The organism is Enterobacter sp. ENT02 (assembly GCF_019219165.1).
Classification (GTDB): Bacteria; Pseudomonadota; Gammaproteobacteria; order Enterobacterales; family Enterobacteriaceae; genus Enterobacter; species Enterobacter mori.
The window spans coordinates 460,905-516,794 of sequence record NZ_JAHUWD010000002.1; the positions used below are offsets into that span (position 1 = coordinate 460,905).

Below are 55,890 nucleotides of genomic sequence, written 5' to 3' on the forward strand. Positions count from 1 at the left end.
AACCGCAAATGCCAAAAAGCTGGCATTTTCTTGCACATGGCATGAGCTGGACCCCGGCAACGGGCGATGCGGCAAGCGTCAATCTGAGCGATACCGCAGAAGAGGTGAATTTACTGGTCGTTGAACCCGGTGAAAACGCCGCGCTCTGTTTGTTAGCGCAGCCCGGCGTGACCATTGCCGGGCGAGTTATGCAGTTAGGTGATGCGATTAAAGTCATGAATGACAGGCTGAAGCCACAGCTGCGCGTTGATTCGTTCAGCCTTGAACAGGCCGTTTAAGCTTCCAGCTGGACGGACGTTTTCGGCACACAGCTGCAGCATAAAATCGTACCGTCATCACCTACCGCCGATTTCTTCAGCGCAGTGACTTCACCCTCGACCAGTTTGATTCGACAGCATCCGCAAATACCTGCACGACAGGAGTAAGGTACGCGGATCCCTGCCTGTTCCAGTTGCTCAAGTAATACCTGCTGATTGTTGCCACGGATAACTTTACCCTGCCAGTGAATATCGACCCCTGACGAGGGCGCGGACTCGATATCAACAAACTCCTCTTCCTGGCTGGAACCATAAATCCTGGCGGGACCACGGGTGAGGATTTCTACTTCGTCACCGACGCGGATCACGCCGCTAGAGCGCGGGATGAGGTTCTGACCGAAATCCACATCACCGTTGTCCTGGGCGGTACGGAATGACTGCAACGTTTTCAACGGTTCACCGGAAGGATGTTTTTGGCCTTTTTCTGGGCTGACAGTGGTGAAAATGCAGCGACTACAGGGCTTCACCACGTCGAAAATCACGCTGCCGATGCGGATCACCTTCCAGGTATCTTCGTCCCAGGCGTCGACACCTGTGACCACCAGGTTAGGGCGGAACTGTTCCATCTGAACGCTGGCTTTGCAGCGGCGCTGTAAATCACGCAGCGAGGCTTCGTTGGTCAGCAGGAACGGGAAGCCATCGGCGAAGGAGAGGGGAACGGCGTCATGGCGCTTCACGCGACGCGTCAGTTCAGGACCAACCCAGCGCAGCTGCACGTCGCGGGAGAAGAACCCGCTCAGCCAGCGGTTAATTTCATCCGGGGCGATGCGCGCGGTAAAATGATTGCCCCACACTTCCGTTGGCGCGTCGACAGGCGCAAAATCAGCAAAGCGAATCACTACGCTGGAACCGTCCGGCGCGGTCAGGTGCAAACCGTCATGAAGTGGAGAAGGGGTAAAGCGAACCATCTGCGGGAACTGGCGTGCGGTAATGAACGTACCGTCAGGCTCGGTGACCATAAAAATGCGATCAAAGGCGAATCCGCTCATGTCGGCCAGTGCGTGAGAGACGCCGATGCCGCGCATGGATTTCACCGGATGAATAAAAAGCCTGGATAACGTCGCCACTGCACACTCCCACAAATGAAAATAAGCCTTCAACTTTATGACATACACGCCATATTAGCTATAATGCGCGACAATTTTCTAAGAGTAAAAGTGACGATATGAATTCTCTGTTTGCCAGTACGGCCCGTGGGCTGGAAGAGCTGTTAAAAACTGAACTGGAAAGCCTGGGCGCGCAAGAGTGCCAGGTGGTTCAGGGTGGTGTCCATTTTGAGGGCGACACGCGGCTTATTTACCAGAGCCTGATGTGGAGCCGTCTGGCGTCGCGCATCATGCTGCCGATGAAGGAGTGCAAGGTCTATAGCGACCTGGACCTCTATACCGGCGTACAGATGATCGACTGGACAGAGATCTTCACGCCAAATGCCACCTTTGCGGTGCATTTCAATGGCGTGAACGACGAGATTCGCAACAGCCAGTACGGTGCCCTGCGCGTAAAAGACGCCATTGTGGACTGCTTCACGCGTAAAAATAAGGAACGTCCAAACGTCGATCGCGAAAATCCGGATCTGCGTATTAACGTCTGGCTGAACGGCGACACGGCGAGTATCTCTCTCGATCTGAGCGGTGCGGGTCTGCACCTGCGCGGCTACCGCGATCGCACCGGTATGGCGCCGATCAAAGAAACGCTGGCCGCCGCCATCGTAATGCGCTCCGGCTGGCAGCCGGGCACGCCGCTGCTCGACCCAATGTGTGGTTCTGGTACGTTGCTGATAGAAGCAGCCATGCTGGCAACTGACCGTGCGCCGGGGCTGCATCGCGGCCACTGGGGCTTTAAAGGCTGGGCACAGCACGATGAAGCACTCTGGAAAGAGGTTAAAGACGATGCGCAGACCCGCGCGCGTAAAGGCCTGGCGGAGTACACCTCCCACTTCTACGGTTCGGACAGCGACCCGCGCGTCATTGAGCGCGCACGCAGCAACGCCCGTCGCGCCGGTATCGGCGAGCTGGTCACCTTCGACGTGAAAGACGTGGCGAACCTGACCAACCCGCTGCCAAAAGGCCCGTACGGCACCGTAATCAGTAACCCGCCATACGGCGAGCGTCTGGACAGCGAGCCGGCGCTGATTGCTCTGCACAGCCTGCTGGGCCGCAATATGAAAGATTACTTCGGTGGCTGGAATCTCTCCCTGTTTAGCGCCTCTCCGGAGCTGCTGAGCTGCCTGCAGCTGCGTGCCGATCGCCAGTTTAAGGCGAAAAACGGCCCGCTGGACTGCGTGCAGAAAAACTACCATCTGGCAGAGAAAGCGGCGGACAGCAAGCCGTCCGGCGTGGCGGAAGATTACGCCAACCGCCTGCGCAAGAACCTTAAGAAATATGAGAAATGGGCAAAGCAGGAAGGGATTGAATGCTACCGCCTGTACGACGCTGACCTGCCGGAGTACAACGTGGCGGTTGACCGCTACGCGGACTGGGTGGTGATTCAGGAATATGCGCCACCGAAAACCATCGATGCGCAAAAAGCGCGTCAGCGCATGCTGGATGTGATTGCGGCCACCATCGCCGTGCTCGGCATTACGCCGAACAAACTGGTGCTGAAAACCCGCGAGCGCCAGAAGGGCAAAAACCAGTATCAGAAGATGGGCGAGAAAGGCGACTTTATCGAAGTGGGCGAGTACAACGCGCGCCTGTGGGTAAACCTGACCGACTATCTGGATACCGGCCTGTTCCTTGACCACCGTATCGCGCGCCGCATGCTGGGCCAGATGAGCAAGGGTAAAGACTTCCTCAACCTGTTCTCCTATACCGGTAGCGCGAGCGTGCATGCAGGTTTGGGCGGGGCGCGCAGCACCACCACGGTGGATATGTCTCGCACCTATCTGGAGTGGGCGGAGCGTAACCTACGTCTGAACGGCCTGACCGGACGCCAGCATCGCCTGATGCAGGCCGACGTGCTGGGCTGGCTGCGTGATACCGACGAGCAGTTCGATCTGATCTTTATCGATCCGCCGACCTTCTCTAACTCCAAGCGTATGGAGGATAGCTTTGATGTTCAACGCGATCACCTGCGCCTGATGACCGACCTGAAACGCCTACTGCGTAAAGGCGGCACCATTATGTTCTCGAACAACAAACGCGGCTTCCGCATGGATCATGAAGGCTTAGCCACGCTGGGACTGAAAGCGCAAGAAATCAGCCAGAAAACGCTGTCTCAGGACTTTGCCCGTAACCGTCAGATCCATAACTGCTGGTTAATCTCAGCGGTCTGAAAGGAAATATAAATGTCACTAATTAGCATGCACGGCGCCTGGCTGTCTTTCAGCGATGCGCCCCTTCTCGACGATACTGAACTGCACATTGAAGATAACGAACGTGTTTGTCTGGTAGGCCGTAACGGCGCGGGTAAATCCACGCTGATGAAGATCCTTAATCGTGAGCAGGGTCTGGATGACGGCCGTATCGTTTACGAACAAGATCTGATTGTTTCTCGACTGCAGCAGGATCCACCGCGTAACGTGGCGGGCACCGTCTACGACTTCGTTGCGGAGGGGATCTCTGAACAAGCCGAATACCTGAAGGGCTATCATGAAATTTCGCATCTGGTGATGACCGACCCGAGCGAAAAAAATCTTAATGAAATGGCGCGCCTGCAGGAACTGCTGGATCATCACGGCCTGTGGCAGCTTGAAAGCCGTATCACTGAAGTGCTGGACCAGTTAGGTCTGGATGCGGATATGGAGCTGGCATCACTTTCCGGCGGCTGGCTGCGTAAAGCGGCACTGGGACGCGCGCTGGTCAGCGGCCCGAAAGTGCTGCTGCTTGACGAACCGACCAACCACCTGGACATTGAAGCCATCGACTGGCTGGAAGGGTTCCTGAAGACCTTCAACGGCACCATCATCTTCATTTCGCACGACCGTTCGTTTATCCGCAACATGGCGACCCGCATTGTCGATCTCGATCGCGGCAAACTGGTGACCTATCCTGGCGATTACGACACCTATCTGCTGGAAAAAGAAGAAAACCTGCGCGTAGAAGAGCTGCAAAACGCTGAGTTTGACCGCAAGCTGGCGCAAGAAGAGGTCTGGATCCGTCAGGGTATCAAAGCCCGCCGTACCCGTAACGAAGGCCGTGTGCGTGCGTTAAAAGCGATGCGTAACGAGCGTAGCGCCCGCCGTGAGGTGATGGGTAGCGCGAAGATGCAGGTGGAAGAGGCATCCCGCTCGGGCAAAATCGTCTTTGAGATGGAAAACGTGAATTACCAGGTTGAGGGGAAAATGTTGGTGAAAGACTTTTCCGCTCAGGTTCAGCGTGGCGACAAAATTGCCCTTATTGGCCCGAACGGCTGTGGTAAAACCACGCTGCTCAAGCTGATGTTAGGCCAGCTGCAGGCTGATAGCGGTCGCGTTCACTGTGGTACGAAGCTGGAAGTGGCCTATTTCGACCAGCACCGCGCTGAGCTTGACCCGGACAGAACGGTGATGGATAACCTCGCTGAAGGTAAGCAAGAAGTGATGGTCAACGGTAAGCCGCGCCACGTGCTGGGTTATTTGCAGGACTTCCTGTTCCATCCGAAACGTGCAATGACACCGGTACGCGCGCTGTCTGGCGGCGAGCGAAATCGTCTGCTGCTGGCACGTCTGTTCCTGAAGCCAAGTAACCTGTTGATTCTCGATGAACCAACCAACGATCTGGATGTCGAAACGCTGGAATTACTGGAGGAGTTAATCGACGGTTATCAGGGAACCGTGATGCTGGTGAGCCACGATCGTCAGTTCGTTGATAATACCGTGACCGAGTGCTGGATTTTTGAAGGTGAAGGCCGGATTGGTCAATACGTGGGCGGTTATCATGACGCGCGTGGACAACAAACCCAGTCGCTGCTGCAAAAACAGGCAAAATCCAAAAGTGCACCGGAACCGCTTATAGCAAAAGCAGAAACTGTCAAAAAATCTCCTGCTAAAATGAGCTATAACCTGCAGCGCGAACTGGAAGGCTTACCTCAGCGTCTTGAAGAACTGGAAGCTGCTCTTGAAACGCTGCAAATTCAGGTTGCTGATGCGTCATTCTTTACGCAGCCGCACGACTATACTCAGAAAATATTGGCTGAACTGTCCGCGGCTGAAAAAGCCCTGGAAGAAGCATTTGAGCGCTGGGAGTACCTCGAGTCTCTGAAAAACGGCGCATAAACAGGGATTAACTATGTGTGACCAGCACCACGCCGACAGGCATATATTATGCTCGCAATGCGATATGCTCGTGGCGTTGCCAGAGCTTGGTCACGGACATAAAGCCCTGTGTCCACGTTGCGGCGCAACGTTGACGACGGAGTGGGACGCGCCAAGGCAGCGTCCCACTGCTTATGCCCTTGCTGCATTGTTCATGCTGCTGCTTTCCAACCTCTTCCCTTTCATTTATATGAAAGTGGGCGGCATGACCAGCGAGGTCGATCTGCTTGAAATTCCTGGCGTGATGTTCTCGGAAGATTACGCCAGCCTCGGCACCTTTTTCCTCCTCTTTGTCCAAATCGTCCCGGCGTTCTGTCTGGTGGTGATCCTGTTGCTGGTAAACCGCGTCAGGATGCCCGCATCCCTTAAAATTAAACTCGCGCGTATCCTGTTCCAGCTGAAAAGTTGGGGGATGGCCGAGATCTTTCTGGCGGGGATTCTGGTCAGTTTCGTCAAGCTGATGGCCTATGGTGATGTGGGAATTGGCAGTAGCTTTATTCCCTGGTGCCTTTACTGTGTATTACAGCTGCGCGCTTTCCAGTGCGTAGACAGGCGATGGGCGTGGGATGACATCGCGCCAGCACCGACGCTTGCGCAGACGGTTAAGGTCGGTGTGCCGGGTATCCGTCAGGGGCTGCGCTCTTGCTCATGCTGTACCGCCATTCTGCCCGCGGATCTCGATGTGTGTCCTCGCTGCGAAACGAAAGGCCATGTACGTCGTAAAAATAGCCTGCAGTGGACGATGGCGTTGCTGGTCACGTCAATCATGCTCTATCTGCCAGCCAATATTCTGCCCATTATGATCACCGATTTACTCGGCGACAAAATGCCCTCAACCATCCTTGCTGGGGTCGTTTTGCTGTGGGGCGAAGGATCCTATCCGGTGGCTGGCGTGATCTTCATCGCCAGTATTATGGTGCCAACCTTAAAAATGATCGCCATTGCCTGGCTCTGCTGGGACGCGAAAGGTCACGGCAAACGCGACAGCGAACGCATGCACCTGATCTACGAAGTTGTTGAATTTGTTGGCCGCTGGTCAATGATTGATGTGTTTGTCATTGCCGTTCTCTCTGCGCTGGTGCGCATGGGAGGACTGATGAGTATTTATCCCGCAATGGGAGCGCTAATGTTTGCGTTGGTCGTCATTATGACCATGTTTGCGGCCATGACCTTCGACCCTCGTTTATCGTGGGATCGTGAGCCCGAGTCAAGCCATGAGGAAGAGTAAGAGCATGGAAAATAAGAGTGGAGAGGCGAAAGTGCAGAAGGTCAAGAACTGGTCTCCGGTGTGGATTTTCCCCATCGTAACCGCGCTGATCGGTGCATGGATCCTGTTTTATCATTACAGCCATCAGGGACCGGAAGTCACGCTTATCACCACCAATGCAGAAGGTATTGAGGGGGGCAAAACCACCATCAAAAGCCGCAGTGTGGATGTGGGCGTGGTTGAAAGTGCAACCCTGACGGATGATTTGACGCACGTTGAAATCAAGGCGCGTTTAAATTCCGGTATGGAAAAATTGCTGCATGGCGACTCGGTTTTCTGGGTGGTTAAACCGCAGGTAGGACGTGAGGGGATCAGCGGGTTGGGGACGCTGCTGTCCGGCGCCTATATTGAGCTGCAGCCAGGTAAGAAAGGGAGCCAGCCGGGACAATACGAGCTGCTGGACTCTCCGCCGCTTGCGCCACCGGATGCAAAAGGCATTCGCGTGATCCTGGACAGTAAAAAAGCGGGACAGCTCTCGCCTGGCGATCCCGTGCTGTTCCGCGGCTATCGCGTGGGTTCAGTTGAAACCAGTACGTTTGACGCGCAAAAACGCACCATTAGCTATCAGCTCTTCATCAATGCGCCAAACGATCGTCTGGTCACCAGCAACGTCCGCTTCTGGAAAGACAGTGGGATCGCGGTAGATCTGACCTCGGCGGGTATGCGTGTCGAAATGGGCTCCCTGACCACGCTGTTTGGCGGTGGCGTCAGTTTTGACGTGCCGGAAGGGCAGGATTTGGGCCAGCCGGTTGCAGAGAAAACGGCGTTCAGACTCTTTGACGATCAAAAAAGTATCCAGGATGCGCTCTATACCGATCACGTTGACTTCCTGATGTTCTTTAAGGACTCGGTCCGTGGCCTTCAGCCGGGTGCACCGGTCGAATTCCGCGGCATTCGACTCGGAACGGTTGGACAGGTTCCGTTCTTCGTGCCGGGTCTTCAGCAGATGCTGGATGACGATTACCGTATTCCGGTGCTGATCCGCATTGAGCCGGAGCGTCTGCTTAACCAGATTGGCGAAAATCAGGATATTGCCACCCATATCAGCCAGCTGATGGAGCGCGGTCTGCGCGGCTCGCTGAAAACCGGAAACCTGGTCACCGGTGCGCTGTACGTGGATATGGACTTCTATCCTAAAGCGCCAGCGATTACCGGTATTCGTGAATTCGGGGGCTATAAAATTATCCCAACGGTCAGCAGCGGTCTGGCGCAAATCCAGCAGCGTCTGATGGATACGCTCGATAAGATTAACAATCTGCCGCTTAATCCGATGCTGGAAGCCGCGACCGGTTCGTTACATCAAAGTCAGGCGACGATGCAACGTCTGCAAACGACGCTGGATAATATTAATAAGATCACGGCAAGCCAGTCCATGCAGCAGCTGCCGCAGGATATGCAGAAAACGTTGCGTGAACTCAACCGTAGCATGCAGGGCTTCCAGCCGGGATCAGCGGCGTACAACAAGATGGTGGCCGATATGCAACGTCTTGATCAGGTCTTACGTGAACTGCAGCCTGTGCTGAAAACGCTCAATGAGAAGAGCAACGCACTGGTGTTCGAAGCGAAAGATAAAAAGGATCCTGAGCCGAAGAGGGCTAAACAATGAAAAAATGGCTAGCGATTGCAGGAGCGATGGTATTAACGGCCTGTAGCTCGGGTAGTGATAACAAAAGCTACTATCAGTTACCGCTGACGACCCAGGCGGGCGCACAAAGCACCGCCTCGCAGGGCAACCGTCTGTTATGGGTGGAGCAGGTTGCGGTGCCGGATTATCTGGCTGGCAATGGCGTGGTGTATCAAACCAGCGATGTTCAGTACGTTATTGCCAACAATAACCTTTGGGCCAGCCCGTTGGACCAGCAGTTGCGCAATACGCTGGTGGCGAATCTCAGCAGCCAGCTTCCTGGCTGGGTTGTTGCGTCACAGCCGCTGGGAAGCGACCAGGACACGCTTAACGTCACCGTGACGGGCTTCCACGGCCGCTATGATGGCGTCGTTGTGGTGAGTGGAGAATGGCTGCTGAATCATCAGGGGCAGCTGATTAAGCGTCCTTTCCATCTGGAAATGAAGCAGCAAAAAGATGGATATGATGAGATGGTGAAAGTGCTGGCCCAGGGTTGGGCGCAGGAGTCTGCGAGTATCGCCAGAGAGATTTCCAGACTGCCATAAGTAAAATTCATCGACAAAAGCCGCTATCAGAATTTCGCTGATTGCGGCTTTTTTTTCGTTTTGGCTTCAGGTTGTTACTTGTGCTGCATCACATTTTTTGTACAAATGATCTTCTGCTTAGCTCACAAATATGACACCCGTATGAATTTTGAACGTTGACGCTGAGGCTAATTCGGGTTATTCGTTATCTGTGCTTGCACACTTTGCAATCACTGTTTTCTTTCCACCAGACAAAAGAATGAGGGAAACGAGGCATGAAGAGACAGAAACGAGATCGCCTGGAAAGGGCTCATCAACGTGGTTATCAGGCTGGCATCGCCGGACGTTCTAAAGAAATGTGTCCCTATCAGACTTTGAACCAAAGGTCTCAATGGTTAGGGGGCTGGCGAGAAGCCATCGGAGACAGGGCAGTACTTGCTTGATAGCGTCTCTTTAAAAAAGAAACCTCCGCAGAGCGGAGGTTTCGCCTTTCTGAAGCAGCTAAACGCCGGGCTTAGAAAGCAGAGGTATCCTGGAACAGACCCACTTTCAGATCGTTCGCGGTATAAATCAGACGACCATCTACCAGCACTTCACCATCCGCCAGGCCCATGATCAGACGACGGTTAACGATGCGCTTGAAGTGGATACGGTAGGTGACTTTCTTCGCGGTAGGCAGTACCTGACCGGTGAATTTCACTTCACCCACGCCCAGCGCGCGGCCTTTGCCTTCGCCACCGAGCCAGCCCAGATAGAAGCCAACCAGCTGCCACATCGCATCGAGGCCCAGGCAGCCAGGCATTACCGGATCGCCAATAAAGTGGCAACCGAAGAACCACAGGTCCGGGTTGATATCGAGTTCTGCTTCTACGTAACCCTTATCGAAGTTACCGCCGGTTTCGGTCATTTTCACGACACGGTCCATCATCAGCATGCTTGGGGCCGGTAACTGTGGGCCTTTAGCGCCAAACAGTTCACCACGACCAGAGGCAAGAAGGTCTTCTTTTGTATAGGATTCGCGTTTATCTACCATGTTCTCAGTAAGCCTTATTTTAGTGAAGGACGCAGGATAGCTAACACGTGTACGCTGAACAAGTCCGATCAGTTTGAACTAAACCAACTTAACCAACGTAACGGCCAGGGATAACGATGACGAGCATCCGGCTGTGTTGCCTGAGCAATGCGCTCCTGAATGGTCTGCATCAGCGTGGTTTGACCCTCGCCATCCCATACCAGGTTTGTCAGTAAGGGTAGTGCATCCTCAATGCCTTCGATGGCCCACAGGGTGAATTGTTCCTGTTCCACCGCATCAAGCAGTTCCTGGCTCAGGCTCAAATGGCGCGCGTTTGGCGCAGGGATAATAACGCCCTGTTTGCCGTTTAACCCACGCTGCTGACAAATGGAGAAGAAGCCTTCGATTTTCTCATTCAGACCACCGACCGGCTGGGCGCGGCCAAACTGATCCACGGAACCCGTAATGGCGATGTTCTGATTAATCGGGACTTCTGCCAGGGCGCTGATCAAGGCACACAGCTCGGCCATTGAGGCGCTATCGCCATCGACTTCACTGTAGGACTGCTCAAACGTCAGGGACGCAGAGAAGGGGATCTGCTGCTCAAGCTGCAGTTCGGACATCAGGAAAGCTTGCATGATCATCATGCCTTTAGCATGAATGTTTCCACCCAGCTCCGCTTTTCGCTCAATATCCGTAAATTCACCGTCGCCAATGTGAACGACACAGCTGATACGGGAAGGCTCGCCGAACGCACGAGGGTGGCCGGGGAACTCAATTACGGACAAAGCGTTAATCTGACCGATTCGTTCGCCTTCGGTCTCGACCAGAATCTGTTCCAGCAGGATTTCATCCTGCATGCGGTCCGCAAGATAGCCTTCGCGCCACTCACGCTGGGCAAGCATCTGGGTCAATTGTTCGCCTGTGAAAGCACCTTCGCCGCTGATCACACCCACTTCACGCAGCTGTTTACCGATCCAGAGTGGGCAAAGCGGCAGAGTTTCCTGGTCGCCGGTGTAGCGTACCGCTTCGCGGATTAAGCCCGGCCATGCGTCAGCCGCAGGGGTTGGCAGCGCAAAACGTTCAGCAACGGCCATCACCCACTGGCACCACTGCGCCATATCATCCGCATCGGCAATTTGAATGTTGTCTTCGTATTCGCTGTAAACCGCCTGATCCGCCAGCTCTGGCTCCATTTCCTGGAAGTCGGCCAGAGACTCACGATCCCCCGTCAGCACGACGGTTAGAGAGAGCGGCATTGACGGGACGGATACAGGCAGGGGGCGAGACTCGTCATAGCCTACCCAGTCGAAGCGCTGCTGGCTCACGATCGTTTTCAGACGCATCCACAGCAGCGGTTGCGACATCAGGGTGCGCAGGGAAATAATAAGTACGCCGCCGTTTGCGCGATGCACCAGCCCTGGCTGCAGGGAGAGCTCACCGTTAAACTGACGAAGACAACCAAAGAGTTGTTCAGCTTCGACCCAGTTAGCGGTAACGACTTCGCCCTGCGCTGCAAAACGGTCATCAGCCTGCGTAGCGGGGGCAAAAGTGACATTATGCCCTGTGATACGATACTCGCCGCCGAAAACAGCATTCGCTTCCGGTTTCAGCTCGCGCATGGCAGCACCCAGAAGCGTCAAATACTCGGCTTCTTCCGGGGCTTTGAGCAGCATGAAGGGAGATGTTGCCCATGGGCTTAACACCTGCTCCAGCGCGTAATGCAAACGCGGTTGTGTATCGCTAAGTATGAATTCGTGTTCTTGTGCGAGGTCTGGCTGTGCAAACAGTTCCTGATAGCTCTCGGTATCCGGAACCAGGTCACGCCATGCTAGTTTCGTAATGGTCAAAGTTGATGTTTTTTAGTCAGATGTAAAACCGTGGAGTATACCGTAAGCGGGGGGCTCTTCCCAAGCAGGATTGGGGATTTCAATGAGTGAATCTCAAGCGATGTTTCACAGGATATGATTTCTTTTCAGCAGATTGCCAAAAAACTGATATTCTGAACAGAGTTACGTGGTAACACTGAGATCGCAATGAAATATCAACAACTGGAAAATCTCGAAAGCGGCTGGAAATGGAAGTACCTGGTCAAAAAGCACCGTGAAGGGGAGCTGATCACCTGCTACATCGAAGCCAGCGCTGCGCAAGAGGCCGTGGATATTTTGCTGACCCTCGAAAATGAACCGGTACAGGTGAATAGCTGGATTGAGAAGCATATTAATCCCGCCCTGTTAAACCGGATGAAGCAAACTATCCGTGCGCGGCGAAAACGGCATTTTAATGCCGAGCATCAGCACACCCGTAAAAAATCAATCGACCTGGAGTTTATGGTCTGGCAGCGTCTGGCGGGGCTAGCGCAACGTCGAGGAAAAACGCTGTCAGAGACCGTAGTACAACTGATTGAAGATGCCGAGCACAAAGAGAAGTATGCCAGCCAGATGTCGACGCTGAAGAACGATCTTCAGGCTCTGCTGGGTAAAAAGTAGTTTCTTACTTTTCTTCAGACAATAAAAAACCCCGCATGGCGGGGTTTTTTTATAAGACGATAACTTATGCCGCAGGCTGAGTTACAACGTCTTTGATACCTTTAACTTCGATCTCAACGCGACGATCTGGTGCCAGGCAGTCGATCAGTGCAGCGCGAGCTTTCACGTTGTCACAGGTAGAACCGGTCACTGGGTTAGATTCGCCCATACCACGTGGGGAGATCTTGTTAGCTGGGATACCTTTAGATACCAGGTAATCAACTACAGACTGAGCACGTTTCTCAGACAGTTTCTGGTTGTAAGCATCAGAACCGATACGGTCGGTGAAGCCCAGAACCACTACAGAACCATCTTTAGGATCCAGGTTGCTCAGCTGGGTGTACAGCTGATCCAGTGCCTGCTGACCTTCTGGTTTCAGGGTAGCTTTGTTGAAGTTGAACAGAACGTCAGACTTCAGAGTGAAGTGCTTGGTCTGTACTTCTGGAGCTGGAGCCGGAGCTGGAGCTACGATTGGTGCAGCATCTTCCTGCTGACCGAAACGGTAAGAAACACCAACGCTCAGCATGCCGTTGTCTGGACGAACGCCAACGGTAGCACCGTCACCAATGTTGTTAACCCACTGGTATTCCAGACGGGTAGCGATGTCACGGGTCATAGCCCACTCAACGCCACCAGCGAATACTGGGGAAACACCGGTGTCATGGTCGTCGCCAGCGATGCTGTTGCTGGAGTCTGCACGCCATACCATGCCGCCCAGACGGGTGTACACGTCCAGATCGTCAGTTACTGGGTAACCCAGTTTAGCGGTCAGCTGAACGCCTTGAGCTTTGAAAGCGCCATTGACGTTGTCGCCTTTGTATGGCATACGACCTAACCAGTCGTAACCCATTTCAAAACCAACATACGGGTTAACCTGATAGCCACCGAACGCGCCTGCACCCAGCTGGCTCTCGTGAGTCGGGCCATCGTTGTTCAGGCTGCTGTTGTACCAGCCGGTGTCATGGAACTGAGACCAGCCCAGTTTACCACCTGCATACCAGGTATTATCTTTCGGAGCGGCCTGCGCTACGGTAGCGAAGCCAGCCAGTGCCACTGCAATCGCGATAGCTGTCTTTTTCATTTTTTGCGCCTCGTTATCATCCAAAATTTGCCATGAAGATCTCTGCAGAGAAATCACGGTTAAATCCTTCACCGGGGGGCGTGGTCAAATATAAATCTACCGATATCTTCGGCTTAGGCCGAGCACCCCTGGCGATGTAAAGTCTACAACGTAGATGAAAACTTACAAGTGTGAAGTCTGTCAGGCATATGAAAAAAAAAGTTCCGTATACCTAATATTTAACATTTCTTGAACGAAAATTGTGCAGCAAAATTAACGAGAACCGCTCCAGACAAGCCTTGCCGAAGATTTGACGCGTTGAACTATTTCTGCATCTTATGGTCGAAAAAAATTCCAGGAAAACTCCTAATTTCACTCAATGATACAAATTTGAGTGAATTTTTAACCCGGAATGTTGTCCTCTGCGATAAGAATCTGCACGAACTGGTCGCATAATAAACCCCATCGCGTGACCTTCTTCCGCTGCTTCCGTCAGTCTCAGGTGTTCCTCTTCCGACAGTTCATCAGGCAGCCATCCGATCACCACACTGTAATTCCCTGTGCGTAAGGCCCGAATCATTGAATCTACCGTATCGCAGGGTGAGAGCTGGTTAATCTGCATCACTTTCGCCAACGGCAGGCCCGCAGATAAAACCCACTCGCGGCTCAATTTTTGCTGTGGCGTTAGCCAAAGCTGCCAGCGTGATTGCTGACCAAGCTGTTGCAACAGCGGCAGTAATAAGAGTTGCGTTAACAGAGGCTGGTCTTCACGGTAAACCACTTCACTGATAAGCCCTGTAGAATCACGCCCGACGGATTTCTGCGCGACATTGCCAGCGGTAGAAGAGAGAGATGTTGAGCGATTTGCATAGCCTGAAGTGTACATATTCATTCCAGCCCTGTAGTTACTGTATGGATATACAGTAACCCCTGTATGCATAAAGATCAACCTCATTTTCGGAAAGAGACTCGCAAATTTCACCCATTCTTGGTGCGCCATAAAAAATCATCTTGCCCTCCAGCAATAAGTTGCCTATTTTCCTGCTAACGGATCCGTTAGTGAGAAATATCGTTGTTAATAATTGATTTTAAATGGAATTATCATGAAAAAGATATCTTATGAGCGGATTTATAAATCGCAGGAATACCTCTCACCGTTAGGCGAAATTCATCATCGGGCGCTATTCGGTGGGTACACCCTGGCGGTGGATAATGCGGTGTTCGCGATGGTGTCGGAGGGGGAACTCTACCTCCGGGCCTGTGAAGAAAGTGCCAGGTATTGTGTCAAAAACGCCTCTTCGTTTCTGACGCTGATGAAACGGGGCCGTCCCGTCCTGCTTAATTACTATCGGGTGGACGACGGGCTGTGGCAGGACAGGGACAAATTGCTCCAGCTTTCCTCCTTTGCTCTCGACGCGGCAAGAAAGGAGCGCTGCCAGCGCCATCAGCGCAACCGGCTAAAAGATCTTCCAAACCTGACCTTTCAACTTGAGGTACTGCTTTTAGAAGCAGGCATCACTAATGAGGAAACCTTACGGGAACTGGGCGCCAGGAAATGCTGGTTAAAGATGAGGTCCAAAAACAAGGCCTTAAGTATTAAGGTGCTGTTCGCGCTGGAAGGTGCCATTGAAGGGCTACATGAAGCGGCGCTCCCGGCCGACATTCGCCGGGAGCTGACAGAGTGGTTTAATGCGCTGCCCGAGAGTCAGGAGCATCATTCCTCAAGGTAGCGATCTGCTGCTGCAGCCGGCAGATTTCCGGCAGCAGGGCAATCAGCAGGCCGATTTGCTGCAGGACCAGCGGTGCTTTGTTGTCGGCGCCCGGGTCAAGGTGGGCAATACGTTGGGCCAGTTCATCCAGCGATTGTTGAACGCGCGGCTCATCGGCTGGCCGATGATGAAGTGCATCATCGACGTAGCAGACAGCATCATCCAGTAAGGCGAGAATGCCCGGGTTGGTCAGTTTCTCACGGTGTGCGCCCAACGTAGAAATATAGCTAGTGAACGTATGATTCAGACACAGCAGACGAAAAGCGGTTTCCCGAATTTCCGCTGTGGCGCGCGGTTCCGTGGACATGTTCGAGACCACCGACGCCAGTTCCGCATCGCTGTTATGCGCATCACGTCGGGCAATGCGATAAGCAAGGCGGTTATCGCGCCCCTGGTGGTATTGCTCAAGGATCGCATCAAGGTACCGGCAGTTTGCATTCATCGCCCTGTCTAACACACGCGGCAAATTACGAAAACGCCAGTCGGGCCAGATGAAACTCACCGCCGCCCAGGCGATCGCGCAGCCAATGAGTGTGTCGATCACACGGGGCAGGGCAACTTCAAACCCTTCTCCCAGCAGGTTAAAGCACAGTAAAACCAGCAGCGTGATGAACATCGTCGCGTGGGCGTATTGCACATTACGGAAGGCGAAGAACAGTACGCCAGTAATGACGATCAGCACCAGTTGGCCTTCGATAGACGGCACGAAATAGAGCACCGGCAGGCCAATGGCGACGCCTACCAGCGTTCCAATAATACGTAACGCCAGGCGGTGGCGGGTGGCGTTATAGTTGGGCTGGCAGACAAACAGGCTGGTGAGCAGGATCCAGTAGCCGTGGTGTAAACCGGTTATTTGAATAAACGCGTAACCCACGCACAGCACTAGTGACATTCTCACCGCGTGACGAAATAGGGCAGATTCCGGCGTAAAATTGCGGCTCAGCCGCAGCCACATGTCGCTAACGCTATGCACGCTGTCATCAGCAAGCTGATTATCGGCATCATTGCCCGGCATGGCCATCGCCTGCTCGGATTCAATCGTCGCGAGCTGAGCATCGATTGCCCGCAGGTTATTAAGCAAAAACCCCAGCGCTTTTATATGTTCCGGTGCGGTTCCACTGGCCTGCACGCGGTCGATTGCCGCATCAAGATGGCTAAACGCGCGCTCAAACCGCGGGTCATGCTGATAGGGCGTTCGCAGTAAAATTGAACGCGCTAGCTGCTGGCACGCCTGAGACTGCATGGAAAGTAACCGCTGGAAGCGGAACATCACGTCGCTGTAGCGGAACGTTTCACGCAGGGCTGCATACTGAACGTGCGAAGAGCTGGCGCGCTCATGGATGTCCTGAGCGGCAAAGTAGTAGTGAAGTGTTCTTCGCGTCCCGCGTTGGCCGCGGTCTCCGCGCAGTCGGGTCAGCAGGGAGGCTTTGGTCTGGTTCAGCGTGGCGACCAGCTGGCCGTTTGCCAGCGCCAGATCGTAAAGAGGGGCCTGACTTTCCTCTTCGATATCCGGGTCAAACAGCCGGGATTTCAGCTCCAGATAATGAGCCAGCTGCTCATAGCTGCGAGCAAGATTATCCTGCAGAGGGCGCACCGGGAAGATGAGGTGCCCTGTTAACGTCAGTAGGTTATACCAGATGGCCCCCAGCAATAGCAGCACGGGTTGCTGGTACCACTGATCGTACAGCGACACGCCCAGCATGGTGTAAATAGCAATCAGCAGCGCGCCAAATGCGATGGTGGCATAACGCTGTCCAAGCCCGCCGAGCAGAATAAAGCCGCTGGTGGAGAGCGTAAGGCCTAAGGCAAACAGCCAGGGCCACGGGAAGAGCAGCTCGACAGACGCGGACGCAATAAAGAAACAGACAAGAGTGATAACCAGGTTGCGCAGACGCCCTGCCAGACGGTCATCGAGGTCCGCAAGCGCCCCCGCAACCACCCCTAACGTGAGCGGAATCGTGAGCTTAACGTCATTCAGCCACCACGGCAGGGCAACGGTGCCACAAAGCGCGATAAAAATTCTGACGTTATAAAGCCAGATGCTGTTCCAGGTATAACGGCGAAGCAGTGGGCTTAGCATGAGCGCGGCCAGTCCTTATTACTGAAAACGACGGCGAGCATTGGCCTCACGCGCGGCTTGCGCCACCTCAACCGGGACGACCCTACGTCCAACCGGCCACAGGGCAATGACGGCAATTTTAAAGTTCGCGATCCCAACAGGAATACCAATAATCGTCACGCACTGGGCGATACCGGCAAAAATGTGCATCAGGCACAGCCACCAGCCAAAGAAAATCAGCCACAGAATATTCAGTACGGTGCCGCCGGTATTCATCAGCGCGTTTTTACCTTCCGGGTTCAGCTCATCAATGTGGACAGCCTCATTACCGTAGGGAATAAAGGAGAGTTTGGTGATTTCCCAGCAGGAGCGCGTCAGCGGCAGGGTAAAGATAAGCACTATGCTGACCAGAGTGGCAAAAAGCCAGGAAAGGGTGGTGGCAAAACCGCCCAGCACAAAATTCAACACATTCAGAACGGTACGCATAAACCCTCACTTCCTTTCGATAAAATTAACGCCCACTGATTGTAACGTTTTTTTAGGCTGGAGCACCTTAAAACTGGCAGTTAAACTATCAGGCAAATTATCTCTTCGTGGATCCGGCTGGATATGGAACTGAAAGCAACGTCAATGGGCAAACGCCTGGCTCAACACCCTTACGACAAGGTTGTGCTCCTTAACGCGGGAGTGAAAGTCTCCGGGGAACGCCACGAATATCTCATTCCCTTCAATCAAATGTTGGCGATCCACTGTAAACGTGGGCTGGTGTGGGGCGAGCTGGAGTTCGTTTTGCCTGCCGATAAAGTGGTGCGCCTTCACGGCACCGAGTGGGGGGAAACCCAGCGTTTTCATTACCATCTGAACACGCTCTGGCAGCAGTGGAGCCAGGATATGAGCGTGATTGCCGCCCAGGTTTTGCAACAGGTACTGGATGAAATCGCGCAGAGCGATGCCCAACACAAATGGCTCACGCGCCAGCAAACTGCGGGACTGCAGCAAAAAATAAAACAGGCGCTGACTGCGTTGCCGTTCCCCGTAGCGCGTCTCAATGAGTTTGAAAATTGCCGCGATGCATGGCGGAAGTGCCAGGCATGGCTGAGCGATATTGATAAAAGTCGCCTGGCGCATAACCAGGCCTGGACCGATGCCATGCTCACCCAATATGCTGATTTCTTCAGCACAGTCGAGTCATCGCCGCTTAACCCTGCGCAGGCGCGTGCGGTGGTCAACGGTGAACAGTCGCTGCTGGTACTTGCGGGAGCCGGGAGCGGTAAAACCTCGGTGCTGGTGGCTCGCGCAGGCTGGCTTCTGACCACTGGCGAGGCCGTTGCAGACCAGATTCTGCTGCTGGCATTTGGTCGCAAAGCCGCACAGGAGATGGACGAACGTATCCAGGCGAGACTGCATACCCAGGATATCTCGGCCAGAACGTTTCATGCGCTTGCGCTGCATATCATTCAGCAGGGCAGCAAGAAAGTCCCGTCCATCAGTAAGCTGGAAAACGACACGCAGGCGCGCCAGGCGCTGTTCATTAAAACGTGGCGGCAACAGTGCAGTGAGAAAAAAGCACAGGCAAAAGGCTGGCGTCAGTGGCTGGAGGAAGAGCTGAACTGGGCGGTGCCGGAAGGCAGTTTCTGGCAGGATGACAAGCTGGCACGTCGGCTCGGCTCGCGTCTCGATCGTTGGGTCAGCCTGATGCGCATGCACGGCGGTTCGCAGGCCGAGATGATTGAAAGTGCCCCGGAGGCGATCCGTGCGGTGTTTTCAAAGCGCGTGAAGCTGATGGTTCCGATGCTAAAAGCCTGGAAAACGGCACTGAAAGAGGAGAACGCCGTCGATTTCTCCGGGCTTATCCATCAGGCCATTATCATTTTAGAGAAGGGGCGTTTCGTCAGCCCGTGGAAGCACATACTGGTGGATGAGTTTCAGGATATCTCTCCGCAGCGTGCCGCTCTGCTCTCGGCGCTGCGGGCGCAGAACAAACATACGTCGCTGTTTGCGGTGGGGGATGACTGGCAGGCCATCTATCGCTTTAGCGGGGCGCAGCTTTCACTGACGACAGCGTTTCACCACTATTTTGGCGAAGGCGATCGCAGCGATCTGGACACCACCTACCGCTTCAATGCGCGCATAGGCGAAATAGCCAACCGCTTTATTCAGCAGAACCCGCACCAGCTGACCAAACCGCTCAACAGCCTGACGCCGGGGGATAAAAAAGCGGTCACCCTGTTAGCAGAAGATCAGCTTGAGCCGCTACTGGATAAACTGAGCGGCTACGCGAAACCCGACGAACGCATTCTGGTGCTGGCGCGCTATCATCACCTCAAACCGGCCGCGCTGGAAAAGGCCGCTACACGCTGGCCGAAACTGCAGCTTGAATTTATGACAATTCACGCCAGCAAAGGGCAGCAGGCTGATTATGTCATTGTGGTGGGGCTTAAAGAGGGCAGCGACGGTTTCCCGGCCCCGGCCCGCGAGTCGGTGATGGAAGAGGCCCTGCTGCCGGTGCCGGAAGATTTCCCGGATGCAGAAGAGCGACGTCTGCTGTATGTGGCGATAACCCGCGCGCGTCATCGCGTATGGCTGTTGTTCAATAAAGAGGAGCCATCCGTGTTTGTCGATATTCTGAAGAGTATTGATGTGCCGGTGGCGCGTAAACCATAGCGATGCCAGGCAAGATTTTGTAGGCCGGGTAAGGCGCAGTCGCCACCCGGCAAAAAAGCTACTTCAGTCTCTCGGAAAGATAGCGCTGATAGTCCGGAATAAGGATATCCACCGGCGAGTTAAACTGCGGCGATTCAATGATGAAATCCGCCGTCGACAGGTTCGTTGCCACCGGAATATTCCACACCGTCGCCAGGCGCAGCAGCGCTTTCACGTCCGGATCGTGCGGAACCGCATTCAGCGGATCCCAGAAGAAAATCAGCACATCAATTTTCCCTTCCGAAATCTGTGCGCCTACCTGCTGATCGCCGCCCATCGGGCCGCTCAGCATGGCGTTCACTTCGAGACCCGTTTCGCGCTGGATCAGATTGCCGGTTGTACCGGTCGCTGAGAGGGCGTGCTTTTCCAGCAATGACTGATGGCGGCGAACCCAGTTAAGCAGCATTTGTTTACAGTGATCGTGCGCAACCAGAGCAATGTGTTTGCGTTCCGGGAGCGTGCGTGTTGTCAGTTCCATAATCATATCCATCAGGTTAACTGACTACACGATGACGGGAACCGCCTGATGCTGCAAGAGAAAGGCGTAAAAAATGTGGCTTACGACGAAGGTTGTTGTTTTGCCCACTGCAAAAAGCGGGCGCGCGTATCGGGATCGGCCTGCTGGAACCAGAATTTCAGGCGTTGTTCCGTCAGCGTCTGGGACTGAGGCGGTATAACATCCAGCTCTGAAACACCGGATAACAGCGTACTGTCGTCGGCCATCATGGTGGCAAACTGCGGAAGAGAGGCGCGTTTACCCGCTTTGTTATAAGACTCGGTTGCGGCCTCGTAGTCCGTGCCTTTTGGCGAGGTGGTTAGCGCCAGAATATCAAGCTTCACCGGGATCGGCATCGAATCCCCATCCAGCAGCTCAACGCGCGGCGCGGTGTCGAAAGCGACAGACTCTTTTTCGCTCTCAAGCCGCGGCAGAGTAATGTTTACCTGACTGACCCGCTGGGTATTAAAGCTGACAATCAGTGGGGGAGAGATGTACATCCGTTGTTCATGATTCGCAAGACCGATCGTTTTTTCTACCCGAAACACCAGCTGATGCGGCCCGTTATCCAGTTCGATGCTCTCTGCGCCGCGCAATAATGAACTGGAGACTTTTTTTCCGTCCAGCACCAGCAGGTCAATATCAGTCGAGAGCCGAAGCGTGGTTGCAAAAACGCAAACCGGCATCACTAACGCAATCACAGCAGAGACAATGCCGGTTTTCATAGGTGACTCCAGTTGAAAATTATACCCGCAAGAATGTATCAAAATTTTTCGATAATCACGTTTACTAACATATAGACATAAATCACCGTTTTGCCCTCATACATCTGTATGGGATGAATGGTTGAGATGTGCGCTTTGGCGTACACTTTGAAAAAAGCCAGGAGAAAAAGCATGAGAGAGAATGATATTGCCGAGATTTTGACATCCACGCGCACTATTGCGCTGGTGGGTGCCAGCGATAAACCGGATCGTCCAAGTTATCGCGTGATGAAATACCTTCTCGATCAGGGCTATCACGTGATCCCCGTTTCGCCGAAAGTGGCGGGAAAGACGTTATTAGGCCAGCAGGGCTACGCCACGCTTAACGATGTGCCGGAAAAAGTGGACATGGTAGATGTGTTCCGTAATTCCGAGGCGGCATGGGGTGTCGCGCAGGAAGCGATTGCCATTGGGGCGAAAACGCTGTGGATGCAGTTGGGCGTCATCAACGAACAGGCTGCCGTACTGGCGCGCGAGGCGGGTTTACAGGTGGTTATGGACAGATGCCCTGCGATTGAAATCCCCCGGCTGGGGTTGGCTAAGTAAAAAAAGGCCCGATTATCGGGCTTTTTTTACACGCTCAGTTGCGCAGGCGCGGCGCCTGCAACTGCTTGCGGATAGTCTGCGCTAATTCATCCATCGTGGGTTGCTCCGGATGTTCATCCTGCAGCTCACTGCTTAACTGCGCCTCAGCGAGGTAGGTGTGAACGGGTTGCCCGTCGTCACCTTCCATCACCACGTGGTACCAGGGCGCGGCACGAAGCTCTGCATCAACCGCCAGCTCGTCGGCTGACGGTTCGTCAAGGGAATACTCCGGGTCGATATCCACGACCACACCCAAATACCCAAGCAAGGTGTGGCGGACCTGCTGGCCGATACCGAATTTGCTGGCAATCATAGTCACCTCCCGGGAAACATTACTTACACAGGATGTGAGGGCAATATTTCTCTTTTCAAGTTACATGACGCGACAGGCAAACCCTTTCAGATACAGCCCTTCCGGGTAGGTAGCGATCACCGGATGATCGGCCGCCTGACGGAACTGCTCTATAAATTGTACATCACGACCAGCATCTATTGCGGCATCGGCGATGATTTTCTGAAATAAATCTGTGGTCATCAGGCCGGAGCAGGAGAACGTGAGCAGAACCCCGCCCGGGTTCAGCAGCTGGATAGCCAGCATGTTGATATCTTTATACCCGCGGCATGCACCCATCAGCTGGCTTTTGTTTTCCACAAACTTAGGCGGATCCATGACGATAACGTCGAACTTCTCGCCCTGGTCGCGATATTTACGCAGCAGCTTGAAGACGTCATCACGCACAAACTCCGCTTTGCTCAGGTCCAGTTTGTTTAGCTCAACGTTCTGTTTCGCCACGTCCAGCGCTTCCTGTGACGTATCCACGCTAACGACCTGGGCACAGCCGCCCATCAGCGCAGACACCGCAAAACCGCCCGTGTAGGAGAAACAGTTCAGCACGCGCTTGTTCGCCACGTACTGACGGGTTGCCAGACGGCTGTCACGCTGGTCGAGGTAGTAACCTGTTTTGTGGCCGCCCTGAATATCCACCAGCAGCTTCATGCCGTGTTCTTCGATAGGCAGCAGGGCAGGCGGTAATTCACCGGTAACAGGCCCTTGCGTCAGCTCCATGCCCTCTTTTTTACGCACCGCCACATCGCTGCGGTCATAAATGGCGCATTCAGGGAACAGAGACTGAAGGGCACTGATCAGGGCAGCACGCTGATATTCCGCTCCTGCGCTTAACAGCTGCAGCACCATAAAGTTGCCGAAGCGATCGATGGTCACGCCCGGCAGACCGTCGGACTCACCGGCGATCAGCCGATAGCTGTCCAGCCCGTCACGTTTTGCCAGCCACTCACGCCACTGCTGAGCCTGCTGCAGGCGGCGGACGAAGAAATCGATATCGATGGTTTCATCTTTATCGAACGTCCAGACGCGAGCGCGGATCTGCGATGCTGGCGAGTATGCGCCGCGCGCTAACCATTTCCCCTGATGGTCAACGATATCGATGGTTTCACCGAGGTTGGCTTTACCTTCCATACGCGCAACCGCGCCGGAAAAGACCCAGGGATGGCGGCGCAGCAATGACTTCTCGCGCCCTTTGGCTAACACTAAACGTACACTCATGATTTCTATTCTGTCGATTGCATGGAAATGGCGCGTAGAGTAGCACAGAAGGCCAGTGGCAATCATCTGCGGACACTCTGCGCGCCCTTAACTAAAAATCTTCCGGGAAATAGGCAAAGTAGTCAAAATCGGCCGGGATATGTTCGCCCGTGAAATCCTGACAGCACATCCCGACAAAGGCACCGGTGAAGCGCTCTATGCCACGTTCCTTAAAATATTCATCGGACAGTTTGCTGTATTCAACATAACCCCCAATCGGGATCCATTTTTTTTCATCGAGTGAGTAGTAAAAAAGAGCGCCATCATCTTTGACGCAGACTCTTAGGTAAACCAGACCTTCTGCGGCAATTTTTACCCCTTCTCCTGTCGGTAAGGAGAATCGGTTCAGGTCATTAACCATCAAATTGACTGTCCGTTCTCCCGCGTCGTTACAGGATATGTTCAGATAAACGTAGTTGGTGGTGTCGTAAAAGCAGACCAGCCCGGCCATCTGCTGGAAAGAGTGAGGCTTAAAATCTACGCATGTCTGAGCGGTAAATATAAAATCGGTTTGTCTTCTTGCCAGCAGGCTTTGATAGTGCTGTGAACTCAGGGATTCATAACCCCGCAACCGTAACCATCCGCGCCTTTCCGTAAGCGTGCACATTTCCTCGCTTAAGGGGATGCGTAGCGACTGGTAGTGAAGGGGTAGCTCCGGCGTATCGAACTCATCCCGGGCTGGCGGCGTTGGCCACGGACGTTCTTTCAGGCGCGTCTGCACCGTTAATTCTGGCGTAATGCTGTTATTTGTTAAGCGCAGCCAGCCATCCTCCGTCCAGTAAACCTGCTGGATAGCGGTTTCTCGACCCATCGGGCTGCGTCCTTTTGAGGGCAACGGTCGCCCGCATAAATGCACAATAAACCATTCGCCCAGACCGTTATCAAAAAGATCCGCATGGCCGACGCGCTGTAAAGGTAAACGACAATCAAAGCGGGATGTCATCATTTGCCCGATGGGATCGGTTTCGTAGGGGCCAAACAGATGTCGGGAGCGCGCCAGCGTGACGCCATGGTTATAAAATGTTCCGCCTTCGGCCACTAACAAATAGAACCAGCCATTCAACTCATAAATATGTGGCCCTTCGGTGATGCCCAAATCGGTACCTGCGTAAATTTTATGGCACTCGCCGGTTAAACGATTATTCTGCTCATCGTATTGCTGGATGATTATGCCATTCCATTTCGGGAATCCTGCCTCCCCGCCGTCCCTGTAGCTCATCTCCATGCTCACAAGCCATTTCGTACCGTCACTGTGGTGGAACAGCGAGGGATCAATCCCTCTGCTATTGAGATACGTTGGCTCAGACCATTCACCTTTGATATCGTCCGTGGTCACGATAAAGTTATTCGGGTCCCAGAAACGTCCGGTCACGTTTTTGACATCGGTATAAATGAGATAAAATTTTCCGGCATCGTAGCTGAGGCATGGCGCATAGATTCCGCCGGAATTCGGATTCCCGCGCATGTTCAACTGACTTTTTCGCTTCAGGGGATGAGAAATCAGCCGCCAGTTTTTGAGATCGTATGATTTATACAAACAAATCCCAGGAAACCATTCAAATGTCGATGTTGCTAAGTAATACGCCTCACCCACTCTTATAATAGAGGGGTCCGGATTAAAGCCTGGGATAATGGGGTTGGTTATTATGGTCATCTTTGATTCCTGTTATGAAAATAGCGTTGGTAACGTCAGGCTTGTAAATCATTGTGGGTCCGGTATTGCCTCATGATGAGATACATCATGAGGACAAAAGCAGCGGGAATAAGCGTAAAGATAAGCCGCACAATCATAATGGCGAGGTCGGTTTGGATCGCAGCACTGCCCACATAGCCACCAACGGTGAGCAGCCAGCCAATGATGGCACCGCCAACCGCAATGCCAATTTTTATAGCGAAAAGGTTGGTTGAGAAAACTAAGCCACTCAGCGAAATGTTTGACCGTTTTTCAACGTTATCAATGATGTCGCTGAGCAGGCTCCATTGCAGGGGGGCAGAACTGGCGTCGATGAAATGAATCAGACAGATCACCAGGCAAACCGGCAGGACGTATTCTGCAGGAATGGCGAAAAGAATAATTAAGATAATGGCTTGTATAATTAACGAAACTTTATATGACAATACCCGGTCATAATTTTTATATAATAGCGTTGTCGACAATGCGCCCACAAATCGGGTGCAGAGAATAATAATGAGCACAAGCCCCACTAAATCGGGTCTTTTCAGATAGTAGCTAACGAAGTAAATGGCTCCGCCCGTTTTGAGGATGCCAGCGATAAGGCTTGCAATATTGAGGCTGAAAATACAGCGCCAGTTATGATCTTTCACCACGACAGTCAGATCATCATAGATACCACGAAAGTTACGTTTTTTATCCACCGCTTTCGTGTAATGTTCCCTGGTCATGGCAAAGCAGCAGAAAAACATGATAGTGCTTATCGCCCCCATAATCACCATCGCCAGAAAATAGCCTTTCTGTAGATCGCCTTCACCCAAAATTTTGGTTAACGGTAGCGCCACGACGGAAACAATAATCCCTCCTAAAGCAGCGAAGGCAAAACGATAAGACTGCATTGAAACCCGTTCTTTTGCATCACTGGAAATGTTATTAATCAGCGCGCAGTAGGGAACGTTAACGAGGGAATAAAAAAGCGAGAGGGCAGTATAAGACACATAAGCATAGACAATTTTGGCCGTCTCGCCAAAATCGGGCGTATAAAACGTCAGGGCACCAAAAATACCGAAGGGCAGCGAGAACCAGAGGAGATAAGGTCTGAACTGACCGTACCGGGTCTGAGTATGGTCGGCCAGATAGCCAATGTACACGTCGGCAATGGCATCAAACGCTCTGACGACCAGGAACATGGTCCCCATATGAAAAGCGCTTAGTCCGTAGATATCTGTATAAAAGTAGGCCATGAAAAGCATTATCGTTTGCCAGATAATATTGGACGCACCATCACCTAACCCATAACCAATCTTTTCTTTGAATCCTATTTTTCTCATAATAAATACCTTTTAATCAGGATGAGTACGAATCCGAAATGAGTGGCCAGTCTCAGGTTAAAAGATAAATATTAAGAGCATAAAAAAATGTATGAGAAAGGTGCTTTTATATAATTTTTTTGCGCAGGTAGATTTGTGCCGATCACAGTTTTATCAACGACGCGGTTTTACGCTTAAAGCTGCACGTTATGACCGGTTTTTAACTGTTCTGATGTCAGATTGCTGTTCCTGAATTTTTTAGGTGTAACGCCAATAACCCTTCTGAACTGGAAGCAATAGTACGCAGCATCTGTAAACTCACATTTGTAAGCAATGTCGGTGATGCTAAGTTCTGTATTACGCAACAGCTGTATTGACAGGGCGATTTTCTTTCGCAGAAGATATTCCTTAAAACTCACCTGCATAATTTTTTTAAACGTTCTGGAAAAATGACTAGGTGAGAGTCCGACCGATTCAGCGGCTTCGTTCAAACTCATCGTAAATGAGGTTTGCGTTTCCAGGTTGATCACAAAAGAGATAATAACCGCAAAGATGGATTGATGATCCGTCTCTGTGGCGATTTTGGTTGCGTTTTCGGCATGCTGCAGAACGGTGCTGAGTAACAAAATCATTAACGGCTTAATTTCTTTTTCAGAATAGGCCGTCTCATTGACTTCTGAGAACCATTTGAAAATAAATTGTAATCTTTCTGCATCTTTTTTCTCCAGGCAGGAAACGACACCTGTATGTGATTCCAGGGCGGGTACTGGATATTTCAGATTGCTGAGCGCAGTATGATCATATTGTAAGATAAAACGTTCATGGTCTGCCGTAAAATCCAGTTCCATATCATGCAGCGTGAGGGGGCTAACATAGACAAGAGTATTATTCTGAAGGGCGAATTTTTCACGGCCAATACTATAGCTGCCTCTGGCTTTGTAAAACCACATTATTTCATGTTCGAGATGCATATGGGGCTTGATGTACATTCCACCTTCAGGCACTTTTTCCTGTGCGCGTAATATGTAATTTAACCCGGCTTTCGTTTCCAGTTTTTCGAAGAAATAATCTGATGGTGGCATAGGTTTTTCCTAAAATTCATCTGTTTATCCTGTTATTTTGATACCATATTCTGAGACGATTTAAAAACCGGCATAATTTGCTATTCTTTGAATTCGAGTAGAAAGAGGGGCGGGCAGCGCTCCGGACGGATAAGGAGAATAGCGATGTCAAACGTGTGCACCATCGCCTGGGTTCACGGCGTCGTTCAGGGGGTCGGCTTCCGCTACAGTACCCAGCGCGAAGCCGTACAGCTAGGGTTAACGGGATATGCACGTAACATGGACGACGGCAGCGTAGAGGTACTGGCCTGTGGTGAAGAAGAACAGGTTGAGAAGCTGCTGGCGTGGCTGAAAGCGGGCGGGCCGCGAAGTGCGCGGGTTGATAAGGTCTTAACGGAACCGCATCAACCCGGTCGGGAGTACGTTAACTTCGGTATTCGCTATTAAATGCACTTCACCGGCTTAGGCAGGCCGGCAATCTTTGTTGCCTGTTTTGCCGGGCCCTTTGGAAACAGGCGATACAGATAACGGCTGTTACCTTTCTCTTCGCCGAATTTATTGGCCATGGCTTTGACCAGCATACGAATAGCCGGAGAGGTGTTGAATTCGAGATAGAACTCGCGCACGAAACGCACCACTTCCCAGTGTTCGGGGGAAAGGACGATACCCTCTTTCTCCGCAATCACCGCTGCCAGCGCTTCGCTCCACTGGCCACTCTCTTTGAGATAACCGTCGTTATCGGTCTCGATCTCTTTGCCTTCAAAACTCAACATAATCATTCACGCATCAGTCAAAAACCGCAGCAGTGTATCAAAAAACAAAGCCCCGCATAAGCGGGGCCAGGTTTACATAGCTCTGTGGCTTTAATCGCGGCTGGCGAAGCCCAGGATGCTCAACAGACTGACGAAGATATTGTACAGCGACACATACAGGCTCACGGTAGCGCGGATATAGTTCGTCTCACCGCCGCGAATGATGTTGCTGGTTTCAAACAGGATGGCACCTGAAGAAATCAGAATAAACACGGCGCTAATTGCCAGGTGCAGGGCAGGCAGCTGCAGGAAGATGTTTGCCACCATACCCACCAGCACGACCACGACGCCTGCCATCAGCATACCGCCGAGGAAGGACATGTCCTTACGGGTAGTCAGCACGTAGGCCGAGCAGCAGAAGAACACCAGCGCGGTACCGCCCAGCGCCATACCGATAAGGTCGCCCATCCCGGCAGACAGATACGCATTCAGCATCGGCCCCAGGATGTAGCCCAGGAAGCCAGTGAAGGCAAACGCAGACAGAATACCAACCGGTTTGTCAGCAGTTTTGTAGGTCAGGAACATCAGGCCATACATCCCCACCAGCGTCAGGATCAGCCCCGGAGACGGCAGCATCAGCACGGTGCTGGCGGTGGCAGTTATCGCCGAAAATGCCAGCGTCAGGCTAAGCATGAAATAGGTATTGCGCAGCACCTTGTGGGTACTGAGTAGCGATGTGCGGTCGCGTGAAGATGTAATTATACGATCCATGAGTCACTCTCTTATGACAGATGTAATTAACGGCAAGAATAGGAAACGGCGCGCCAGTCTCAAAGTGGTTTTACCCATCTTTACTCAGCACGTTAGCGCTGATGCTGGTTATTTCTTCTGCGAAAATCATTTCCCACAGGATGAACAGCGGATTACGAATTTTATTCAGATCAACCTCTTATAGGTTACTGAAAAATATTGCCTTATTTCAATGCGGGCGCTAAGAGTTATTCCCGGATCGTCATAAAACAGACAATAAGGCGAAGGACATGAAACCACAAACACGCACTAACTTTACACTCTCTTTGTTAACCGCGGCCATACTGTGCACCAGCACGGCAAGCTGGGCGGCTAACGTGCCGGCAGGAACGCAACTGGCAGAGAAGCAGGAACTGGTCAGGAACAACGGCAGTGAACCCTCATCGCTTGACCCGCATAAAGTCGAAAGCGATGTCGAATTCAATATTATCAGCGATTTATTCGAAGGGCTGGTCAGCGTTTCTCCGAACGGTGATATCCAGCCGCGGCTGGCGGAGAAATGGGAGAACAAAGACAACACCGTCTGGACGTTCCATCTGCGTCCTGGCATCACCTGGAGCGACGGCACCCCCATTACTGCAGAAGATGTGGTCTGGAGCTGGCAGCGTCTGGTCGACCCTAAAACCGCTTCGCCGTACGCCAGCTATCCGGGCAACATGCACATCATCAACGCCGCAGAGATTGCGCAGGGTAAACAAGCGCCCGATAAACTGGGCGTGAAAGCCATCAACGACACTACGCTTGAAGTCACGCTCACCCAGCCAAATGCCGCTTTCCTGGCGATGCTGGCGCACCCTTCGCTGGTGCCGGTGGATAAAGTGCTGATTGGGCGTTTCGGTGATAAATGGACCAAACCCGAGCATTTCGTCAGCAGCGGTGCTTATAAACTGTCGCAGTGGGTGGTCAACGAGCGCATTGTGGCCGAACGCAACCCGCGCTACTGGGATAACCCGCATACCGTTATCAATAAGGTGACGTACCTGCCCATCACCTCTGAAGCCTCGGATGTGAACCGCTATAAGGCCGGTGAAATCGACATCGTTTATACGGTGCCGATCAATCAGTTTGCGCAGCTCAAGAAAACGCTGGGCAGCGAACTGGATGTTTCTCCACAGCTTGCCACGTACTGGTATGAGTTCAATACCACCCGTCCGCCGTTTAATGATGCCCGCGTGCGTAGGGCGCTGAACATGGCGCTGGATAAAGACATCATCGCGGAGAAAGTGTTAGGGCAGGGGCAGCGCCCGGCGTGGCTCGTCAGCCAGCCGGATATCGGCGGTATCACGCTAAAAAACCCGGATTACGCCAGCTGGCCGATGGAAAAACGCATTGCCGAAGCCAAAAAACTGCTGGACGAAGCCGGTTTTAACGCCAGCCACCCGCTGCGCTTTAGTCTGCTCTACAACACGTCTGAATCGCACCAGCGCATTGCCATCGCGGCCAGTTCAATGTGGAAGAAAAATCTCGGCGTGGAGGCGAAGCTGCAAAATCAGGAGTGGAAAACCATGCTGGATACCATGCACACCCACAACTTTGACGTGGTGCGCTACGCCTGGATTGCGGATTACGATGATGCGGCGACGTTCCTCAACAACTACCGTACCGGAGACAGTGAAAACACCAGCCAGTACAGCAACCCGGAGTATGACCAGGCGTTAGTCAACGCGGCGAAAGCGAAAACGCCGGAAGAGCGCGGCAAATTCTACCAGCAGGCAGAGGATCTTTTAGGGCGCGACGTGCCTGCGATCCCGGTCTATCACTACGTGCGTACACACCTGGTGAAACCGTGGGTGGGCGGATTCACGCCGGATAAGCTGGGGTACTACTACACCAAAGATATGTACATCAAGAAGCACTAAGCCTGAACGCTGCATGTTGTGCTGAGAAAATGGCCAATACGTTGTCAATTCAACCGATTAAACGCGTATTGGCTATTTTTAAAGCGAACGAATGCCGTGGCTCTTTACAGCATGCAGAGAGGTGTTTATAGTTCGCCTCACTTAGGAAGCGTGGCCGAGCGGTTGAAGGCACCGGTCTTGAAAACCGGCGACCCGAAAGGGTTCTAGAGTTCGAATCTCTACGCTTCCGCCAAATATAAACCCCAGGTTGCTCGTCAACCTGGGGTTTTTCTTTATTGTTTTAGCGCGGATTTGCCCTTCACCAGATTCTGGCCATTCCTTCGCTTGCCGGGCGAACGAGCGTAAAACCAAATTTTGCATAAAGCTCAGGCACATCCGCCATTAAACAAACGTAGGCACCTTTGCAGGCATGGTTATCCAGCCAGGCAACAAGCGTTTCCATAATGACTCTGCCAAGCCCTTTCCCCTGATAAAGGGGATCAACGGCGACGTCGACAATATCGAAATTCAACGCACCGTCCCCCACGATTCGCCCCATACCCACTGGTTTACCCTCACACAGAATATGCATGCCATAACAGCTGCCGGGCAGCGCTTTTCGTGCCGCCTCCAGCGGGCGAGGGCTAAGGCCCGAAATTTCGCGCAGGCGGCAAAAAGTCTCTGCAGTGGGGACGGTTTCAACCACGGTATAGTTATCAGGCATAAAAAAGCTCCAGTCATTGTCAGTAAGGTGCTCCAGTCTGGCAGTAAAACTGACTAAAGACGATTTCACGGATCGATCCACTTCACACTTTTAACCTCCCGCTATTTCCCTGTAAAAATCAGGCGTTATCATTCACACCGTAAATATCTTTTCATCTCTCACCGAGGCTTTGATGCTGGAGAATGTTTTCATCAGATAATCAGTTTCCCGCTCTTTTCAAGACGGACTGGTTATCGCTGCGCTTAAACCTTACGCACGCACCTGCGGGTGTGGGCTCGTTTTTACGCATGATGATTACACAGGTTTTCCAGTATGAATTTATCCCGTCAGGAACAACGAACCTTACATGTTCTCGCCAAAGGTGGACGTATTGTGCACGTCCGCGACAGTTCTGGCCGCGTCACGTCCGTTGAGTGCTACACCCGTGAAGGGCTGGTGCTGAGCGACTGCACGCTTAACGTCTTTAAAAAACTCCGCACTAAAAAGCTGATCCGTTCCGTGAACGGGCAGCCTTATCGCATCAATACCACCGGGCTGAACAACGTTCGCGCCGAGCTGGATAATCGTTAAACGGAATAAACAACGCCACCCTTGGGTGGCGTTGGCCGACGGTGGATCGTGCGAAATGTAGGCCGGGAAAGCGCAGCGCCACCCGGCAAGAAACAAGAAAGGTAACGTCTAAGAGCGGATAAAGGCCAGAATGTCCGCGTTGATAGTATCCGCATGGGTGGTATGCATCCCGTGTGGGAAGCCCGGATAAACTTTCAGTACGCTGTTCGCCAGCAGCTTGTCCTGCAGTAGAGAGGCATTTTTATACGGTACGACCTGATCGTCGTCGCCCTGCAGCACCAGTACGGGAACCGTGATGGCTTTTAAATCCTCCGTCTGGTCGGTCTCTGAAAACGCCTTAATTCCCTCATAGTGAGCCTTGGCACTTCCGATCATTCCCTGGCGCCACCAGTTCTGAATGGTGCCCTGCGAAACGTCGGCCCCGTCCCGATTAAAGCCGTAGAAAGGACCGCTGGCGACGTCGAGGTAAAACTGGGCGCGGTTAGCCGCCAGCGCTTTGCGGAAGCCGTCGAAAACCTCGATGGGCGTCCCACCGGGGTTAGCGTCCGTTTTTACCATCAGAGGCGGGACGGCGCTGACGAGCACCGCTTTGGCGACGCGCCCCTGCGGTTGTCCGTACTGTGCAACATAGCGAGCGACCTGGCCGCCGCCGGTGGAGTGGCCAACGTGCACGGCGTTGCGCAGGTCCAGGCTTTCAACCACGGCCGACGCATCGGAGGCATAATGATCCATATCGTGGCCTTCACTCACCTGATCCGAACGCCCATGGCCACGACGGTCGATAGCGATAACGCGATAGCCTTCCGCAAGAAAGAAGAGCATCTGGTTATCCCAGTCATCGGCACTCAAAGGCCAGCCGTGGTGGAAAACAATGGGTTGCGCCTCTTTTGGCCCCCAGTCTTTGTAGAAAATGTTGACGCCATCTTTCGTTGTTACGAATGCCATACCGCAAACTCCTCAGTTAAAGGCAACATGATCGCAGGCTGAAAGGCTCGCACCCTCATCGCCCTAATCGATCCGGCTTTTCACGTTCACCGTACCGGTAGAACCTTTAAAGTGTAGGAGAAATACTGGAAGTAGAAGGTTTCATTACCGTTAAAGGCAGCCATACACCCGCTGGCTGTGGGGGAACGGGCCTTACGTTTTACACCTCGGATGAATGAGTTTTGCGCAGGCATAGAGAAATAGAAAAATTCCTGCTTTACAAGGCGCTAATAGGTGTTTATAGTGCGCCTCACTTTGGAAGCGTGGCCGAGCGGTTGAAGGCACCGGTCTTGAAAACCGGCGACCCGAAAGGGTTCTAGAGTTCGAATCTCTACGCTTCCGCCAAATTCGAAAACCCTGCGATAGCAATATCGCAGGGTTTTTTCGTTTTACAGCGCAATCACCAGTTCCCCGGAATGGCTTCGGGAACAGCACAGCGCCACCTGCTGGTCCGGCGCGCCTTTTTCCGCCTCCGACTGCACGCTATCCCGGTGATCCACCACGCCGTCAATCACCGGCGTCAGGCACGCGCCGCAAATCCCCATTTCACACGACAGCGGCACGTCTACACCGTTTTCCTGCAATACCTGGGCGATAGTTTTATCCGCAGGCACCGGCCAGCGCTCGCCGGTGGAGGCCAGTTTAACCGTAAAGATCTCGCCCGCGACGTCGTTTGTGGCAGGGGGCGCGGGCTGAAACGCCTCGCTGTGAAGATGGGCGTTATCCCATCCCTTCGCTGTGGCTACCTCACGCACTTTTTCCATAAAACCCGTTGGCCCACACACCCAGGCATGAAATCCCACCTCCGGCACCGGAAGATGCTCACCCAGCGCTGTGCGCGGGCTGGCAGTATGAATGATGCACTCACCGCACTGCGAGAGCCCGCGCGCAAACGCCGCGCTTTCGCGGTTTCTGACGTAATAATGCAGTGTAAACGGCGTTCCGGTCGCCTTCAGCTGCAGGGCCATCGCATACAGCGGCGTAATGCCAATTCCTGCCGCCAGCAGCAAAACCCGCTCTGCCTGACCAAGCGGAAACAGATTGCGCGGGGCGGAAATCATCAGCTTCTGCCCGGGACGCAGCGTCTCGTGAACGTAGCGCGACCCGCCGCGCGAGGCGGTTTCCCGCCCCACGCAGATAAGATAGCTCTCTTCCTCACAGGCCCCGGTCAGTGAATACTGGCGCACCACGCCGCAGGGCAGATGCACATCAATGTGCGCGCCGGGCTGCCACGTCGGCAGTGCTTTACCGTCTTCAGACACCAGCCTGACGGCGAGGCTTTTGTCGCCCTCGCGCCACAGCCCGTCAACAATCACGCTCAGCATATCGGCCTCCGTCATACCAGGAAAAACTCGCCAAAGCCCATTTTTTTCAGTCCCCGACGGTAGGCTATTGAGCTTTTGTCAGCGGGAATATGGGCTTCCAGCGTCAGGTCCAGCGGCAGGCTTTCTGGACGCTGGGTTTCCACCATCAGGCGATCCTCTTCGAAGATGCGCAGGTTAAAGGCATGCACGTCTTCCACGGGAATATGCAGGTCAAGGTTGCGCGCAATAGGGGCGAACATGCGGGTCACGCGCGATGACACGGGCGACGCGGCGTTCATGATCACCAGTCTCGACTCTCCCGGAAAATGAATCGTCAGAGTGGCGGTAAACGGCAGATGCATTTCAAAATGGCGCAGCCACTGGAACCCTTCTGGCACCTGCACGGGTGAACCGGCGGGATAGTTGCTCACGGAGCTCCAGTAATCCGCCACGAAGCCGAACGGCGTCTCCTGTGGCTGATAGGCGGGCACAAGCTGATTATTGGGATCGGCAAAGGTATCAGTGTGGATCCACGCAAAGTGCGCCACGTCCAGAAACCCCTCCACCTGTCGCCCGGCGAAGCCATTCACCTCAAACGCCGGGCAGTTGATCTGCTGAAAGCCTGCGTCATCCCAGTGCGGCATGGTGGGTAGCGGCGCAGGATTGTCCGGGTCAAAGGCCAGACAGGTCCAGATCAGGCCGAAGCGCTCCTCCGCGGCGTAGTTGATCAGGTTCAGCTTCGCCGGAACGGGCTGGTCGGGGCTGGACGGAATACGGTTGCAGCGCCCGTCCTCCCCAAAGCGTAAGCCGTGATAGGGGCAGATAACCCCGTGTTCGTCGTGAAAGCCGAGCGTCAGCGGCACGCCGCGGTGCGGGCAGACGTCACGGGCAACCACGACCTGGTCGTGGATCCGGTAAATCACCAGCTGTTCATCCAGCAGGGTCGCTTTGACCGGCGCCGGGCCGATGTCGCAGGCGCGCGCGACCGGATGCCAGCATTTCGCCAGGCGCAGCCAGTCTTCTGGCTCAAACGTGCAGTGGGCGGGTGGAGTCGGTTCTCTTTTCATCGTTATCCCTCTTACGTTCAGCCTAACGGGCCGCCCTGAATGGTCTCGCACAGACCGTTAATGATGCGCTCGCCGGTCTCCTCTTTGAGCTCCTGATACCAGGCCTGCGTCAACGCCATGTCTTTCCCGTGGGTGACGTCGCAGCGTTTACGCGCCTTCAGCACCAGGTCGCGCACCCGGTCGCAGCGCAGCGCTTCGTACTGCCGCAGCGCCAGCGTAATGCTGTGGTTTTCACGCAGGCATTCCCCCAGCACCACGGCATCTTCCATCGCCGCACAGCCGCCCTGGCCAATATCCGGCGTGGTGCTGTGCGCGGCATCGCCGAGCAGCGCGACGTTGCCGCGCACCAGCCTGTCGAACGGCTCAATGTCGTGGATTTCAATGCGGTTGGTGGTCTCGGGATCCAGCGCCGCGATAAGCGTCTGCACCGGCGGCGCCCAGCCGCGGAAGTAGCCCGTGAGATCGGCGCGCAGGGTGGTGCGATCCTCTGCCAGGCCTGCGGGCAGCGGCACGTCAAAAAAGAAGTAGAAACGACCGCCGGAGACGGGCATCAGCGACACGCGTTTGCCTTCGCCAACGAAGGTGGTCCACTGGTGCGCCGGGGCAATCTCTTCATCAATCTTCACCAGCCCGTTCCAGTTCACGTACCCGGCGTAGCGGCGCTCCGGGGTGTATCCCAGCACGTACGGACGAACCGCCGAGTGGCTGCCGTCGGCGGCAATCAGAAAATCGCCTGTTGCGGTGCTGCCATCGGTAAAGGTCACGCTCACGCCCGCGTCGTCTTCATGAACGTGTTCCACACGCTTGCCGAACTGCACCCTGTCGCGGCCCCAGAAGTCCAGCATTTCGCGCTGGAGTTCTGCGCGCGAGACGGGGCAGGGACGCCCTCCGGTACGCTCAACCAGCGGGGCAAGGCTAAAGCGGGTCAGGGTCTCGCCGCGCCGGTAATCTTTGTAGGCCATAAAACGCATCGGACCGCCGTAAGTCTCGATGATGTCGCCCATGCCGAGGTGCTGCATGCATTTCACGCCGTTAGGCCAGATGGAGATGGCCGCCCCGACGGGCCTGATCTCTCTTACGGCTTCAAACACGGTACAGTCGATGCCCGCTTTCTTCAGCGCGACGGCGGCGCTCAGGCCGCCAATTCCCGCACCAATAACGATTGCTTTCATGCTTCTCTCCTTTTGCAGGGTGTAAAAACATTCAGCAATTTGCGTACCAGGCTGCAGAGTGGCGAAAACGGCGTTGTGAGCGGTGAGTTTGCACTGCTAAGGTGCGCAAACGCGGTGAAGGTGCCTTTTTATGAATCAATAATTTCCTGTTGAGCTATACGGAATCGACTGTTTCACACCTGCGCTCAGAATGGCGTGGTTTGTGCAAGAGCCCCGAGGATGACAATAAAGGAGACGCTATGATCGCACTGCACGAGTTCAATCATCTTCCCCACGAAAAGGCGTTAGCGCTGATTCACCCTTGCGTGGCTCTCCCCGGCTGGGCCGACGCGCTGGCTCTGGGGCGGCCCTACGCCAACCGGGACGAATTGTTCAGTACGGCGAAAGCGCTGACGCAAGTCTGGGACGACGCGGCGCTGGCGCAGGCCCTGAGCGCCCATCCACGCATCGGGGAAAAGCCGGCGGGCTCACAGGCGGAGGCGGCGCTGTCGCGCCAGGAGCAGGGCGCGGTGAATGAAGGCGATGCTGACCTTGCTCAGGCGCTGCGCGAGGGGAATGCCCGCTACGAAGCTCGCTTCGGGCGCGTCTTTCTCATCCGCGCGAAGGGCCGCAGCGGCGAAGACATTTTACAGGCGCTGCACGCGCGGCTTGAAAACAGCGATGCGCAGGAAGTTCGGGCAGCACTTGAACAGCTGCGGGAAATTACGTTACTACGTCTGGAAGGAGTCATTAGCGAATGAGCACACTCAGCACCCATATTCTGGATATCTCGACGGGCCAACCCGCAGAGGGCGTGACGGTTCATCTCGAACGGGAGGGTGAAATCATTGCGACGGGCGTGACCAACGTAAAGGGTCGCATCACCGAATTTGTCCCTTTCCTGCCAAAAGGCCGCTATCGGCTGGTGGCGGAGATCGGCGCGTGGTTTAGCGAAACCGGTCGCGACACGCTCTACCCCTGCGCGCAAATTGATTTTGTGACGGGAGAAACGGCAGGCGAGCACTTCCACCTGCCGTTTGTGATTGCGCCCGGCGGGTGGTCAACCTACCGGGGCAGTTGACCATACCCGCTCGCCGTTAACCCAGGTCTCGCTGATGTTGCGCTCGTCGCCCAGGGTCATCAGCACGAAAAGCTGCTCGTAGATATCCTGACAGCGGCGATTACGCAGGCGCTGCAGCGGCGTCACGTCAGGATCGATAACCACGAAATCCGCCTCTTTGCCGGGTGCGAAGTTGCCAATCTTATCGTCGAGCCTGAGGGCGTGCGCGCCGCCCAGCGTGGCGTGGTAAAACGCCTCGCTGGCGCGCAGGCGGTAGCTCTGAAGCTGGCCGACCTTGTAGGCTTCCCCCAGGGTGCGCAGCATGCTGAAGGTGGTGCCCGCGCCGACGTCGGTGCCGATGCCCATCCGCACCTTGTGCTGCCAGCAGGCGGGCAGGCGAAACAGCCCGCTGCCGAGAAACAGGTTAGAGGTGGGGCAAAACGCCACCGCCGAACCGGTGTCGTGCAGGCACTGCCACTCGCTGTGGTGAAGATGGATCGCGTGGGCAAACACGCTGCGCTCGCCGGTCAGGCCGTAGTGGTGATACACGTCCAGATAGCGCTCATGTTCCGGCCAGAGGTCGCTTACCAAGGCCACTTCGTTGGGGTTTTCGCTCAGGTGGGTCTGCAGCCAGGTATCCGGGAACTCCTCTCTGAGCAGGCTGGCCGCGGCAAGCAGCTCGGGTGATGAGGTCGGGGCAAAGCGCGGCGTAATGGCATAGCCCAGCCGCCCCCGGTGGTGCCAGCGCTGAATCAGCTCCCGCGTCTGCCGGTAGCTCTGCTTCGCGTCTTCGCTCAGGTAGTCCGGCGCGTGTCTGTCCATCATTACCTTTCCGGCGATAAGGCGCATATTGAGGCGCAGGGCTTCGGTAAACAGCGCCTCGACCGATTCCGGATGCAGCGTGCAAAACACCAGCGCGGTGGTGGTGCCGTTGCTCACCAGTTGCTGAATGAAAAATTCGGCGATCTCTTTCGCGTAGGCTTCATCGGCAAACTGGCTCTCCACCGGGAAAGTGTAGGTGGTCAGCCACTCCAGCAGCTGTTCGCCAAAGGCGCCGATCATCTCCGTTTGCGGGTAATGGACGTGGGTGTCGACAAAACCGGGCAGCAGCAGCCTGCCGCGCAGGTCGGTGTAGCCCTTGTGGGGGTCAAGATACTGCTCGCCCTCCTGCCACGGCATCTGCGCCAGGATTTTCCCGCTCTGTATAAACAGCAGCCCGTCCTCAAGGTAGCGCGCGTGTTGGGCAATCGCGTCTGCGCTGTGGCTGACCTGGGCAATATCAAAAAATGCACCGCGGATCGCTGTCTGGTAATCCATCATGGTTCCTGCCTTCGTATTTGCGTAGCGGGGTGATAAGGCCCAGCAAGAACGGTGCCAGAATGAACGGGCCGCAGATAAGCTGCGGCCAGAGGGAGGGGTTACTCTTTTTGCGTCGCCACGCGGGAGCTGAACGACGTCGCGCCTGCCGTCTCGCGATCTTCCCGCGCCAGCCAGCGATAGGTCACGCCGCCGAGGAAGACGCCGATGAACCAGCTAAAGTTCGCCACCTCATGCAGGGCCGGAATAAAGCTAATCACCAGTCCCACGGCAACGGATGGGATCAGCGCGCCAATGGCTTTCGGATTAAAGCCGTTGCGGTACCAGTATTTGCCCTTTGGCGTGTCGTCGAACAGATCGTCGACCGACACTTTGCCGCGTTTAATCAGGTAGAAGTCGGCAATCAGAATGCCGAACAGCGGGCCGATGAACGCCCCGAGCACATCCAGGGTGTAGTGGATAAGCTCCGGCGAGTTGAACAGGTTCCACGGGGTGAGCAGGATCGAGCCGACGGCTGCAATCATCCCCCCGGTGCGGAAGCTGATTTTTTGCGGCGAACAGTTAGAGAAATCAAATGCCGGGGAGACGAAGTTCGCGACGATGTTGATCCCGATGGTGGCGGTGATCATCGTCAGCAGACCAATCGCCACGGCCAGATCGTTGCCCACGCGGCTGACGGTCTCGATCGGGTCGGTGATCATGCGGCCAAACAGCGACTGTGTGCCGGAGACAATGACCACGGTGACGATGGAGAACAGCAGGAAGTTAAACGGCAGGCCCCAGCGGTTGCCGCGGCGGATCTCGCCCATGCTTTTGCCGTAGCGGGAGAAGTCGCCAAAGTTGAGCAGCGGGCCGGAGAAGTAAGAAACCACCAGCGCGGTCGCGGTGATCATCTGCCAGGTCTGCTCGCCCGCGCTCAGGGATTTGCTGGCGAGGGTGAAGGAAATGCCGTCAAAGCCGGTCTTGTATACAATCCAGCCTGCAAGGGCCAGCATCACCACGTAGACCGCCGGACCGGCGATATCAATAAAGCGCTTGATGGCGCTCATGCCGTGCCAGAAGACCATCGCCTGCAGTACCCACATGATGGCAAAGCAGATCCAGCCCAGATGCGACAGGCCCAGGAACGCGCCGGTAGTAAGCGAAGAGAGCGACGGCCAGAACTTCAGCGCCACCAGCATCAGGGCGTTGGCGGCCAGATAGGTCTGAATGCCATACCACGCGAAGGCAATCAGCCCGCGGATTACCGCCGGAATATTGGCCCCGAAGACGCCAAACGCCTGACGGCTTATCACCGCATAAGGCACGCCCGCCATCTGGCTCGGTTTGGCCACCAGGTTGGCGCACAGCTGCACGATGCAAATCCCCACCAGCAGGCAAAGCAGCACCTGCCAGCTTGCCAGTCCGAGCGTAAAGAAGCTCGCGGCGACAACATAACCCCCCATGCTGTGGACGTCCGACATCCAGAACGAAAAAATGTTGTACCAGCTCCAGTTCTGGTCACGCGTCGGTGCCAGATCCTCATTGCAAAGACGTGGGCTGTAAACCGCACCGGAATCAGCGGCCGTACCCTGCTGCGCGTTTTGACTGTTTGGCATGAAACCTGCTCCTGTGAATGAAAACCCGTTGAGTGGGAGTGCAGACGGTATTGCAGGATCCAGGCCAAAATAATAAATCTTGTATGCAATATTTTATTTTTATGTATACGATTCGATAACGAAGAGTAAAAGACGGAGTGGTGAATGAACAACATGAACGCCCTGCAGACCGCGCCAGACCTGCATGACAAAGATGAATCGATCTTTCAGGCTCTGATGACCGCGATTGTCGAACATCAGCTGCTGCCGGGGAGCAAACTGCCGGAAGAGGCGCTGGCCGAGGTGTTTGGCGTAAGCCGCACGGGCATCCGTAAGGTGCTGCAGCGACTCGCGGCTGTGCAAATGGTCACCTTAACGCCCAAACGTGGTGCACACGTTGCCAGCCCGACGGTGGAAGAGGCGCAGCATATCTTCCGCACCCGCGCCCTGCTGGAGGTGGCCAACCTGCCGGACGTGCTGGCCCGCTGTCAGCCGCCGCACCTTGCCGCGCTGGAGGCCATTATTCGTCAGGAGCAGCAGGCGCACGAGGCGTACGACGGCCCGGCGGCGATCCGCCACTCTGCCAATTTCCACATTCAGCTGCAGGCGATCTCCGGCAACCAGGTGCTGACGGAGATGGTGACCGGCCTGAGCCAGCGCTCGTCGCTGGTGATTGCCACCTGGGGCGCGCCGTGGCGGCAGGGCTGTCGCTGCAACGATCACGAACAGCTTGTGGATCTGCTGCGCCAGAAGGCGCTCCAGCCGCTCAGCGATGCCTTAATGCACCATTTTGAACATATCGTCGCCAGCCTCTGCTTCGAGCGGGCGGGCGAGTGCCTGCCTGATTTTGCCCGGCTGTTTGCCGGCCACAAGGAGTCGTAATGTCCTCTGTCTGTATACAAGTGATCAACCCTAACACCAGCCTCGCGATGACGGAAACCATCGGCGCGGCGGCCCGCGCGGTGGCGGCACCGGGGACGGAGATCCTCGCGGTCTGCCCGAGCGCGGGCGTGCCGTCTATAGAGGGTCACTTTGATGAAGCCATCGCCGCCGTGGGCGTTCTCGAACAGGTCAAGCTCGGCAGAGAGCAGGGCGTGGATGGTCACGTCATCGCCTGCTTTGGCGATCCGGGCCTGCTGGCGGCGCGCGAGCTGGCGCAGGGGCCGGTGGTAGGGATTGCGGAAGCCGCCATGCATATGGCGACGCTGGTGGCGACGCGCTTTTCGGTGGTTACCACGCTGCCGCGCACGCTGATTATTGCCCGTCATCTGCTGCACCAGTATGGCTTTCAGGATCGCTGCGCGGCGCTGCACGCTATCGATCTCCCGGTGCTGGCGCTGGAGGACGGCTCTGGTCTGGCGCAGGAGAAAGTGCGCGCGCGCTGTATACAGGCGCTGAAAGAGGATGGCTGTGGCGCCATCGTGCTGGGCTGCGGCGGCATGGCGACGCTGGCGCAGGAGCTGACCCGAGAGCTGCGCGTGCCGGTTATCGACGGCGTCAGCGCGGCGGTGAAGATGGTGGAATCGCTGGTGGCGCTGGGGCTGTCGACCAGCAAGCACGGGGATCTGGCCTTCCCGGAGAAAAAAGCGTTAAGCGGACAGTTTCAGGCATTGAATCCATTTTGAAGGTGAGGGGAGACGTAATGGCGCTTTTTGAACAGGATTACCCGCGGGATCTGCGCGGTTACGCAGGCAACCCGCCGCACGCGCGGTGGCCGAATCAGGCGCGCATCGCCGTGCAGTTTGTGCTCAATTATGAGGAAGGGGCGGAAAACCACGTTCTGCACGGCGATGCCGGTTCCGAGCAATTCCTGTCGGACATCATCGGCGCGGCCAGCTACCCGGATAAACACATGTCGATGGACTCCCTCTACGAATACGGCAGCCGCGCCGGGTTCTGGCGGATCCACAATGAATTTCAAAAGCGCGGCCTGCCGCTGACGGTCTTTGGCGTGGCGATGGCGCTGGCGCGTCACCCGGAGATCGTCGAGGCAATCAAGGGTGCGGATTACGACGTGGTGAGCCACGGCTGGCGCTGGATACACTATCAGCACATGGATATCCAACAGGAGCGCGAACACCTGCACAAAGCGGTGCAGGTGTTGACCGACCTCTTCGGCAAGCCGCCAACCGGCTGGTACACCGGGCGCGACAGCCCCAACACGCGTCAGCTGGTGGTGGAGCATGGCGGCTTCGACTACGACAGCGACTACTACGGCGACGACTTACCCTTCTGGACGGAAGTGGCCTGTAGCGACGGCACCCGCAAACCGCACCTGATTGTGCCCTACACGCTGGATGCAAACGACATGCGCTTCGCCACCGCTCAGGGGTTTAATACCGCCGAGCAGTTTTATACGTATCTGAAGGACAGTTTTGACGTGCTGTACGAAGAGGGGGAAAGCGCGCCGAAGATGATGTCCATCGGCATGCACTGCCGCCTGCTCGGGCGTCCGGGGCGTTTTCGCGCGCTGCAGCGGTTTCTTGATTACGTGCAGCAGCACGAGCGGGTGTGGGTCTGTACCCGCCAGCAGATTGCGGAGCACTGGCGGGAGGTACATCCGTTTCAGAAATAATTGTGCCGTGTTTTGCCGGGTGGCGGCTGCGCCTTACCCGGCCTACGACTATGCCATCAAACTCACCTGCGCCGCCACGATGCGCCACCCGTAGGCAAACCGCACCCACGTCTGCTGCTGACGGCCAATGCGTTCCGTGCCCTCCCGGGTAAACTCGGTGCTGCATACGGCATAATCCTCGCCGAAGGTGGTGATGACGGTGTGGCGCAACGTTCGCTGTAACCCGGCGGACGGGCGCGCCGCGCGAAAGGCGCGGATTTCATCAATCCCGTACAGGTTTTCACCCGCCCCCAGACGCACCGTGTTTTTGTCGTGCCAGAACAGCTCGTCCAGCACCGCAACGTTGTTGCTGACCAGCGCGTCTTCATAGCGGTAAAACGCGGCGGTCACTTCGGCAACCACCCACGGCAGGTTAATATCATCGTGATTCATCATGCGGCCACCTCCGCCGGGCGGGCATCGGCGATCCCACTCTCTTCCAGCACGCGCGCGACGCGCAGGCACGCCTGCTCGTTAAACGGCGCGGCAATCAGCTGCAGGCCAATCGGCGCACCCTGGGCGGTGCGCAGCGGAACGGTGGTCACGGGCAGGCCCAAAAAGGATATCGGCTGGGTCAGCATCCCCATGCTGGCGCGAATGGGGAGCGGCTGGCCGTTAATCTCCATGGTCTGCTCACCCGCGAGCGTCGCACTGCGCGGCGTTGCCGGCGCGATCAGCACGTCGGCCTGCGCGAAGAGGGTTTTAAACGCCTGCCGGGCGTGTGCGCGAAACCGCTGGGCCTGTATATACCAGGCGGAGGGGATCATCGCCCCGGCCAGCAGCCGTTCGCGGGAATGCGGCTCAAAACGCTCGGGCTCGCGGCGAAGCGCAGGCAGGTACTGGTTTCCCCCTTCGGAGGCGCTGATGATAAACGCTGCCGAGCGCGCCAGCTCGGCGTCCGGAAACTGCAGCTCATCCTGCACGTCGAGCGCCTTCGCCACCCGCGCCACGGCGTCTCTGGCATCCGCGTCGCACCAGGTGGTGAAATAGCCGCCGAGCACCGCGCAGCGCAGGCCGTCAAGCCCGCGCTCAAGCAGGGGGCGCGTCTGCTCGCGCGAGCTCTCTGCCTGAAAACCGTCGCTGCTGTCCCGCCCCTGCAGCGCGTCATACACGGACGCCAGGTCGCACACGCGGCGGGCAAAGGGACCGATATGATCCAGGCTCGCGACAAACGGATGGCTGCCGGATCGCGACAGGCGGCCAAAGGTGGGCTTCAGGCCATAGATGCCGCACAGGGAGGCCGGAACGCGAATCGAGCCGTTGGTGTCGGTGCCGAGCGAAAAGTGCACCAGCCCGGCGGCCACTGCGGCGGCTGAACCACCTGACGACCCGCCCGCAATGCGCGCCAGATCGTGCGGGTTACGCGTCGTGCCGTAGTGGCTGTTTTCGGTCGTGAAGCCGTAGGCGTAGGCGTCCATATTCACCATCCCGGTCAGCAGCCCACCCGCGCTGCGCAGCTGGTGCACTGCGAAGCTGTCAGCGGCCGCGGCGGGGCGCTGGCTGAACAGCTCTGCCCCGGCGAGGGTGGTGTGACCGGCAACGTCGAACAGATTTTTTACCGCGTAGGGCACGCCCGCCAGCGGCGGCAGGGAGCGCTTCTCGCGGCGCAGGGTGTCGATGCTCTCGGCTTCGGCGAGCATGCGTTCTTCCGTCACGGCGGTCCAGGCGTTGATCTGCGGGTTAACGCGCGCAATTGCCTCCAGCGTCTGGCGAGCAATCTCGCGAGCGCTCAGCTCGCCTGCGCTCAGCGCATGCTGGAGCGCGCTGATACTCATCTCGTGTAGCCTCATGCTTTGTATACTCCTGCGATCTCCAGACGGTCATCGAGCGGCAGCGCCATCAGCGGGGCGGCCAGGGCGGCTATGCGGCTGAACTGCAACTGCAGCTCGGCGCGGCGGGCATCGTCCAGCGTCAGGCCGAGCACGGACTCCATTTGCGCAAGATACGCATGCCAGTCGGGCTGTTGTGTCGTCATTGTTTTCTCCTCAGAATCCGGCGGCCGCGCCGTTGCTGCGCGGGTCAAATGCCCCTTCGAACAGCCCGTTGGGGTGGCGGACAATCGCGCCCGCGTGGCCCATCGCTTCACTGAAGTCCGGGAACATTTCTACCTCATGTCCCCGCGCGCGGAGCTGCGAGACCGTCTCAGCGCTAAAGCTCCCTTCAAGTTTTAATGTGTCCGAGGTTTGTCCCCAGGTGCGACCCAGCAGCCAGCGCGGGCGGGAAATGCTTTCCTGTAAAGGCACGCCCTGAATCGCGTAGCGGGTAAAGAGCGCAGCCTGGGTTTGCGGCTGTCCGTCACCGCCCATCGATCCGTAGACCATCACTCGCCCATCCTTAAGACGCGCCGCCGCCGGGTTCAGGGTATGGAAGGGCTGCTTGCCCGGCGCGAGGGCCAGAAGATGATTGGGATCGAGGCTGAACGATGCGCCCCGGTTCTGCCAGACGATGCCGGTGTCGGGCAGCACCACGCCGCTGCCGAACTCGTGATAGATACTCTGGATAAACGACACGGCGAGCCCGCTGTTATCCATTACCCCCATCCACACCGTATCGCCGGGGCCTTTTCCGGTGCCCCACGGCGCGGCGCGGCTATCGTCAACCCTGTTGGCAAGCGCCTGCAGAGCGGCGGGATCCAGCAGTTTCTGAACATCGGTTTTCAGCTCGCGCGGGTCGGTGATGTGGGCATCGCGCAGGCCAAAGGCCAGTTTGGTGGCTTCAACGATGCGGTGAATGGTGTCGGCATCGTCGGCCTCCGCCATGTTCAGACAATCGGTGATGCCGAGTATCGCCAGCGAGACCAGCCCCTGCGTCGGCGGGGCGTGGTTAAAGATCTCCCCCTGCTGATGCTGCAGCCTCAGCGGCGCAGTGCGCCGGGAAGAATGCGCGTGTAAATCGGCCAGCGTCACGGGCAGGCCCAGCGTCTCCATGCCGTGCGCCAGTACGTTCGCCAGCGGGCCGCGATAAAAGCTGTCCAGACCGTCTTCCACCAAACGCGTCAACGTTGTGGCCATGGCGGGCTGGTAAAACCGGCTCCCGACCTGCGGCGGCTTACCGTCCACCAGCCAGGTTTCCGCGAAGCCGGGGATGGCCTTCAGTTCGTCGAATTTACTGGCCGTGGCATGGGCCTGAGAGGCCGTGACCGGGGTGCCGTTCTGCGCATAGTCAATGGCGTCGGCCAGCAGGCGAGCCAGCGGCAGCGCCTTGCCGGTCATCTCGCGGGAAACCTTCAGCGCCTCGTCCCAGCCGCTCACCGTACCGGCGACGGTCAGCGCCGCACGGGGCCCGCGATGGGGAATATGCGCCAGCCCGTCGTAGGCGGCGAGCGTTGCCAGCGATCCCGCCGCGCCGCTGGCATCAATGGCGACAGGTTCGCCTTCCGGCGGCACGATGAGCCAGAAGCCATCGCCGCCCAGCCCGTTCATGTGCGGATAAACCACGGCAATGGTGGCCGCCGCGGCGACCATTGCCTCTATCGCGCTGCCGCCTTCGCGTAGCACCGCCAGCGCGCTCTGGCTGGCGAGATGGTGGGGCGCAACGGCCATGCCGTGCGTGGAGACATTACTTTGCATGAAGCGTCCTCGTAACCCTGAAAGTAACAAGGTGCTGCAAAAGCTGTTCCAGTTCTGAAAGAAAAGTTTCAGTAAACTGGCACGTATAATGAATACGCAGAATAAAAGGTACAATGTAATGAAACAAAAGTTACAGAGGCGCTATGGAACAGTTAGATGAACGTCTGAAAGCACAGTACCCGTCGCTGTCGCCGCAGGAGCAGCGGGTGGCGGATTTTATTTTCGACCATTTTGACGATCTCATTAGCTACAACAGCGCCGAGCTGGCGCAGCTGAGCGGAGTGTCGAAAGCCACGGTCAGCCGTCTGTTTAAGCGTCTGGGCTATGAGAAATATAAGGACATGCGCGACGAGCTGCGCACCCTGCGCCAGAGCGGGATGCCGCTCACCGATAACCGCGACGCGGTGCAGGGCAATACGCTGCTGGCGCGCCACTATAAGCAAGAGATGGCGAACCTGACCCAGTGGGTCAATGCCCTCGACGCGCAGCAGTTTGCCGATGCCATGGCCTGCATGGTGAAGGCGCGGCGCATCGTCATTATCGGCATGCGTAACGCCTATCCGGCGGCGCTGCACCTGCGCCAGCAGCTGCTGCAGGCGCGCGGTCAGGTGCTGGTCCTGCCGCAGCCGGGGCAGAGCCTGAGCGAGGAGCTGGTGGATTTAACGCCGGAGGATCTGGTGGTCATGATGGCCTTTCGCCGCCGCCCGCGCATTATCCGCCCGCTGATGCAGCAGCTTCAGAGCAGCGGCATTCCGGTGCTGCTGATGTGCGAGCCGCAGGCGCACAGCCTGTTCCCGCTGGCGAGCTGGCAGCTCTGCGCCCCTCTGGACAGCGTCTCGGCCTATGACAGCTACTCCTCGGTCAACAGTCTGATCAATCTGCTGGCGAATGCTTTCCTGCATGAAATTCTTGATAAAGGCCGTCCGCGCATTCACGACATTGCTTCCCTCTACCAGCAGCTGGACGAACTCGAACAGCGATAATGGGGCATCAGACTGGTGCTTTGCATTAAAATGGTGCAGATGTCGGGTCGGGAAAACGCACGTTTTTTCGACCCGTCCGCGTTTTATCAGGCTTTACAAGAATATTCCCCGCTTCGCTTTATCTGGCACATTAGTTGCAAAATCACATTCAAAGAATCTTTTGTTTCATGTTAACGTTACGGGGAAGCACCATGAAAAAATTGTTGATTGCACTGGCCGGGGCCGCATGCCTCTTCACACAGCTGCCGGCAAAGGCTGACCAGCTTCAGGATATTGAGAAGCGCGGCACTATCCGCATTGCCGTTCCGCAGGACTTCCCGCCGTTTGGCTCGGTGGGGACCGATCTGCAGCCGCAGGGCTATGACATCGACATGGCGCGCTATCTGGCCAAACAGATGAAGCTCAAGCTGCAGCTGGTGCCGGTGACCAGCGCCAACCGCGTGCCGTACCTGCAAACCGATAAGGTGGATCTGGTCATTTCAAGCCTCGGTAAAAACCCGGAGCGCGAGAAGGTGATCGACTTCAGCCGCGCCTACGCGCCGTTCTTCCTCGGCGTGTTTGGCCCGAAAGGTGCCGAGCTGAAAGACGCAGCCGCGCTGAGCGGAAAAACCATCGGCGTGACGCGCGGGGCGGTGGAGGACATGGTGCTGACCGGCCTGGCGCCGAAAGACGCGGACGTGAAGCGCTACGAAGACAACAACACCACGCTCTCCGCCTACCTCTCCGGCCAGGTGCAGTACGTGGCAACCGGCAACCTCGTGGTGGCGGCCATTTCGCGCCAGAACGCGGATAAAGCCCCGGTGCCGAGTTTTATGCTGAAAGATTCGCCGTGCTTTATTGGCCTGAAGAAAAACGAACCGGCCCTGAAGGCAAAAGTGGATGCGCTGATTGAGCAGGGCATTAAGGACGGCACGCTGAACGGCCTGTCCGAGCAATGGCTGAAGGCCCCGCTACCGGCAAGCCTCGGCGTTTAAGTCTATGGCTGAGCAACTCGATTTTTCAGCGCTCTGGCCGTACTGGCCGGAGCTGCTGGCGGGGCTGTGGGTCACCGTTCAGCTGACGGTGATGGCAACCGTCGGCGGGCTGGCAACAGGGATTTTCGGGGCGGCGATCCGCAGCGGACGCACCACCTGGTTCAGCCGGCTCTGGGGCGGCTACGTGGAAATCATCCGCAACACGCCGTTTGTGGTACAGCTGTTTTTCATCGTCTTCGGCCTGCCGAATCTGGGGCTGAAGATGACGGCGGGGGAAGCGGCGCTGCTGGCCATGGTGGTGAACCTCGGCGCGTACAGCACCGAGATTATCCGCGCGGGCATTCAGGTCACGCCGAAAGGGCAGTGGGAAGCCGGACGCGTGCTGGGGCTGACCCGCCTGCAGACCTTTATTCGCGTGGTGCTGCCGCCCGCGCTGCAGCGCATTTACCCGGCGCTGGTGAGCCAGTGCATCATCGTGATGCTCGGCTCGTCGGTGGTGTCGCAGGTCTCGTATGAAGAGCTGACCTTCGCCGCCAACCTGATCCAGTCCAGAACGTTTCTGAGCTTTGAGGTTTATCTGGTGACAACCGGCATTTACTTAGCGCTGTCGATTACTCTGCGCCAGCTGATGATGGCGGCAGGACGCAAATGGCTGGGGGTGCAGGCATGATGACCACCTTTACCGACTGGGACATTATTCGCAACCTGCTGCTGGCCGGGCGCTGGACGGTGCTGCTGTCGCTGGTGGCGTTCGTCGGCGGCGCGGCGGTGACGCTGCCGCTCCTGCTGCTGCGCCTGACGGGCGGGCGCGCGGTGAGGCGCATTATCCGCGGCTATATCGAGCTGTTTCAGGGCACGCCGCTGCTGATGCAGCTGTTCCTGGCCTTCTTTGGCGTGGCGCTGTTCGGCATCGACGTTTCGCCGTGGACCGCCGCCTCGCTGGCGTTAACCTTCTACACCAGCGCGTTTCTGCTCGACATCTGGTTTGGCAGTATTCGCGCCTTGCCAAAAGGGCAGTGGGAAGCGTCGCGCTGTCTGGGGCTGACCTTTGGCCAGACCCTGTTTCGCGTGGTCGCCCCGCAGGCGCTGCGCATAGGCATCGCCCCGACGGTCGGTTTTGCCGTGCAGGTGATCAAAGGCACCGCGCTGGCGTCGATCATCGGCTTTATCGAGCTGACCAAGGCCGGGACCATGCTGACCAACGTGACGTATCAGCCGTTTAAGGTCTTTGCGCTGGTGGCGCTCGGCTACTTTATTCTGTGTTATCCGCTGTCGCGCTACAGCCGCTATCTGGAGACGAAATTCAATGCCTCTCATCACCATTAATCAGGTGCAGAAGTACTACGGCGAAAACCACGTGCTCAAGGGCGTCGATCTGGATATCGACATGGGCCAGGTGATCTCCATTATCGGGCGCAGCGGGTCGGGCAAAAGCACGCTGCTGCGCTGTATCAACGGGCTGGAAGGGTATCAGGACGGCAGCATCAAGCTGGGCGGCATGACCATTACCGACCGGGATTCTCAGGCGCGTGAAATCAGCCGCTCGGTCGGGATGGTGTTCCAGAGCTTCAACCTGTTCCCGCACATGACGGCGCTGGAAAACGTGATGCTGGCCCCGCGTCGGGTGCTGAAGAAAAGCGCCGCCGAATGCCGCGAGCTGGCGCAGCGCATGCTGGAAAAAGTCGGCCTCGGTGACCGTCTGGATTACTACCCGTCGAGCCTCTCCGGCGGCCAGCAGCAGCGCGTGGCGATTGCCCGGGCGCTGGCCATGTCGCCGAAAGTTTTACTCTGTGATGAGATCACCTCCGCGCTTGACCCGGAGCTGGTGGGCGAAGTGCTCAAGGTGCTGGAGCAGCTGGCCGCCGAGGGGATGACGCTGATACTTGTTACCCATGAAATGAATTTTGCCCGCGAAGTGGGCGACCGCGTGGTGTTTATGCACCAGGGGAAAGTCTGGGAGCAGGGCGACAGCAAAACGCTGTTCGCCAACCCGCAGACCACGGAACTGAAGCAGTTCATCTCCTCCGTGCGCGGCCTCAACTGATAAGGACTTAACAATGGATATCGCACAATTTCCGCAAATCAATCCGCCCCAGCGCCTGCTGATGGGGCCGGGCCCGATCAACGCCGACCCGCGCGTGCTGCGCGCCATGTCGAGCCAGCTGATCGGACAGTACGATCCGGCCATGACCCACTACATGAACGAGGTGATGGCGCTCTATCGCGGGGTGTTCCGCACCGAGAACCGCTGGACGATGCTGGTGGACGGCACCTCCCGCGCGGGAATTGAAGCCGTCCTGGTCTCCGCCATTCGCCCGGGAGATAAGGTGCTGGTGCCGGTCTTTGGCCGCTTTGGTCACCTGCTGTGCGAAATTGCCCGCCGCTGCCGCGCGGAGGTGCATACCATTGAGGTGCCGTGGGGCGAGGTGTTCACGCCGGACCAGGTCGAGGATGCGATTAAGCGTATTCGTCCGCGCCTGCTGCTGACCGTGCAGGGCGACACCTCCACAACCATGCTGCAGCCGCTTGCGGAGCTTGGGGCCATCTGCCGCCGCTACGACGTGCTGTTCTACACCGACGCCACCGCGTCGCTCGGCGGCAACGCGCTGGAGACCGACGCCTGGGGGCTGGACGCCGTCTCGGCCGGGATGCAGAAGTGCCTCGGCGGCCCGTCGGGCACATCGCCGATCACCCTGAGCGCGCGCATGGAGGAGGCGATCCGCCGCCGCAAATGCGTTGAGGAAGGCATTCGCACCGACGCCCACCGCGACGGCGACGAGGAGATGATCTACTCCAACTATTTCGATCTCGGCATGGTGATGGACTACTGGGGGCCGGAGCGGCTGAACCACCACACCGAAGCCACGACCGCGCTGTTTGGCGCCCGCGAATGCGCGCGGCTGATCCTGCAGGAAGGGCTGGATAACGGCATCGCGCGTCACAAGCTGCACGGCGATGCATTGCTGAAGGGCATTCAGGCGATGGGGCTGGAGACCTTCGGCGATCTGAAGCACAAGATGAACAACGTGCTGGGCGTGGTGATACCGCAGGGCGTCAACGGCGACCAGGTGCGCAAGCTGATGCTGGAGGATTTCGGGATTGAAATCGGCACCTCCTTTGGCCCGCTTCACGGCAAAGTGTGGCGCATTGGCACCATGGGCTACAACGCGCGCAAGGACTGCGTGATGACTACCCTGAGCGCGCTGGAGTCGGTGCTGAACTACCTGAAGTTCACCACCACGCAGGGTGCCGCCATGCAGGCCGCGTGGGACCACTATCGCCGCGAGACGCCGCAATGAACCCGGCAGCAGAACGGGTGATGGCGCGTGCCGACGCGCTGGCCGCCATCAGCGAAACCCCGGATGCGCTGACAAGGGTGTACCTCTCGGCGCAGCATCTGCAGGCCAACCAGCTGGTCGGCGAGTGGATGCGCCAGGCGGGAATGACCGTCTGGCAGGACAGCGTGGGCAATATCTGTGGACGCTATGAGGGCGCGCAGGAAGGGGCGCAGGCAGTGCTGCTCGGCTCGCATCTGGATACCGTGCGCAACGCCGGGCGCTACGACGGTATGCTCGGCGTGCTCGCGGCCATTGAGGTGGTGGACAGCCTGCATCAGCAGGGGCGGCATCTGGCCCAGGCGATCGAGATTGTCGGGTTTGGCGACGAAGAGGGCACCCGTTTTGGGATCACCCTGCTAGGCAGCCGGGGCATTACGGGCACCTGGCCGCAGGGCTGGCTGGAGACGTGTGATGCCGGTGGCATCAGCGTGGCGCAGGCGATGGTGCAGGCGGGACTCGATCCCGCCCGCGTGGCGCTGGCGGCACGCCATCAGGACGATTTCAGCGCCTGTCTGGAGCTGCACATCGAACAGGGCCCGTGCCTGGAGCAGGAAGGGCTGGCGCTGGGCGTGGTGGAAGCCATTAACGGTGCGCGCCGCCTCAGCTGCCGCTTCACCGGGGAAGCCGGACACGCGGGTACCGTGCCGATGAATCACCGTAAGGATGCCCTTGCCGCCGCCGCCGAGTGGATGGTGCTGATCGAAAACACCACCCGACAACGCGGTGGCAATCTGGTGGCGACGGTCGGGGAACTGCGCTGCCTGCCCGGCGCGGTCAACGTGATCCCCGGTGAGGTTGCGCTCTCGCTGGATATTCGCGGCCCGCAGGATGCCCCGCTGGACGCGCTGCTCGCGGAACTGCTGGCGCAGGCGCAGGCCATTGCCGCTCGTCGCGGGCTGAGCTTTAGCGCCGAGGAGTTTTACCGTATCGCTGCCACGCCGTGCGATGTGCGTTTGCAGGATCTGCTGGGACAGGCCGTTGAGTCGGTGCAGGGGCGCTCATTATCGCTGCCGAGCGGTGCCGGGCATGACACCATCGCGCTGGCAGAACGCTGGCCGGTCGGGATGCTGTTTGTGCGCTGCAGGGGGGGCGTCAGCCACCATCCGGCGGAATCGGTGATGGCTGAGGATGTTGCCCTGGCGATTGAGGCGTTTGGGCGGGCGGTGAGAAAGCTGGCTGACGGTGGCGCGCGTTAAGCCACCGAACGCACCGCATCGTCGATATCCGCGCTCACCCGGACATCCTGCTCGTCAAAGACCATGCAGTGGCGATCGTCGAAGGCCACGTCTATCTTCTGCCAGGGCGCGAACTTCACGTCGCCCGGCAGCAAGATCTTCACGTTGTCATGGCCGTAGCATTGTCCAAACAGGTAAGTATTGTTCCCCAGCCGCTCCACTACTTCACAGCTAAATTCCAGCCGCGTGCCGCGGTGAAGGTCAGTGGTTAAATGTTCCGGACGGATGCCCAGCGTGACCTGACTGCCCGGCTGCAGCGGTGTGGTGGTTATCGCGAGCGTGAGCGACTTCTGCTGCGACAACCTGACGGTGAACTTGCCCGGCTGCCAGGCCTCAACGGTCGCCGGCAGAAAGTTCATCTTCGGAGAACCGATAAACCCGGCGACAAACTTATTCGCCGGTTTGTAATAGAGATCCATCGGGGCGCCCATCTGCTCAACCTTGCCGTAGTTCATGACCACAATTTTGTCGGCCAGGGTCATCGCTTCGATCTGGTCGTGCGTGACATACACCATGGTGGTTTTCAGCTCCTGATGCAGGCGGGCGAGGTGCAGGCGCATCTCCACGCGCAGTTCGGCATCCAGGTTGGAAAGCGGCTCATCGAACATAAAGACGCGCGGGTTACGCACGATAGCGCGGCCAATCGCGACGCGCTGGCGCTGGCCGCCGGAGAGCTGTTTGGGCTTGCGGTCCAGCAGGTGGGAGAGCTGCAGCGTTTTGGCGACCATCTCGACCTGATGGCGGATCTGATCTTTCGGCACTTTATTCACCTTCAGCCCGTAGCCCATGTTTTCGGCCACCGTCATATGCGGATAGAGCGCGTAGGACTGAAAGACCATCGCCACACCCCGATGGGAAGGGGCGATGTCGTTCATTACCTCGTTACCGATCAGCACCTCACCCTCGCTTATCTCCTCCAGCCCGGCAATCATGCGCAGCATAGTGGATTTGCCACAGCCGGAAGGCCCGACGAATACGGCAAACTCACCGTCCTCAATATCAAGATTAACGTTGTGGAGCGTGACGGTGTCGCCAAAGCGCTTGGTGACATTCCTCAATTGTATGTTCGACATCAGTGTTCCCCAGGTAAACCGCCGAGCATGTTTTACGTATAACAATTGTGTTCAACGTGGTCGGACGGTGCAATTTGTCTGCCTTGACTATAACTTCCAGCATTCATGCGCCCTATATAGATATTCCATTAATGTTATGACGATCACACAACTTACAGTTTTATGTAGAGTTATCATGATGTGAAGGGTAGCGTATAACAAACCAAAGGCATTTGGTGTCAGACGTGCAACGCCAGTTTTATCAGGATATATAGCGGGGTTTGTAGGGCGTCAGATGCAATAACAACCATAAAATTGTTATACCTTCACATGAGGTTGATAATGAAAAAGAACATACTCGCTGCTCTGATCCTCTCTACGCTCGCGGTACAGGCTCACGCCACCGCGCAGCTTAACGTCTGGGAAGACATCAAGAAGTCGTCCGGTATTAAAGATGCGGTCGCGGACTTTGAAAAACAGTACGACGTTAAGGTCAACGTGCAGGAAACCCCTTACGCACAGCAGCTGGAAAAACTGCGCCTGGACGGCCCGGCAGGCATTGGCCCGGACGTGCTGGTCATTCCTAACGATCAGCTGGGCGGCGCCGTCGTGCAAGGGTTATTGACCCCCCTGAATCTGGAGGCTAAGCAGACCGAACAGTACACCCCGGCCTCGATTAACGCCTTCAAAATGGATAACGCCCTCTACGGCGTGCCGAAAGCGGTTGAGACGTTGGTGCTGATCTACAACAAAGATCTCATCGACAAGCCGCTCAACTCGCTGCAGGACTGGTATGACTTTTCTAAACAGCAGCGCGCAAAAAACCAGTACGGTCTGCTCGCCAAGTTCGATCAGATTTACTACAGCTGGGGCGCGATCTCCCCAATGGGAGGCTACATCTTCGGTCAAAACGGCAAAGGCGGCTACAACGCCAGCGACGTCGGCCTGAACAAGCCGGGCGCGGTAGAAGCCGTGACGTACCTGAAAAAATTCTACGCTGACGGGATCTTTCCGGCGGGGATCGTTGGCGACAACGGCCTGAACGCCATTGACTCCCTGTTCACCGAGAAGAAAGCGGCAGCCGTGATCAACGGGCCGTGGGCGTTCCAGCCGTATGAAGCGGCAGGCATCAATTATGGCGTGGCGCCGCTGCCCACGCTGCCGGACGGCAAGCCAATGAGCTCCTTCCTCGGCGTGAAAGGCTACGTCGTTTCCACCTGGAGCAAGGACAAAGCGCTGGCGCAGAAATTTATCGAATTCATCAACCAGCCGCAGTACGTGAAAACCCGCTACGTGGCCACGCGGGAGATCCCGCCGCTGACCGCAATGATCGACGACCCGGTAATCAAGAACGACGAGAAGGCGAGCGCCGTTGCGGTGCAGG

The 55,890-nt window shown here is 56.3% G+C and carries 54 protein-coding genes, 2 tRNA genes and 1 pseudogene (2 of these 57 running past the window's edge); 29 read left to right on the top strand and 28 right to left on the bottom strand.

Annotated elements, in window-relative coordinates; translation table 11 throughout:
- Positions 1-278 carry the 3' portion of a cell division protein ZapC gene (gene zapC / locus KW829_RS08070; protein WP_042716264.1) on the top strand. It extends 265 nt beyond the left edge of the window, so the window shows 278 of its 543 coding nt (coding positions 266-543); the start codon falls outside the window, past its left edge; its stop codon occupies positions 276-278.
- On the opposite strand, the gene KW829_RS08075 is transcribed toward zapC, so the two are convergent.
- On the bottom strand, positions 275-1,384 hold the full coding sequence (locus tag KW829_RS08075) for a YcbX family protein (RefSeq protein ID WP_218307983.1): 1,110 nt from the start codon (positions 1,382-1,384) through the stop codon (positions 275-277). The genes zapC and KW829_RS08075 overlap by 4 nt on opposite strands.
- Positions 1,385-1,482: 98 nt before the next feature.
- Between KW829_RS08075 and rlmKL the strand changes: the two genes are divergently transcribed.
- From rlmKL to rmf, 6 genes are all read left to right on the top strand, one after another.
- A complete protein-coding gene (gene rlmKL / locus KW829_RS08080; protein WP_010429329.1) occupies positions 1,483-3,591 on the top strand; it encodes a bifunctional 23S rRNA (guanine(2069)-N(7))-methyltransferase RlmK/23S rRNA (guanine(2445)-N(2))-methyltransferase RlmL in 2,109 nt (702 codons plus the stop codon).
- Between the two features lie 12 nt (positions 3,592-3,603).
- On the top strand, positions 3,604-5,511 hold the full coding sequence (locus KW829_RS08085) for an ABC transporter ATP-binding protein (RefSeq protein ID WP_218307984.1): 1,908 nt from the start codon (positions 3,604-3,606) through the stop codon (positions 5,509-5,511).
- 13 nt (positions 5,512-5,524) lie between these two features.
- A complete protein-coding gene (gene pqiA / locus KW829_RS08090; RefSeq protein WP_089598370.1) occupies positions 5,525-6,778 on the top strand; it encodes a membrane integrity-associated transporter subunit PqiA in 1,254 nt (417 codons plus the stop codon).
- A gap of 4 nt (positions 6,779-6,782) precedes the next feature.
- Entirely contained in the window at positions 6,783-8,423 is a 1,641-nt protein-coding gene (gene pqiB / locus KW829_RS08095; protein ID WP_089598371.1) for an intermembrane transport protein PqiB, read from the top strand.
- Positions 8,420-8,986: a membrane integrity-associated transporter subunit PqiC gene (pqiC, locus tag KW829_RS08100; RefSeq protein WP_010429335.1), complete on the top strand. Its 567-nt coding sequence runs from the start codon at positions 8,420-8,422 to the stop codon at positions 8,984-8,986. The genes pqiB and pqiC overlap by 4 nt, the downstream gene beginning before the upstream one ends.
- Positions 8,987-9,240: 254 nt before the next feature.
- Positions 9,241-9,408, top strand: a complete 168-nt coding sequence (gene rmf, locus KW829_RS08105) for a ribosome modulation factor (protein ID WP_010429337.1) — start codon at positions 9,241-9,243, stop codon at positions 9,406-9,408.
- 71 nt (positions 9,409-9,479) lie between these two features.
- Here the strand turns inward: rmf and fabA are convergent, their stop codons facing one another.
- Both fabA and KW829_RS08115 read right to left on the bottom strand, forming a co-directional pair.
- On the bottom strand, positions 9,480-9,998 hold the full coding sequence (gene fabA / locus KW829_RS08110) for a bifunctional 3-hydroxydecanoyl-ACP dehydratase/trans-2-decenoyl-ACP isomerase (protein ID WP_010429339.1): 519 nt from the start codon (positions 9,996-9,998) through the stop codon (positions 9,480-9,482).
- A 68-nt stretch (positions 9,999-10,066) separates the two neighbouring features.
- Positions 10,067-11,827: a Lon protease family protein gene (locus tag KW829_RS08115; RefSeq protein WP_218307985.1), complete on the bottom strand. Its 1,761-nt coding sequence runs from the start codon at positions 11,825-11,827 to the stop codon at positions 10,067-10,069.
- 186 nt (positions 11,828-12,013) lie between these two features.
- Here KW829_RS08115 and matP point away from each other — a divergent pair, with 186 nt between their 5' ends.
- On the top strand, positions 12,014-12,466 hold the full coding sequence (matP, locus tag KW829_RS08120) for a macrodomain Ter protein MatP (protein WP_010429344.1): 453 nt from the start codon (positions 12,014-12,016) through the stop codon (positions 12,464-12,466).
- A 64-nt stretch (positions 12,467-12,530) separates the two neighbouring features.
- Here matP and ompA read toward each other — a convergent pair whose 3' ends face one another.
- Entirely contained in the window at positions 12,531-13,586 is a 1,056-nt protein-coding gene (gene ompA / locus KW829_RS08125; protein WP_010429345.1) for a porin OmpA, read from the bottom strand.
- A gap of 355 nt (positions 13,587-13,941) precedes the next feature.
- Entirely contained in the window at positions 13,942-14,451 is a 510-nt protein-coding gene (gene sulA, locus KW829_RS08130) for an SOS-induced cell division inhibitor SulA (RefSeq protein ID WP_089598374.1), read from the bottom strand.
- Positions 14,452-14,668: 217 nt separating this feature from the next.
- Here sulA and KW829_RS08135 point away from each other — a divergent pair, with 217 nt between their 5' ends.
- The gene (locus tag KW829_RS08135) at positions 14,669-15,295 is read left to right on the top strand and encodes a TfoX/Sxy family DNA transformation protein (RefSeq protein WP_042719042.1); all 627 of its coding nucleotides are present in this window, start codon (positions 14,669-14,671) and stop codon (positions 15,293-15,295) included.
- On the opposite strand, the gene yccS is transcribed toward KW829_RS08135, so the two are convergent.
- Positions 15,252-17,414, bottom strand: coding sequence for a YccS family putative transporter (gene yccS / locus KW829_RS08140; RefSeq protein ID WP_089598375.1), 2,163 nt, complete (start codon positions 17,412-17,414; stop codon positions 15,252-15,254). The two genes, KW829_RS08135 and yccS, sit on opposite strands and share 44 nt — an antisense overlap.
- A gap of 18 nt (positions 17,415-17,432) precedes the next feature.
- Complete coding sequence (locus tag KW829_RS08145) at positions 17,433-17,879, bottom strand: YccF domain-containing protein (protein WP_218307986.1); 447 nt, start codon at positions 17,877-17,879, stop codon at positions 17,433-17,435.
- Positions 17,880-18,002: 123 nt separating this feature from the next.
- Between KW829_RS08145 and helD the strand changes: the two genes are divergently transcribed.
- On the top strand, positions 18,003-20,057 hold the full coding sequence (gene helD, locus KW829_RS08150; RefSeq protein ID WP_218307987.1) for a DNA helicase IV: 2,055 nt from the start codon (positions 18,003-18,005) through the stop codon (positions 20,055-20,057).
- A gap of 58 nt (positions 20,058-20,115) precedes the next feature.
- On the opposite strand, the gene mgsA is transcribed toward helD, so the two are convergent.
- Both mgsA and KW829_RS08160 read right to left on the bottom strand, forming a co-directional pair.
- Positions 20,116-20,574 (bottom strand): methylglyoxal synthase, encoded by a 459-nt coding sequence (gene mgsA, locus KW829_RS08155; protein WP_008499922.1) that lies wholly within the window; start codon positions 20,572-20,574, stop codon positions 20,116-20,118.
- 80 nt (positions 20,575-20,654) lie between these two features.
- Complete coding sequence (locus KW829_RS08160) at positions 20,655-21,317, bottom strand: DUF2057 family protein (RefSeq protein ID WP_010429353.1); 663 nt, start codon at positions 21,315-21,317, stop codon at positions 20,655-20,657.
- Between the two features lie 171 nt (positions 21,318-21,488).
- Here KW829_RS08160 and KW829_RS08165 point away from each other — a divergent pair, with 171 nt between their 5' ends.
- Complete coding sequence (locus tag KW829_RS08165) at positions 21,489-21,902, top strand: CoA-binding protein (protein ID WP_010429357.1); 414 nt, start codon at positions 21,489-21,491, stop codon at positions 21,900-21,902.
- Positions 21,903-21,936: 34 nt separating this feature from the next.
- Here KW829_RS08165 and hspQ read toward each other — a convergent pair whose 3' ends face one another.
- The 5 genes from hspQ to KW829_RS08190 all read right to left on the bottom strand — a co-directional run bounded on the left by hspQ (position 21,937) and on the right by KW829_RS08190 (position 27,608).
- Positions 21,937-22,254, bottom strand: coding sequence for a heat shock protein HspQ (hspQ, locus tag KW829_RS08170; RefSeq protein WP_010429359.1), 318 nt, complete (start codon positions 22,252-22,254; stop codon positions 21,937-21,939).
- Positions 22,255-22,314: 60 nt separating this feature from the next.
- Complete coding sequence (rlmI, locus tag KW829_RS08175) at positions 22,315-23,505, bottom strand: 23S rRNA (cytosine(1962)-C(5))-methyltransferase RlmI (RefSeq protein ID WP_010429362.1); 1,191 nt, start codon at positions 23,503-23,505, stop codon at positions 22,315-22,317.
- A gap of 91 nt (positions 23,506-23,596) precedes the next feature.
- Positions 23,597-25,198, bottom strand: coding sequence for a glycoside hydrolase family 43 protein (locus KW829_RS08180; protein ID WP_218307988.1), 1,602 nt, complete (start codon positions 25,196-25,198; stop codon positions 23,597-23,599).
- A 35-nt stretch (positions 25,199-25,233) separates the two neighbouring features.
- Positions 25,234-26,547: a glycoside-pentoside-hexuronide (GPH):cation symporter gene (locus tag KW829_RS08185; protein WP_218307989.1), complete on the bottom strand. Its 1,314-nt coding sequence runs from the start codon at positions 26,545-26,547 to the stop codon at positions 25,234-25,236.
- Between the two features lie 173 nt (positions 26,548-26,720).
- Positions 26,721-27,608: an AraC family transcriptional regulator gene (locus KW829_RS08190; protein WP_010429372.1), complete on the bottom strand. Its 888-nt coding sequence runs from the start codon at positions 27,606-27,608 to the stop codon at positions 26,721-26,723.
- A 144-nt stretch (positions 27,609-27,752) separates the two neighbouring features.
- On the opposite strand from KW829_RS08190, the gene yccX reads away from it, so the two are divergent.
- Complete coding sequence (gene yccX / locus KW829_RS08195; RefSeq protein WP_126816803.1) at positions 27,753-28,034, top strand: acylphosphatase; 282 nt, start codon at positions 27,753-27,755, stop codon at positions 28,032-28,034.
- Here yccX and tusE read toward each other — a convergent pair.
- The gene (gene tusE, locus KW829_RS08200; protein WP_010429378.1) at positions 28,031-28,360 is read right to left on the bottom strand and encodes a sulfurtransferase TusE; all 330 of its coding nucleotides are present in this window, start codon (positions 28,358-28,360) and stop codon (positions 28,031-28,033) included. The genes yccX and tusE overlap by 4 nt on opposite strands.
- A 90-nt stretch (positions 28,361-28,450) precedes the next feature.
- Positions 28,451-29,110, bottom strand: a complete 660-nt coding sequence (gene yccA, locus KW829_RS08205) for an FtsH protease modulator YccA (RefSeq protein WP_023335168.1) — start codon at positions 29,108-29,110, stop codon at positions 28,451-28,453.
- Positions 29,111-29,379: 269 nt separating this feature from the next.
- Between yccA and KW829_RS08210 the strand changes: the two genes are divergently transcribed.
- Positions 29,380-31,008 (top strand): ABC transporter substrate-binding protein, encoded by a 1,629-nt coding sequence (locus tag KW829_RS08210; RefSeq protein WP_010429388.1) that lies wholly within the window; start codon positions 29,380-29,382, stop codon positions 31,006-31,008.
- A gap of 144 nt (positions 31,009-31,152) precedes the next feature.
- Positions 31,153-31,240: transfer RNA gene (locus KW829_RS08215), tRNA-Ser, on the top strand.
- Between the two features lie 66 nt (positions 31,241-31,306).
- On the opposite strand, the gene KW829_RS08220 is transcribed toward KW829_RS08215, so the two are convergent.
- Positions 31,307-31,711, bottom strand: a complete 405-nt coding sequence (locus KW829_RS08220; RefSeq protein ID WP_218307990.1) for a GNAT family N-acetyltransferase — start codon at positions 31,709-31,711, stop codon at positions 31,307-31,309.
- A 312-nt stretch (positions 31,712-32,023) separates the two neighbouring features.
- On the opposite strand from KW829_RS08220, the gene KW829_RS08225 reads away from it, so the two are divergent.
- Positions 32,024-32,281, top strand: coding sequence for a YjhX family toxin (locus KW829_RS08225; RefSeq protein WP_028019199.1), 258 nt, complete (start codon positions 32,024-32,026; stop codon positions 32,279-32,281).
- Between the two features lie 108 nt (positions 32,282-32,389).
- Here the strand turns inward: KW829_RS08225 and KW829_RS08230 are convergent, their stop codons facing one another.
- Positions 32,390-33,226 (bottom strand): alpha/beta fold hydrolase, encoded by an 837-nt coding sequence (locus tag KW829_RS08230; RefSeq protein ID WP_218307991.1) that lies wholly within the window; start codon positions 33,224-33,226, stop codon positions 32,390-32,392.
- A gap of 296 nt (positions 33,227-33,522) precedes the next feature.
- On the opposite strand from KW829_RS08230, the gene KW829_RS08235 reads away from it, so the two are divergent.
- A tRNA-Ser gene (locus KW829_RS08235) sits at positions 33,523-33,610 on the top strand.
- A gap of 44 nt (positions 33,611-33,654) precedes the next feature.
- On the opposite strand, the gene KW829_RS08240 is transcribed toward KW829_RS08235, so the two are convergent.
- From KW829_RS08240 to hpxO, 3 genes are read right to left on the bottom strand one after another with little or no spacing between them, the layout of a single operon-like run.
- Entirely contained in the window at positions 33,655-34,590 is a 936-nt protein-coding gene (locus KW829_RS08240) for a PDR/VanB family oxidoreductase (protein WP_256350519.1), read from the bottom strand.
- A gap of 11 nt (positions 34,591-34,601) precedes the next feature.
- Positions 34,602-35,636 carry a molybdenum cofactor-independent xanthine hydroxylase subunit HpxD gene (hpxD, locus tag KW829_RS08245; RefSeq protein WP_218307993.1) on the bottom strand — a complete coding sequence of 345 codons (1,035 nt, stop codon included), beginning with the start codon at positions 35,634-35,636 and terminating at the stop codon, positions 34,602-34,604.
- Positions 35,637-35,653: 17 nt separating this feature from the next.
- Entirely contained in the window at positions 35,654-36,808 is a 1,155-nt protein-coding gene (gene hpxO, locus KW829_RS08250) for an FAD-dependent urate hydroxylase HpxO (protein ID WP_218307994.1), read from the bottom strand.
- A gap of 239 nt (positions 36,809-37,047) precedes the next feature.
- Here hpxO and uraD point away from each other — a divergent pair, with 239 nt between their 5' ends.
- On the top strand, positions 37,048-37,548 hold the full coding sequence (gene uraD, locus KW829_RS08255; RefSeq protein WP_218307995.1) for a 2-oxo-4-hydroxy-4-carboxy-5-ureidoimidazoline decarboxylase: 501 nt from the start codon (positions 37,048-37,050) through the stop codon (positions 37,546-37,548).
- Positions 37,545-37,868 carry a hydroxyisourate hydrolase gene (uraH, locus tag KW829_RS08260; RefSeq protein ID WP_218307996.1) on the top strand — a complete coding sequence of 108 codons (324 nt, stop codon included), beginning with the start codon at positions 37,545-37,547 and terminating at the stop codon, positions 37,866-37,868. Before uraD ends, uraH begins: the two co-directional genes overlap by 4 nt.
- Here the strand turns inward: uraH and guaD are convergent.
- Both guaD and KW829_RS08270 read right to left on the bottom strand, forming a co-directional pair.
- Positions 37,848-39,164 (bottom strand): guanine deaminase, encoded by a 1,317-nt coding sequence (gene guaD / locus KW829_RS08265; RefSeq protein WP_218307997.1) that lies wholly within the window; start codon positions 39,162-39,164, stop codon positions 37,848-37,850. The genes uraH and guaD overlap by 21 nt on opposite strands.
- Positions 39,165-39,265: 101 nt before the next feature.
- Positions 39,266-40,762 (bottom strand): NCS1 family nucleobase:cation symporter-1, encoded by a 1,497-nt coding sequence (locus tag KW829_RS08270; protein ID WP_029741848.1) that lies wholly within the window; start codon positions 40,760-40,762, stop codon positions 39,266-39,268.
- Positions 40,763-40,906: 144 nt separating this feature from the next.
- Here KW829_RS08270 and KW829_RS08275 point away from each other — a divergent pair, with 144 nt between their 5' ends.
- The 3 genes and pseudogenes from KW829_RS08275 to puuE all read left to right on the top strand — a co-directional run bounded on the left by KW829_RS08275 (position 40,907) and on the right by puuE (position 43,316).
- Positions 40,907-41,623 carry a GntR family transcriptional regulator gene (locus KW829_RS08275; protein WP_218307998.1) on the top strand — a complete coding sequence of 239 codons (717 nt, stop codon included), beginning with the start codon at positions 40,907-40,909 and terminating at the stop codon, positions 41,621-41,623.
- Positions 41,623-42,499 (top strand): annotated as a pseudogene (gene hpxA, locus KW829_RS08280) (allantoin racemase). Before KW829_RS08275 ends, hpxA begins: the two are co-directional and overlap by 1 nt.
- Entirely contained in the window at positions 42,417-43,316 is a 900-nt protein-coding gene (gene puuE, locus KW829_RS08285; RefSeq protein WP_249420876.1) for an allantoinase PuuE, read from the top strand. Before hpxA ends, puuE begins: the two are co-directional and overlap by 83 nt.
- Before the next feature lie 48 nt (positions 43,317-43,364).
- Here the strand turns inward: puuE and hpxZ are convergent, their stop codons facing one another.
- From hpxZ to hpxW, 4 genes are read right to left on the bottom strand one after another with little or no spacing between them, the layout of a single operon-like run.
- Positions 43,365-43,751, bottom strand: coding sequence for an oxalurate catabolism protein HpxZ (gene hpxZ / locus KW829_RS08290; RefSeq protein WP_089598394.1), 387 nt, complete (start codon positions 43,749-43,751; stop codon positions 43,365-43,367).
- Positions 43,748-45,145, bottom strand: a complete 1,398-nt coding sequence (locus KW829_RS08295; protein WP_218307999.1) for an AtzE family amidohydrolase — start codon at positions 45,143-45,145, stop codon at positions 43,748-43,750. Before KW829_RS08295 ends, hpxZ begins: the two co-directional genes overlap by 4 nt.
- Positions 45,142-45,330 (bottom strand): oxalurate catabolism protein HpxX, encoded by a 189-nt coding sequence (gene hpxX / locus KW829_RS08300; protein WP_218308000.1) that lies wholly within the window; start codon positions 45,328-45,330, stop codon positions 45,142-45,144. Before hpxX ends, KW829_RS08295 begins: the two co-directional genes overlap by 4 nt.
- 10 nt (positions 45,331-45,340) lie before the next feature.
- Positions 45,341-46,924: an oxamate amidohydrolase gene (hpxW, locus tag KW829_RS08305; RefSeq protein ID WP_218308001.1), complete on the bottom strand. Its 1,584-nt coding sequence runs from the start codon at positions 46,922-46,924 to the stop codon at positions 45,341-45,343.
- A gap of 143 nt (positions 46,925-47,067) precedes the next feature.
- On the opposite strand from hpxW, the gene hpxU reads away from it, so the two are divergent.
- The 7 genes from hpxU (at position 47,068) to hpxK (ending at position 53,415) form a co-directional block, all read left to right on the top strand.
- Complete coding sequence (gene hpxU / locus KW829_RS08310) at positions 47,068-47,907, top strand: MurR/RpiR family transcriptional regulator HpxU (protein ID WP_010429427.1); 840 nt, start codon at positions 47,068-47,070, stop codon at positions 47,905-47,907.
- A 191-nt stretch (positions 47,908-48,098) separates the two neighbouring features.
- Positions 48,099-48,881, top strand: a complete 783-nt coding sequence (locus KW829_RS08315) for a transporter substrate-binding domain-containing protein (RefSeq protein ID WP_010429429.1) — start codon at positions 48,099-48,101, stop codon at positions 48,879-48,881.
- Positions 48,882-48,885: 4 nt separating this feature from the next.
- Positions 48,886-49,551, top strand: a complete 666-nt coding sequence (locus KW829_RS08320; protein WP_182402822.1) for an amino acid ABC transporter permease — start codon at positions 48,886-48,888, stop codon at positions 49,549-49,551.
- Positions 49,551-50,207: an amino acid ABC transporter permease gene (locus KW829_RS08325; RefSeq protein WP_071787484.1), complete on the top strand. Its 657-nt coding sequence runs from the start codon at positions 49,551-49,553 to the stop codon at positions 50,205-50,207. Before KW829_RS08320 ends, KW829_RS08325 begins: the two co-directional genes overlap by 1 nt.
- Positions 50,188-50,925, top strand: a complete 738-nt coding sequence (locus tag KW829_RS08330; protein WP_010429436.1) for an amino acid ABC transporter ATP-binding protein — start codon at positions 50,188-50,190, stop codon at positions 50,923-50,925. Before KW829_RS08325 ends, KW829_RS08330 begins: the two co-directional genes overlap by 20 nt.
- A gap of 13 nt (positions 50,926-50,938) precedes the next feature.
- On the top strand, positions 50,939-52,180 hold the full coding sequence (locus tag KW829_RS08335; RefSeq protein WP_218308002.1) for an alanine--glyoxylate aminotransferase family protein: 1,242 nt from the start codon (positions 50,939-50,941) through the stop codon (positions 52,178-52,180).
- Positions 52,177-53,415, top strand: a complete 1,239-nt coding sequence (gene hpxK / locus KW829_RS08340) for an allantoate amidohydrolase (protein ID WP_218308003.1) — start codon at positions 52,177-52,179, stop codon at positions 53,413-53,415. The genes KW829_RS08335 and hpxK overlap by 4 nt, the downstream gene beginning before the upstream one ends.
- Here hpxK and KW829_RS08345 read toward each other — a convergent pair.
- On the bottom strand, positions 53,412-54,527 hold the full coding sequence (locus KW829_RS08345; protein WP_010429441.1) for an ABC transporter ATP-binding protein: 1,116 nt from the start codon (positions 54,525-54,527) through the stop codon (positions 53,412-53,414). The two genes, hpxK and KW829_RS08345, sit on opposite strands and share 4 nt — an antisense overlap.
- A 321-nt stretch (positions 54,528-54,848) precedes the next feature.
- On the opposite strand from KW829_RS08345, the gene KW829_RS08350 reads away from it, so the two are divergent.
- Positions 54,849-55,890, top strand: partial view of an extracellular solute-binding protein gene (locus KW829_RS08350; RefSeq protein WP_042715476.1) — the 5' portion only. It continues 173 nt past the right edge of the window; 1,042 of the gene's 1,215 nt are visible here — the first part of the coding sequence; its start codon is at positions 54,849-54,851; the stop codon falls past the right edge of the window.

Excerpts from the sequence above, each read along its gene's own strand:
- KW829_RS08135 (WP_042719042.1), top strand. The coding sequence starts at position 14,669 with ATGAAAAAGATATCTTATGAGCGGATTTATAAATCGCAGGAATACCTC.
- KW829_RS08190 (WP_010429372.1), bottom strand. The coding sequence starts at position 27,608 with ATGCCACCATCAGATTATTTCTTCGAAAAACTGGAAACGAAAGCCGGG.
- KW829_RS08325 (WP_071787484.1), top strand. The coding sequence starts at position 49,551 with ATGACCACCTTTACCGACTGGGACATTATTCGCAACCTGCTGCTGGCC.
- guaD (WP_218307997.1), bottom strand. The coding sequence starts at position 39,164 with ATGGATTACCAGACAGCGATCCGCGGTGCATTTTTTGATATTGCCCAG.
- pqiA (WP_089598370.1), top strand. The coding sequence starts at position 5,525 with ATGTGTGACCAGCACCACGCCGACAGGCATATATTATGCTCGCAATGC.
- hpxO (WP_218307994.1), bottom strand. The coding sequence starts at position 36,808 with ATGAAAGCAATCGTTATTGGTGCGGGAATTGGCGGCCTGAGCGCCGCC.
- KW829_RS08085 (WP_218307984.1), top strand. The coding sequence starts at position 3,604 with ATGTCACTAATTAGCATGCACGGCGCCTGGCTGTCTTTCAGCGATGCG.
- KW829_RS08165 (WP_010429357.1), top strand. The coding sequence starts at position 21,489 with ATGAGAGAGAATGATATTGCCGAGATTTTGACATCCACGCGCACTATT.
- hpxU (WP_010429427.1), top strand. The coding sequence starts at position 47,068 with ATGGAACAGTTAGATGAACGTCTGAAAGCACAGTACCCGTCGCTGTCG.
- fabA (WP_010429339.1), bottom strand. The coding sequence starts at position 9,998 with ATGGTAGATAAACGCGAATCCTATACAAAAGAAGACCTTCTTGCCTCT.
- hspQ (WP_010429359.1), bottom strand. The coding sequence starts at position 22,254 with ATGATTGCCAGCAAATTCGGTATCGGCCAGCAGGTCCGCCACACCTTG.
- pqiC (WP_010429335.1), top strand. The coding sequence starts at position 8,420 with ATGAAAAAATGGCTAGCGATTGCAGGAGCGATGGTATTAACGGCCTGT.
- KW829_RS08145 (WP_218307986.1), bottom strand. The coding sequence starts at position 17,879 with ATGCGTACCGTTCTGAATGTGTTGAATTTTGTGCTGGGCGGTTTTGCC.
- rmf (WP_010429337.1), top strand. The coding sequence starts at position 9,241 with ATGAAGAGACAGAAACGAGATCGCCTGGAAAGGGCTCATCAACGTGGT.
- ompA (WP_010429345.1), bottom strand. The coding sequence starts at position 13,586 with ATGAAAAAGACAGCTATCGCGATTGCAGTGGCACTGGCTGGCTTCGCT.
- KW829_RS08330 (WP_010429436.1), top strand. The coding sequence starts at position 50,188 with ATGCCTCTCATCACCATTAATCAGGTGCAGAAGTACTACGGCGAAAAC.
- KW829_RS08185 (WP_218307989.1), bottom strand. The coding sequence starts at position 26,547 with ATGAGAAAAATAGGATTCAAAGAAAAGATTGGTTATGGGTTAGGTGAT.
- hpxW (WP_218308001.1), bottom strand. The coding sequence starts at position 46,924 with ATGCAAAGTAATGTCTCCACGCACGGCATGGCCGTTGCGCCCCACCAT.
- uraH (WP_218307996.1), top strand. The coding sequence starts at position 37,545 with ATGAGCACACTCAGCACCCATATTCTGGATATCTCGACGGGCCAACCC.
- sulA (WP_089598374.1), bottom strand. The coding sequence starts at position 14,451 with ATGTACACTTCAGGCTATGCAAATCGCTCAACATCTCTCTCTTCTACC.
- KW829_RS08225 (WP_028019199.1), top strand. The coding sequence starts at position 32,024 with ATGAATTTATCCCGTCAGGAACAACGAACCTTACATGTTCTCGCCAAA.
- yccS (WP_089598375.1), bottom strand. The coding sequence starts at position 17,414 with ATGCTAAGCCCACTGCTTCGCCGTTATACCTGGAACAGCATCTGGCTT.
- mgsA (WP_008499922.1), bottom strand. The coding sequence starts at position 20,574 with ATGGAACTGACAACACGCACGCTCCCGGAACGCAAACACATTGCTCTG.
- yccA (WP_023335168.1), bottom strand. The coding sequence starts at position 29,110 with ATGGATCGTATAATTACATCTTCACGCGACCGCACATCGCTACTCAGT.
- hpxD (WP_218307993.1), bottom strand. The coding sequence starts at position 35,636 with ATGAAAAGAGAACCGACTCCACCCGCCCACTGCACGTTTGAGCCAGAA.
- rlmI (WP_010429362.1), bottom strand. The coding sequence starts at position 23,505 with ATGAGTGTACGTTTAGTGTTAGCCAAAGGGCGCGAGAAGTCATTGCTG.
- KW829_RS08335 (WP_218308002.1), top strand. The coding sequence starts at position 50,939 with ATGGATATCGCACAATTTCCGCAAATCAATCCGCCCCAGCGCCTGCTG.
- KW829_RS08275 (WP_218307998.1), top strand. The coding sequence starts at position 40,907 with ATGAACAACATGAACGCCCTGCAGACCGCGCCAGACCTGCATGACAAA.
- KW829_RS08315 (WP_010429429.1), top strand. The coding sequence starts at position 48,099 with ATGAAAAAATTGTTGATTGCACTGGCCGGGGCCGCATGCCTCTTCACA.
- hpxX (WP_218308000.1), bottom strand. The coding sequence starts at position 45,330 with ATGACGACACAACAGCCCGACTGGCATGCGTATCTTGCGCAAATGGAG.
- hpxZ (WP_089598394.1), bottom strand. The coding sequence starts at position 43,751 with ATGATGAATCACGATGATATTAACCTGCCGTGGGTGGTTGCCGAAGTG.
- KW829_RS08180 (WP_218307988.1), bottom strand. The coding sequence starts at position 25,198 with ATGACCATAATAACCAACCCCATTATCCCAGGCTTTAATCCGGACCCC.
- pqiB (WP_089598371.1), top strand. The coding sequence starts at position 6,783 with ATGGAAAATAAGAGTGGAGAGGCGAAAGTGCAGAAGGTCAAGAACTGG.
- KW829_RS08210 (WP_010429388.1), top strand. The coding sequence starts at position 29,380 with ATGAAACCACAAACACGCACTAACTTTACACTCTCTTTGTTAACCGCG.
- KW829_RS08230 (WP_218307991.1), bottom strand. The coding sequence starts at position 33,226 with ATGGCATTCGTAACAACGAAAGATGGCGTCAACATTTTCTACAAAGAC.
- tusE (WP_010429378.1), bottom strand. The coding sequence starts at position 28,360 with ATGTTGAGTTTTGAAGGCAAAGAGATCGAGACCGATAACGACGGTTAT.
- rlmKL (WP_010429329.1), top strand. The coding sequence starts at position 1,483 with ATGAATTCTCTGTTTGCCAGTACGGCCCGTGGGCTGGAAGAGCTGTTA.
- KW829_RS08220 (WP_218307990.1), bottom strand. The coding sequence starts at position 31,711 with ATGCCTGATAACTATACCGTGGTTGAAACCGTCCCCACTGCAGAGACT.
- KW829_RS08295 (WP_218307999.1), bottom strand. The coding sequence starts at position 45,145 with ATGAGGCTACACGAGATGAGTATCAGCGCGCTCCAGCATGCGCTGAGC.
- KW829_RS08160 (WP_010429353.1), bottom strand. The coding sequence starts at position 21,317 with ATGAAAACCGGCATTGTCTCTGCTGTGATTGCGTTAGTGATGCCGGTT.
- KW829_RS08240 (WP_256350519.1), bottom strand. The coding sequence starts at position 34,590 with ATGCTGAGCGTGATTGTTGACGGGCTGTGGCGCGAGGGCGACAAAAGC.
- KW829_RS08320 (WP_182402822.1), top strand. The coding sequence starts at position 48,886 with ATGGCTGAGCAACTCGATTTTTCAGCGCTCTGGCCGTACTGGCCGGAG.
- KW829_RS08345 (WP_010429441.1), bottom strand. The coding sequence starts at position 54,527 with ATGTCGAACATACAATTGAGGAATGTCACCAAGCGCTTTGGCGACACC.
- KW829_RS08270 (WP_029741848.1), bottom strand. The coding sequence starts at position 40,762 with ATGCCAAACAGTCAAAACGCGCAGCAGGGTACGGCCGCTGATTCCGGT.
- helD (WP_218307987.1), top strand. The coding sequence starts at position 18,003 with ATGGAACTGAAAGCAACGTCAATGGGCAAACGCCTGGCTCAACACCCT.
- matP (WP_010429344.1), top strand. The coding sequence starts at position 12,014 with ATGAAATATCAACAACTGGAAAATCTCGAAAGCGGCTGGAAATGGAAG.
- yccX (WP_126816803.1), top strand. The coding sequence starts at position 27,753 with ATGTCAAACGTGTGCACCATCGCCTGGGTTCACGGCGTCGTTCAGGGG.
- hpxK (WP_218308003.1), top strand. The coding sequence starts at position 52,177 with ATGAACCCGGCAGCAGAACGGGTGATGGCGCGTGCCGACGCGCTGGCC.
- uraD (WP_218307995.1), top strand. The coding sequence starts at position 37,048 with ATGATCGCACTGCACGAGTTCAATCATCTTCCCCACGAAAAGGCGTTA.